Here is a 54,524-nt window from a genome sequence, read left to right as displayed (position 1 = left end):
TGCGTAATCAAAGGGTTTAATTTGGAGACGAGCTCGATTTCGTTTTGAGCACTGTAGGACAGATTGTCTTTTTCCGAATAGGCCGTATCTCCAATGACGGTTTCAACCTGCATTCCTGTAGCCTTACTTTTTTCAATCAGCGTTTGGAGCTGTTTCCCGTCATTTTGTTCGCCCGTCGTAACCGTCGCTGCTGTAATAATTCGTTCTTCACTCATGGCGATATGGGTTTTGTATCCGAAAAAAGAAGAGTCTGCACTTTTGTGTCCCACTTTGGCATCCGGATCGGTCGAGGTTTGTAGATGCTGATGCTCCACATCATCGGCGACCGTTTCTTTCAGCAGGTTTAAAGGCTCGCTTACCTTTGGAAGTCCCGTAAACCGTCCATCCTGCTCAATCACCGCAACCAACTGCTGGCAATATTCAATTTCATCCTCAAGGACATCCGTAACCGGTTTGGACGGAAAAACATTTTTCATTGACTCCTCTATACTGTAGATCACTTTACGTACCTTTTTGGAGCGTTCTCGAAGCACTTCTTGCGGGGTCTTTTGGGTATAGCGTGCTTTGGTATGAGTCGCGTCCACAATAATGGTTTTGCTGCGAATGACGCCTTTTTCAATAGCGATTTCCACCGTTTTGCCAATGAGCAGATCGAGTAACTTCATATCTTTCAGTCGCAGCTTGCGAAATTTGGTCAGCAAACTAGGGTCAATGACCCCTTCCTCCGGAGCCATATGTAGGAAAAACTTGAACGACAGGTCGGTTTTAGAGCGTTCCACCAGATCGACGTCGGACAAGTCAAAGATGGATTTGAGCAGTAGATATTTAAACATTCGGACCGGGTCTACCGCGGTTCGACCGTTATCGCGGCAATAGGTTTCGTTCAGTTTCTCATAAACAAAGCTAAAGTCCACCAGCTCGTCCATTCGCCGTAGCAAGTTATCCTTAGGAATCAGTATATTGTAAAGTTCGATATACGGGCTCAAGATAAAATTCTGCTGCTCAGGGAGCATGGAGACCACCAGCCTTTGATTTGATACTTTAAGTATACCGAAAAAGATAGACATTCTCCTCAAAAAAATGAGGAGAATGTCTATTTGAGATCCTGAAGGACTTTTTCAGTGGCCTCGATTAATCCTGGGGGCTTTTTGTTATTTCAGGAGCCGAAAACTGAGGGGGAAGGGGGTGAAAGAGGATATAGGAAGAAGACGAGTAATTAAAATGAGCGTCAGAAGGGCTTAACGCTACGCTTATGCCTTTACAGCGGCGCAGTGGTACTTATTCAAAGTGAATCTGTAAGCTCCACACAGAGGCTTCACAGTTCTCTCAGCATATGCTTCAGTTTCTATTGATCATAATAACGTCATTATAAATATCTTGATCTTTGTCCAGTAAGGGATAATGGCCTGTTTGAAGGAGTTATTAGGAACCACTCTAATATTACGAAAGTTTATGATGATTTTTAGTGATACGGAGCTAATATATAATTAAATATTATCTTAACTCGAAAATATTCGCTAATTTAGACAGAATCCCCCCCCTTTTCATAGATGCATCTCTTTGAATGGTAATGAAATAAAACAGATTAAAGCAATATAAATGATATGGATGAAGTATAAAATAAATTATCGAAATAATTTTCGTTCATTTGGATGTTATCACTGAAATGCCGATTTTCTTCTGGAATCTACACGCAAAAGACACTTTACAAAGATAAATATCGATGTGATAATGAAAATTACCGAAACCGGTTTCTGTATTTCGGACTAAATATTATTGATATTTGGAATTATTAGTGTGTTTCGTAAGGAATGAGCCATTTTTTAACGAATAATCCCGAAACACTAGTATTATCTGCGATTTAGATTGTAAACAGGAGAGGAAGAGTGTTATGGATCAAAATAATAAACAAACTTGGAGTTTTACTGGGACGAACGGGGATTTCAAGCTACCGCAGTCGGACCGCAATAGCTACTTGTATTTTCCACTGGTGAATGAGGGGGGGATGATGTCCTCAGTAAGCCCTAAGCTTCACGGACAGGCCACATCTGGGCATAATACATTTCTGACTCCGCCGTTGTCGGTGGAGGATTTGCATAATTCCCGCGATTCCCGCAACTTTTGGGTATACATTGAAGGAAAGGGAGCTTGGTCGGCAGCTGGAAACTCGGCGAAGCAAAATGCTGAGTTCTACACTGATAATGCGGATGATGCGATGCTTGAGGCCGGATTTCTGTGGCATAAGGTGACTCGCAGCAGTGCTGACCTAGGGATTACTGCAGAAATAACCAGCTTCGTCCCCGTTGGAAATGATAAGGTCGAGTTGATGAGGGTTACCCTGACGAACACAAGTGGAAAGGAACTCACCCTAACACCGACAGCAGCCGTTCCCCTCTTTGCCCGTTCGGCCGACGATTTGCGGGATCATCGCCATGTTACTTCTCTGCTGAACCGTATCTATACTTCGGCGCACGGCGTTGAGGTGCAGCCAGCACTTTCCTTTGATGAACGGGGCCATCGGATTAATCATACCTCTTATGGGGTATTCGGAGCTGAAGGCAATGGAAATGAACCCCTTGGTTTTTTCCCGGTACAGGAGGATTTTATTGGGGAAGGCGGAAGCCTGGATTGGCCTGAAGCTGTAGTGCTGAACAGAGCGCCGGAGGCCGGTAAGGGTGGCGAGATGCATAGAGAAGGATACGAGGCACTGGGTGGTATTCGTTTTAGAACGATCACCTTACAGCCTGGTGCCAGTAATTCTTATGTAATTGTGCTGGCGATGGACAGCCAAAGAATAGATGTATCGACACTGATGAACAAATATGGCACTACGGCAGGATTTGAGCTTTTATTAGCTGACAATAAAGCGCTCTGGGCGGATAAAGTAAACACGGTTGAATTTCATACCGGTGACCCGTCTGCTGACCAATGGATGAAATGGGTGACACTGCAGCCAGTGCTCAGAAGGCTGTATGGAAACTCTTTCCTCCCTTATCACGATTATGGCCGGGGTGGACGCGGTTGGCGGGATCTGTGGCAGGATTGTCTGGCATTGCTAATTATGGAACCGGCAGAAGTTCGTAGCCTATTGCTAAATAATTATGCGGGTGTAAGATTTGACGGTAGCAACGCAACAATTATCGGCCAACAGCCAGGCGAATTTATTGCCGACCGCAACAATATTCCACGTGTATGGATGGACCACGGAGCGTGGCCATTTTTGACAACGAAACTTTATCTGGATCAGAGTGGTGATCTGGAGTTCCTGCTGCAGGAGCAATGCTATTTCCGTGATAACTTTATGAGCCGTTGCCGGGAGCGTGACGCTTCCTGGGATGAAGCCGCAGGCCCTTATCTCAGAACTAGTGCAGGAGACGTATACAAGGGAACCATTCTGGAGCATATTCTGCTGCAGAATCTGATACCCTTCTTCAATGTAGGCGAACATAACAATATTCTGCTTGAGGGTGCCGACTGGAATGATGGATTGGATATGGCAGCAGAACGGGGTGAAAGTGTAACTTTCACATCCTTCTACGCCAGTAATTTGCTGGATATTTCACGTTTACTCCGCACGGTTAAAGAACTTAAAGGCTATGAAACGCTTGAACTGGCAGAGGAAATGCTGCATCTGTTTGATTCTCTCGGCACGAGTGTAGACTATAATTCAGTATCCGCTAAGCAGGAGCATCTGAACCGCTTCTATGCTTCCGCACCGAACAAGGTCAGCGGTATTCGTGTTGCTCTTAGCATGGATAAGGTTGCTGATGATCTGGAACACAAAGCGGAGTGGATCTTCGAGCATCTACGCCGTAATGAATGGGTGCAAAGCGAACAGGGTGACGGCTGGTTCAATGGCTATTATAATAATGATGGGGAGCAGGTTGAGGGCGAATTCACCGAAGGTGTTCGTATGACGCTTACAGGCCAGGTATTCCCACTATTGGGTCATGCCGCAGCACCAGAGCAGATTCCACATATCATCGCTGCAGTGGAACGCAATCTGTTGGACGATAGAATCGGCTACAGACTCAATACCGATTTCGGAGGCATACAGCAGAACTTAGGTCGCGCTTTTGGTTTTGCTTTTGGCCATAAAGAGAACGGGGCGATGTTTAGCCATATGACGATAATGTACGGCAATGCGCTATACAAGCGTGGCTATGTAAACGAAGGGCGCAAGGTGCTGGAGTCACTGTACAATCTGAGTGTTGATTTTGAGACTAGCCGCATGTATCCGGGTATTCCTGAGTATATCAATGAGCAGGGCAGAGGGATGTATACGTATCTAACAGGCTCGGCAAGCTGGCTCCTGCTGACTATGGTTACAGAGGTGTTTGGGGTTAAGGGCCAACTTGGCGATCTGCTGCTGGAACCGAAGCTGGTCAAAGAACAGTTCGATGCAGAAGGTAAAGCCTCGATTAAGACGATCTTTGCAGAACGTGAGCTGGAGGTGGTCTATACGTCCACAGGAAGCTCTGTTTACGGAGAGTACCAAATACACTCGGTCACTCTGAATGGCATCAAGGTGACGCTTCAGCGCGTCTCAGAGGGCGTTCTTATTTCAAGAGACTTACTGAGCGCTCTGCCGGCCGGGAAATCCCACCTTGTGGAGGTAGAATTGGCATAACATTGTTCACACTGGAAGGAGGCGACAATAAATGAGTAACACTCTGACAAATGGAATTCTAACGGTCAGTATTGCCGATATTGGGGCCTATAATAGAGCCCGCTTTGATTGGACAGGATTTATTACACAGGTAACTCTGGAACAGGGTCAGCATACCTTCTGTATGCCGGAAAGTCTGAACTCCGGAGAAGGTAGCGGGGGCTTTGGATTATGTAACGAGTTCGGCATTTCCCGGTCAATTGGTTACGATGATGCTGTTGCAGGGGAATGGTTTCCGAAGCCTGGTGTTGGGCTGCTGCAGAAGGAGGATGATCGTCCTTATTTCTTTGCGCATGAATATGCAATAAATCCGTTTATCAGCAGCTTTGAGGTTAGCCCTCAGTCCATAACTTATACAGTTCAGCCGATGGAGGTTCAAGGGTATAGTTTGCTTTTGAACAAAACCTTGTCTTTGCACGAGGACAAACTGACCATTGCCTATGAGCTGCATAATAAAGGCTCGAAGCCGTTCCAGACAGAGGAGTATGTGCACAACTTTATCGGAATCGACGGAGTGCAGATGGGGAAGGATTACGAGCTGCGGCTTCCGGGGGCGCTTAGTATAACTGATGCAGAATCGTCGTATACCACAGAGCTATTGCAGTTATCAGAGGAGAGCCTGAGCTTCCGAGCAGAGCCGGATAAGCCCTTTTATTGCAAGCTGGAAGTTGGGGAGCAGCGGACGGCAGACTTTAATTGGGAATTGCTTTATAAGCCGAGCGGCACGGGCGTGCGCGAAAGCGGAGATTTCCCGGTATCAAAAATAGCTTTATGGGGAGAGAGGCATGTTATTTCTCCAGAAGTATTTGTGAACATTAGCCTTTTACCGCGTCAAAGCAAGCGCTGGAGCCGTACCTATCAATTTTTCACTACTTCATAAGCTCCGATCTTACCTCCTATGTGAATAATTATACTTGCTGGTGTGTAAGATTATTGCTATCATATCCATATCCATATTCATAGGAGAGAAAGGGTGGGGAGCAATTTTGAGTAAGAGAGCATACAATTTTAATGCCGGTCCAGCGGCGTTGCCGCTTGCAGTATTGGAACGTGCACAGGCAGAGTTCGTAGATTTTCGGGATAGCGGAATGTCCATTATGGAGATGTCGCACCGCGGTGCCATATACGAATCCGTGCATAATGAAGCACAGGAACGTCTGCTTTCACTCTTAGGCAATCCGAAGGGCTATAAGGTATTGTTCATGCAAGGTGGGGCAAGTACACAGTTCGCCATGATCCCGATGAATTTCATTTCTGCTGGCCAGGTAGGCAGCTATGTGATGACGGGCAGTTGGGCGGATAAAGCATTCAAGGAAGCGAAGTTAGCTGGAGGCGCTCATGTAGCTGCTACTTCAGCAGATAAGAAGTTTCTTGCTATCCCTGAACTAAGCACTATCACAGCTGCGGACAATGCTGCATATCTGCATGTAACGTCAAATGAAACCATTGAAGGAACACAATATGCGGAATTCCCGGATTCGGGCTCCATTCCGCTGATCGCTGATATGTCCAGTGACATTCTTAGCCGTTCTTTTGATGTGAATCAATTTGGACTGATCTATGCGGGCGCACAAAAGAATCTCGGACCTTCTGGTGTGACTGTAGTTATCGCCAAGGAAGAACTGATCGCTGAATCGCCTTCTACTATTCCGACGATTCTTCGCTACGATACTCATTACAAAAACAACTCTCTCTACAACACGCCACCATCCTACTCTATATATATGGTAAATGAAGTGTTGAAATGGATCGAAGAGCAGGGCGGATTAGCCGGGATTGAAGCTAAGAATCGCGATAAAGCGGGTCTGCTCTATAATCACATCGATGGAAGCGATGGCTTCTTCCGTGGCGTTGCTGAGCCAAGTAGCCGCTCCATTATGAATGTAACCTTCCGGATGCAATCGGAAGATCTGGAGAAGCAGTTCGTCAAGGCTGCTGAACTGGAAGGTTTTGTCGGTCTTAAGGGTCACCGCAGTGTTGGGGGCTTACGGGCTTCGATCTACAATGCGGTACCGTATGAGAGCGTTAAAGCACTGTCCGACTTCATGAATCATTTCCAGAAAACACAAGGTTAATGAAACTATCGATAACCTTCCGCCTTAGGGCGGAGGGTTTTCTGTGTTATAATACTAGTTCAATCACCGGGCAGTTAAGGCCCACAGAGAGGAACATCGACATATGGCACTTCACATCGTGTTGGTCGAACCGGAAATCCCGGCGAACACCGGCAATATCTCCCGCACCTGCGCAGCAACAGGTATACATCTGCATTTGGTGCATCCGCTTGGCTTCCGTACAGATGATGCAGCTTTGAAACGGGCGGGACTGGATTATTGGCATGCCGTTCATATTGAATACCATAACTCTTTCGCTGAAGTACAAGAGAAATATAGCGAAGGACGTTTTTTCTATGCAACGACCAAGGCGGAGAAACGTTATAGTGACTTCACCTTCCAGGATGGTGATTTCTTTGTATTCGGTAAGGAAACCAAGGGCTTGCCTGCAGAAATCCTGGAAGCTGGCAAGGAAACAACCATGCGCTTACCTATGAGTAATGCTGTCAGATCCCTAAATTTGTCAAATTCAGCAGCGATAATTGTCTATGAGGCCCTTCGTCAGTTGGATTTTCCGGAACTTGTCTAAAAGAAGACAATATTTTTTATTTTTCTCAGCAGGATTCGACAATTTAATAACGAAATTAATGATTAGAGCCGAATAAAATAGTAGTTAATATAATTAGTTGAACAGGAGAGGTGTACGTTAGATATGAAACCTGCTGGTGTTGTACGTAAAGTAGATCAGCTGGGTAGAATTGTTCTGCCTAAGTCCCTACGTAAAAGGTATCAAATGAATGAAGGCGACCCGGTTGAAATTTTGGTGCAGGGCGACCACATCATCTTAGAGCGTTACCGCCCCAAATGTGTCTTTTGTGGATCAATAGAGGGTGTAAGTGACTATAAAGATCGTTTTATATGTTCACAATGCCTTACTGAAATGACACAGTTGCCAAGACACGCCTAAGCTCTATAGGTTTGCTCGAAGTAATGTTCTGTTAAGTAAGAAAAAGCACCACACTGATGTGTGGTGCTTTTTCTTATACTAACCTCAAAATGCCTGAAATCCAATGACTACAGGGACATCTTAGTCTTAAAGGCCCTTAGTCTTGTCATCGTTGTAAGATGAAGTAAGGATTCCGGCCAAGAATAATACAAATACAAAGGTAACGATCCAAAAGGTCAATGAGAACGTCATGTGAGGCACCTCCAGAAATGGATGTATTCGTTATCATGATTATAACCTGCGTTCTCTTAAAAATATACGAAAATGTGATGTAGCGCACAGACAGTGCTGAATATTCATTCGGAGAACAGGAAGCTAGTGGGTACGCGCCGAAGATTGCCATCGGATGGCTTATTAATCACTTTTCCGTTAAAAATCAGGGACGAAGAACCGCCACCATCCAAATTATAAGCATCACTGACACCCATGGTGTATAGTTTGTCCTGAATCTCTTTCAAGGTGGCTCCTGAGCTGCCGTATTCATTGTAGCCATCAGCTACTAGAACTAGCAGTTGATCATCCTTGTATTTACCCATTACGGTACGTGGTGCACGAAGTGGAGTCAGGTTCCATTTTTCCGGTATCGGCACCTTACTATTATTCTGCAACAGAACCGGTACAAAGGTTGCACCAAATTTGGGTTCAAGTTGATCCAGTTGTGTCCGGCTGTAGAATTTACCACCGATTAATTGGCCGGATTTGTTAAGACCCACAAAACTGAGATCTTTGTAACTTGGCTGAAAGCCATTTAAATACTGGCCTCCTACAACAGTGGTGCTTAGAGGGTAACGTTGGCCGGCTTTGTCCGCAAACCCTCCGGCGTTAATTCCGGCGACTGCACCATAACGATTTACAGCCTGCATCGTAGTTTCCGCTCCACCGGAGCTGGACTCGGCAAGGCTCATTGTCATCGCAGTCGCATCTTTTAACTTGATCTTTAGTGCGTAGGCTTTATAGTTTCCGGGATTCAACCGGTATAGTTCTATGGTAATACGGTCACTGCTAATGACCTCGGAAGGAATTCCGAGCTTGGACGTAATCCGGTTGTTATAGATTCGTTCCGGTCGGCTATTCTGGGCCTTGGCTGTACTTACCAATGCATTCATTGCAGTGGTTGTTTCCTTATAAAGCTTGGCGCTGGCACTCACAGAATCGATGGTATAAGAAGCAGCTTTTTTGGCCAGAGTCAGTTCCTTCTGAAGTGCAGCCGTTTCCTGAACAGGTCCAACGATAGGGGAGAACTGTCCTACATCAAGATTTAGCTGCAGCGGAGGCTGATACCACCATAGACATAATAATAAGCCGAAGAAGGGAGCGGTCAGAAGCAGGAAGAAACGGTTGACTCTTTTGACAGGGGTCATCATTTGAGCAGATCCATTTTTTTCTTCAAGACATCCAGTTGCTTGCGAACTTCGCTTAATTGGGTATAGAGTTTGTTGCTGTTGTCTGTCTTGGCGCTTGCATTATCTTTAGTGAAGGTTAACAGTTCATTAAAGCTCTGTACTGTATCCTGCAAGTCCTTCACTTCACTAGAGAGAACGGCAATTTTCGCTTCATAATCAGTCTTCAAAACGGTAAGTTGCTGTTGGCTTTGAGTGCTAAGCTCGCTCAGCACCTGCTGCTTCAGATGGTTGGTATAGCTGTATACAGCATAAATTCCAAATCCAATCATCATAACCCAGAACAGTAAAAACCATTTTACGGAAGGTCCGTGTCTCGCTGTAGTACGGCGCGAGTGTACCGGTGTCGATTCCGCTAGCGGTTGCATTTTATCACCTCAGGTTATTCTTTTTTTCAAGTCCTCATTCTATCAGACTTTAACTATTTTCGCAAAAATGAAAGAGAGCCCAAAAACGGCAAAAAGTAATTGCATCCTGTTAAACTACTGCGATACAATTTCTATAGATTGGAATATATGATAGGCGTATTCAAGGTAACAGAAAGAATGAACTGGACAAGACATCATACATCCTTGCATGCGTTTTAACCGAAAAACGCTGCGGCGCTTTCCATTCTGGGTAAATTACATAAAGAGCAGGAGGTCTTGGCGTCAATGATGAAGGTGTGGCAGGTGGTCATTGTGGGATGTCATCCCACTAGCATGCTGGGAACGAAATTGATTTTGGAGGAAGGGGGGGAGCTTCAGGTAATAGGGATGTGTTCAACATGGAGCGAAGGCGCTTCCTCCGTACGGGAACGGCAACCGGATCTAGTGCTGGCAGACTACTATTTGCCGGAAGGTGCGGTAGAGAACGTGCTATTCGATATGAAAAAAAGCTCGCCAGTCTCCCATTTTGTTGTCATGACCAATGAGGATGGTCGAGAGCTGCTTCAGCCGCTAATCGAACTCGGGGCCAGCGGCATCCTGTATAAGGGTGCTTCACCCAGTCAATTGCTGCAGCTAATTCAGGGTTTGCGCGAGGGCTTCCTTTCCCTCCCACTGACTTGGCTGGAAAAGGGCTACTGGCCGATTACCTCCTCTAAAGGATTGGATGGTATTCTGCAGATGACTCAGACAGAAACGTTTATTATGGAGCGGATTGTACAGGGGATTACCTATGACAAGATCGCACTTGAAATAGAAGTGAGTCGTCGTTCCATCGATAATTATTTGCGCAAGATCTATGTAAAGCTTGACGTTTCTACTAGAGCGCAAGCCATTGAGAAGTTTGCTCTGTACTCCAGACAAAATAGAAAAATCTACGCATAGCCCTCTGACTTACGACATAATGCTGTTCGGACTGGAATATTCTTGGTACCAGGGAAAGGGGGATTTCGCATGAAATATGAGTTTTCTGCTCGCGCGCATACGCTTTTATCTTCACCACAGCTTAGTATTCGTACGCAAATGCGGAGGGGCTCATTGATATCGTTGGCTGAAGAACTGCCCGCGGAAGAACTGTTTCCATTGTCACTGCTTGCGGAAGCGGCATCTACAGTAATATCCGCTGATGCCGGTGCCCTCCAATATGGAGATCCTGAAGGGTATGCACCGCTAAGGGACTGGCTTACCGGGGACTGGCTCACAGCTAAAGGGGTAAAGGTTACGGAGGGTGGAGTTCTGTTGACAACAGGGAGTCAGCAGGCGGTTGATTTGCTGTCACGAGTGTACATTGACCCTGGAGATCGTGTGCTGGTGGAGAATCCAACCTCTCCTGGTTTTCTGCAAGCACTCCGGATGCAAGGGGCTGTTATTATCCCGGTGCAGGGCGATCGCGAAGGGCTGCTGCCGGATCATTTGCGCAGGCAGATTCAGCAGCATCGCCCGAAGATGCTGTTCGCCACGCCGAGTTTTACGAATCCCAGCGGAATTCTCTGGAGTCTGCAGAGGCGTATGGAAGTGCTGGAGCTATGTGCCTCGTATAACGTTCTGATTGTGGAAGACGACTCCTACGGCGATCTGCATTTCCAGAGACATGGCGAGCCACCTGGCAAAAAGTACCCATCCCTGTATGCGCTGGAAAATGTAAGCACGGGTGGGCATGTGCTGTATATCGGCTCTTTCAGCAAGACAGTCGCGCCTGCGCTGCGGACGGGCTGGGCGGCAGGCAGTCGGGAACTGATTGGTATGATGACTGCCGCCAAGCAGATGGCGGATTGGCAGTCGAGCACACTCAATCAGCGGCTGCTGCATCATTTGCTGGACGCTTCTGCCTTCGATCTGCGTGAGCATATCGCCCTCTTAAACCGCGAATATAATACGCGGCTGAAGCTGATGGCCGAGCTGCTTAAGCGCCCAGCGTGGAAGAACAGCTCCTATGACATGCCAGACGGTGGCATGTTCCTCTGGGTTTCGCTGCCAGTGGGGCTTGATGCACTGGCGTTGCTGAAATGTGCACTGGGTAAGGGAGTCGCTTTTTTACCGGGACCCTTGTGCAGCGTGGATGGGGGGGCGAATTACATTCGTCTTAATTTCAGTCATCCCGGCCGGGATGAGCTGCTGTTGGGTATGAATCTGATGAGCGAGGCGGTTACTGAATTTACTGCTCGCAGTTAAAGGGGAATAGTTAATAGACAACGTCAGTGTAGCCTGTTTGCAGCGGTGATTGTGATATTCGGATGGATGGCTAAAGGGAAATAGAGCATAAGCCGGGAACCGGACTGAGAAGCGCTTATTTACTGGAAATCAGGAGATTTGGGAGTTTAACGGACGCCAGAGACGTTATTAACCAGATTTCCTCGTAAAAGGGACTGTTTCTGCTTCGATAGTGTCCTCTGTGTCCGCATCCTGCTCCTTATACCTGTTCGAAAGTGAAATAGCGTCTGTACAGTCCGCCGAGCAGAGGTGAAAAGTAAAAACAGCCTCGTTGTGCATTCGTTCGCTCGAATTCGTCAACCACTAATGTTGTTGTTGAGTCATTATTTAGATATGCATAGGAGACAAATAGCAAGCTTCCGGTTATCGGGAGCTTGCTGTTTGTCTTGTCGGGCCGCCTGGTGTGGGCTGGACTTGAAGACACGGGAGATCATCGCTCACCGCGTGCGGCACTGGTCTCCGCTATGGCAGCATATTCAATCAACGCGGCTGCTCCTGCGGTTGTCAGTATGTACCGACCGCGGGTAACACGGGAGAACCAGCCGTAGTAGTTGTGCTGCAGCATGAGCGCCGCGTTCGGGACCCCGCTGCGCTTGCGCAGCTCCGCGGGCGAGATGCCGGCTGGCTTAGCCGCGCCAGCGGTGCCGCTGGTGGGCGTCGCTGTGCGGCCCACTCTACGCTCGGCGGCTCTTCCCACTACTCCAGCCTCAGCTGGAGTAGTGGGGTCTGCCGCCACGCCACTCTGTTGGCGCAGCGCCGACAGCTGCGCCTCCACTTCCGCGGCCTGCAGCGCCAGCGCCACGCGCAGCGCTTTCTCGCGGTAGGCGGTGACAAGCTTGACGCCTGTGCTGCCGCCGGTATTGTAGTCGCCGCTGCGCTCGCGGAACTCCAGCAGCAGCCGCTCACGCCGCCGTCCGCCGCTGCGCTGCAGTGGCAAGGTCTCGTCCGGAAGGACGAGAACCTCAACTACCGGCGGCTTGGTCTTGTAAAAGGTCACGGTGATCAGCCCGAGACCGAGGCGGCGGCACAGCCCGCTGAGTTCACCCCAGCGCTGGTTCACCGCGCCTTTCTTATCTCGAACGCGTTCCACTGCGAGATATACGGTAGGGCTTAGTCGCAACCGTTCAACGCCTTGCAGCAGCAAGGCAAGGTTGAATGATTTTTTCATCTCCACAATGAGTGGCTGCTCCTCGTTCTCCTTCACACCTACCAAATCACAGGTGCGTACCTCACCTTTAATGACATAACCCTGCTGCTCAAAAAAAACCTTCAAAGGAGCATACAGCTCCGTTTCATGTCGTATCGCCATACATCGTCACTCCCGTGCCTTTTTTCCTGCGGATTTATTGATTCTCTATTATAGCACAGCAAAAAAGAGGTCAACTATTCCGGGCTCGCCGCATAGGTATGTAGTACACTTTTGAATGCGATTGGGGCAATAGGAGCGCAAGAGGAGGCAGCGAGCCATGGATATTTTTGAGCGTATAGCAACATACCGGGCTGAGAACGATCGTTTGGCATGGAGAGGAACCTTCAAGGAGTATATAGAACTGCTTAGAAAAGATCCTTCTCCCGCCAAAACTGCTCATTCCCGTGTGTACGACATGATCAAGTCTCACGGCGTAGAGGACATAAACGGACGCAAGCGGTATAAGTTTTTTGAGCAGGAGATATTTGGACTCGATCGTGCGGTTGAAAAGCTGGTGGAGGAATACTTTCATTCTGCAGCGCGGCGGCTTGACGTACGTAAACGGATACTGCTGCTGATGGGACCCGTCAGTGGAGGCAAGTCCACACTGGTCACCCTGCTCAAGCGCGGGCTGGAGCAATATTCGCGCACGGATGCAGGGGCGGTATACGCAATTGAGGCCTGCCCGATGCACGAGGACCCACTGCATTTAATTCCCTTGGAGCTGCGCCCAGAGATCGAGAAGGAGCTGAGTGTGCGCATTGAGGGCAATCTATGCCCTTCCTGCCAGATGCGGCTGAAGAATGAATACAAGGGCGATATCGAGCAGGTGCCGGTGGTGCGGGTGCTTTTGTCGGAGGAAGAGCGAGTAGGGATTGGTACCTTCAGTCCATCTGATCCAAAATCACAAGATATCGCCGACCTGACCGGCAGCATCGACTTCTCCACCATTACTGAATTCGGTTCCGAATCCGATCCACGCGCTTATCGTTTCGATGGGGAGTTGAACAAAGCCAACCGTGGTCTGATGGAATTTCAGGAAATGCTGAAATGCGATGAGAAATTCCTCTGGAACCTGCTGTCACTGACCCAAGAGGGTAACTTCAAGGCAGGACGGTTCGCGCTAATCAGTGCGGATGAGCTTATCATTGCACATACGAATGAGACAGAGTATAAATCCTTTATCTCTAACAAAAAAAATGAAGCACTCCAATCCCGTATGATTGTTATGCCTGTACCCTATAACCTGAGAGTATCGGAAGAGGAAAAAATCTACGCGAAGCTGATCGCCCAAAGTGATATGAATCATGTGCATATTGCCCCGCATGCGCTGCGTGCCGCGGCGATTTTCTCTATTCTCACCCGTCTGAAGGAGAGCAAGAAGCAGGGCATGGATCTGATCAAGAAGCTGCGCATGTATGACGGTGAAGAGGTCGAGGGCTATAAAGAGGCCGATCTCAAGGAGATGCAGACGGAATATCTGGATGAAGGGATGTCCGGTATCGATCCGCGTTATGTCATTAATCGTATTTCCAGCGCCCTGATCAAAGGGGACCTGCAGTGCATGAACGCACTCGATGTGCTGCGGGCGATCAAGGACGGCCTGGATCAGCATCCTTCCATTACAAAGGAGGAACGCGAGCGGTATTTGAATTTTATCTCCATCGCCCGCAAGGAGTATGATATATTGGCCAAAAGCGAAGTGCAAAAGGCCTTCGTCTACTCCTTCGAGGAGTCAGCCAAGACGTTGTTCGAGAATTATCTCGATAACATCGAAGCCTTCTGCAACTGGTCCAAAATCCGTGACCCGCTGACGGATGAGGAGATGGAGCCGGATGAGCGGCTGATGCGCTCCATTGAAGAGCAGATCGGCATCTCCGAGAACGCCAAGAAGGCTTTCCGTGAAGAGATCCTGATTCGCATCTCTGCTTACTCCCGTAAAGGGAAAAAGTTCGAATACAACAATCACGATCGGCTGCGCGAAGCGATTGAGAAGAAGCTGTTTACCGACCTCAAGGATATCGTCAAGATTACCACCTCCTCCAAAACACCGGATGAGAGCCAGCTGAAGCGGATTAACGAGGTCTGCGCCAGACTTATTGACGGACATAGTTACTGCCCAATCTGCGCGAATGAGCTGCTGAAGTATGTGGGGAGCTTGCTGAATCGGTAATGAAAAAGTATGGATACTGACGGACCCAATAAGGGTCCGTTTTTTGTGCAGAGCGGGATGCTGTTAACCATTGAGAATCTCTGAGTTTCATTGTGTTCTATTAGGGAATGTAACGCTCGTTATATATTATTTTGTAATTTTTTTGGCTCTATCTCACCCCTTTAAAAGTGAAATAGCGGCACTACAGTCTGCCAAGTGTGAACCTCAACTATTCAGGTTTTATATGTTTGCCTGTTGTTCCTTCTTCCATTTACGAAGTTTAGCTCTAAATGATTTAAATGGTGCGACTGAATTGATATGAATCCATTTAGCCAATGGCCAGTTTGGATTATCGCCAGTCCATTTATGTATGCCTTGGGTAAAAAGTTCTTTATCGTTTAATGAATCGATCCAATCCAACCATTGCTGCTCCGTCTCCTTAAACAAGTGCAGTAACTCGTTTAAAGAATAGGAGGAGTAAGTAACGTAGAATAATTGATTTAGGTCTCCTAATCGGTTCCACTTGTAATTTGGGGCAGGCATGATAACTGTTTTCCCTGCTTTTTCATCCCTGTCCCATCCCATCACGAGATTGAGCCATCCAAGCTGATAGGCGATAATTTCGGCAGGCGTTTTATCTGTTTCAGGAAGCCGAATATCTTTTTGGCTGTTGTCTATTCCTTTATATTCATCATTCAATAGCAAATATCCGGTATGAACAGCTTCTTTCAATTCTTCTTTGGAACTATAGCGGTTACTGGACATAGAATCACCACCTAGAGTTGTTATCCATATATTTTACATTATATTCCTTAAAAAGTGAATATCCTCATGAAGTTAGAGGGATGAAAACGACTGGGCCGTCCATAAAAGGACGGCCCAGTCGTTTTTTCTTGGTTTCATCTTCGGCTTGGCTGCATTAAACCCTTCACACAAATTTCCGTTGCACCTTCTTGCCGTCATACGAGAACTGCGCTTTTTTATCCTCGACCACGGTCTGCAGATGTACAGCCCGCCCCCATAGCTTGTAAATATGCGGTAGTGTGCGCTCCAGATACTTCAAGTCCAGTTCAATGCTCTCGTAGCGGTGAACAATAAGCAGTTCGCCGTTGCGCTCAAAGTCAGCGTCCTGAATGACCAGGTAGGGAGATCCGCCATTAACTCGCGCCAGCACCAACTGGTCACGTACATTTTCCCAGGCTTTGTCGGTGATTTTCCATTCGGGTCCTTTTTTCTCAAATACATAGAGATCCAGGTCGTTAACCAGCTCTTTGGACAGATAGCTGCGGATAAAAGAGGTATCCGATTCCAGCTCGCGCACCTCGAAGATTTTGTCGCGGTCCCAACGTCGTTCGATATCTTCGAAGATTTTCAGCCCCAAATAGTAAGGGTTCAGACTCTGGCGAGAGGGTTGCACCACTGAGGAATTCAGCTTGGCGTATTCTACCGTTTCCTCTACCGTCAGGTCGAGCTCGCGCATGATGCGTTGGTGCCAGTACGAAGCCCAGCCTTCGTTCATGATCTTAGTCTCCATCTGCGGCCAGAAGTAGAGCATCTCGTCATGCAGCATGGTCATAATGTCGCGCTGCCAATCCTCCAGCACGGTGGAATACTGTTGAATGAACCAGACGATATCCTTCTCCGGTTCAGGCGGGAAAGCACGGCTGCCATTAGATTCTGTATCCTGGTCGTCAGTACTTTTATCTAGATCCCATAATTCATTGTAGGGATTGGCGGGTCTTACGCTGCCGGGTGGGGTGTCCTTGCGCTCCTTCATTTTGGCTTCCAGCAGGTGGGTCTTGCCGAGCTTGCGCGGTTGGATCAGACTGGGGTCAATATGCTCTTGCACCGCCAGCACTGAATCGATGAAGCTCTCTACCGCATCCGTCCCATAAGTCACTGAATAGCCAGCAATCCGGTCCGCTGTGGCTGCCATGCTCTCGACCATATCACGGTTGGTTATCGAGAACCGCATATTGTTTTTGAAAAAATCGCAGTGCGCCAGCACGTGGGCCACAATCAGCTTATTCTGGACCAGCGAGTTTCCGTCCAACAGGAAGGCGTAACACGGATTGGAGTTAATGACGAGCTCGTATATTTTGCTCAGGCCGAAATCGTACTGGGACTTCATTTTATGAAAGGTTTTGCCAAAGCTCCAATGCCCGAACCGGGTCGGCATCCCATAAGCACCAAACGTATAAATAATATCGGCAGGACATATTTCATAACGCATTGGATAAAAATCCAGACCAAACCCCGTAGCGATTTCTGTAATCTCGGCAATGGCCCGCTCTAGCGCGTTGATTTCATCAGTGGGCATGAACTAATCTCCTTCCTGTTCGCTGCAATGCAGCCAGAACTGTTCTTCTTATGTATATGGGTGGGAGGAGGGGAGTATGATTGGAAAAGGCCTACTTTCGGGGATTTCTGCAAATGTAAGATGATTAGAAACCGTATTTCATGAATGAGATTCATGCGGTGTATATGATATAATTCAAGGAAGCTGGATTCCGTAAATGAAGTGTAAACGCATATCAGAAGGAGGTCGAACATTGTGTCAAATCCAGATGAGAAGAAAATCCATACCTATCAAGATTGGCTGACATGGGAGGGAACTTGGGAGTTAATTAACGGCAAAGCCCATAATATGTCTCCAGCTCCGACCTCATTGCATCAATTTATTGTAGGAGAACTTCATTTCGCCCTACGGACATTCTTCCAAAATCGGAGTTGCTATGTGTTTGTGGCTCCGTTTGATGTGTTTTTTAGTGAAAGTGAAGAGGTTCAATCACCCGATCAAGTCACCCAACCGGATCTTTCAGTTGTTTGTTCGAAGGACCAAATATCCAAGAACGGCTGTAACGGTGCCCCGATCCTAATTATTGAAGTGCTGTCACCTTCCACTGCATTGAAGGACTTTAATGAGAAGTTCAACTTATATCAGAAGTATGGAGTTCAGGAGTATTGGATTGTTGATCCTGGGAATCGAACGGTTCATGTATATACTTTGGAGGATGGCAGTTACCAGGTGCGTAATTTATATACGGAGCAGGAAACGATTAAATCTATTGTCTTTAAAGATTTACAAATTCCAATGCACACGTTATTTAGTCTTTAACAACAAACATAATCAGCCGGCGAGATATATTCTCGACTGGCTATTTTTGTTTTTTCGAATCTAGGCACCTTAGCTGAAGCCTAGCCTTCGTTATGGATCTTAGTCTCCATTTGCAGCCAGATATGAATTAAGATTAGTTGTCAAAAATGAGGGAATTAAATACCCAATTATGGTAATGTTTACTGGAGGTGATGATAGCCATTTATGAACAAGTCAATCTTACTTTCACTCGTAACAATAGCTTCCTTTTCACTGCTTACAGGGTGTTTTGCAGATAACACCGATACCGTTGAAGTTACACCGATTGCTGTTGTTACAGCACAGCCCACTGTCACTGAAGAAGCCGTTGTGGCCAATAATGCAGCAGAGCCCAAGAAGCCGTTCTCTTATCTAGAGCAATTGCCAGAGGAGAGGTTGAAGGAATACGAGCTATTTGTCAGCGACAAAGAAATCCGCCATTTACAGACATTCTCTCCCGAAGAAATGTTGCTGGTGTACCTTCAAGCTGCTGCAATGGGAGATGTGGATGTCATTTACCCTATTACCTATGATGATGGTTCGTTACCTGATGCTGATATTTTTAGAACAAAATATTATGCGGAGGTCATGAATAAAGAGCTGGAAACAGCTCTGAGTTATAGATATTATGACTCCATTAAAGTGCAAGAGGATACGGTTAAGGAGAACGAACTGGGAGTTGTGATTACTGCAAGTATAGGTTCTTTTACAAGTTCAATTATTTATGGATTAAAAAAAGAAGATAATATCTGGAAGGTGGATATCTATCCCCTTTTCGAAAGCGACAATTAATAGTAAGGTGGGAGAACGTGGAGAAGCAGAAGTTAATTCGCATCTTTGATAAGCAAGCCGATCAATACGAGAAGCAAAGAGAGGACCCGAAGCAACAACGATGGCGTAAGCATCTGTTAAGTCATGCAAAGGGTGAAGTGCTTGAGCTAGCTGTAGGGGCGGGTGCGAACTTCCCCTTTTATCCGCGCGATGTAAAGATTACGGCAACGGATTTCAGTGAAGCCATGCTTGCGAAAGCCAAGGGGGCAGCACAAAATCATGGGTTGGATGCTCATTTTAAATGTGCTGATATTGAAGAAATAGACTTCCCAGATCAATCCTTTGATACTATTGTTTCGACGTTATCATTATGCAGCTATAATAACCCCTTAAAGGTGTTGGATGATATCAATCGCTGGTGCAAGCCCGATGGGCAGATTCTTTTGATGGAGCACGGGATCAGTTCTAACTTCGCAGTGGCTGCTCTCCAAAAAGGATTGAATCCGCTGTTATACCGTATATATGGATGTCATCATACAAGAGATATTATAGGGCTCATTCGAGAGTCCGGTATCCAAATCGAGCAGGTGGAGAACTTCTGGCTCAACATGGCTCACCTGATTTGGGCGAAACCGACGTACACAACGACGACTACAGGAGGAAACAATCATGTCACAACGAGTGTTATTAATTGAGGACGATGAGGCCATCAGTGAAATGGTCCGTTCGTATTTAGTGAAGGAGGGTTACGAGGTAGAGACGGCGTTTGATGGAGAAGCGGCAGAGCGCATCTTCCGCGACCGCGATCCCTTTGAGCTTATTCTGTTAGATCTGATGCTGCCGAAACGAAGCGGTACAGATATTTTGCAGAGTATCCGGGCTACGAGTCTTGTTCCGGTGTTGATTATGTCCGCCAAGGACAGCGATGTAGATAAGGCGCTTGGCCTCGGCTTTGGAGCGGATGATTATATCACCAAGCCCTTCTCCATGATCGAGCTGGCGGCAAGGGTTAAGGCAGCTATTCGCCGTGCGGGGTACGCCTTGGTGGGCGCAGCAGCAGAAGAACCAGCGACCAAGGTGAAGAAGATCATTACCCTGCGTGGACTGACCGTGGATCTGGATAATTTTTCAGCACGGAAGAATGGGGAGGAAGTGAAGCTTACTGCTAAAGAATTTCATATTCTGAAGCTGTTCGTGACTCATCCAGGGCAAGTATTTACGAAAGCACAGATTTATGGAAGTGTCTGGGATGATGATTATTACGGAGACGAGAATGTCATTAACGTACATATGAGAAGACTTCGGGAAAAAATTGAAGATGACCCCTCGCATCCAGAGTATATCAAGACGTTATGGGGGATCGGGTATAAGCTGGAGGGAGCCGTACAATGATTGCGGTACTAGGTATTGTAATTGTTCTGCTCTTGCTCTGTATCCTCTGGCAGTACCAGAAACTGCAGAATCATTCGCGCCAGTTAAGGTACATTGATGAAAAGCTGAATAACATCATTGCTCAGGGCTCGCATGAAAGACTGCTCCTATTCAGCAGCAGTCCAGAGCTGCAGATGCTGCTCACTGATCTGAATCGGCTGCTTGATGTTAACCATAGAGGATCTGTCGAACGGGTTAAATTGGAAAAAGCGATGCGCAATATGCTGGCGAATATTTCCCATGATCTGAAGACCCCGCTAACGGTAGTGCTCGGCTATATTGAGACGATTCTGCATGATGAGAGTATGCCAGGGGAAGAGCGTGATCGAATACTGCAGACGATTCATCAGAAGGCTAAGGAAGTGATTACGCTGATGAATACCTTTTTTGATCTGGCCAAGCTGGAATCAGGCGATAAAGAAATTCCACTCTCACGGGTGGAGCTTGGCGAGGTGTGTCGGCGGAATATCCTTACTTTCTATGATATCCTGAGCGCCAAGGGCAGTGAGGTGCAGATTGATATTCCTGATGAAGCTCTATTTATTATGGGTAACGAAGAGGCACTGGACCGGATATTGTCCAACTTGCTCTCCAATGGAATTGCATACGGCGACGCTGGTGGAATATTGGGCTTAAGTCTTTATAGCGATGAAGACAAGGTATACATAGAGGTTTGGGACCGCGGCAAGGGTATTACCGCTGCTAACCAGGATAAAGTATTCGAGCGACTGTATACCTTGGAGGATTCAAGAAATCACGTCTACCAGGGGAGTGGGCTTGGTCTAACGATTACTAAGCGGCTGACGGAGCAAATGAATGGGACGATTAAACTGGTCAGCCAGCCGAATGTCCGGACGGTATTTACAGTTTCTTTTCGGCGGCTGAAATTCTAAATCACTGAACTTAAGAATTACGTAAGAAACCAGTAATAAAAAAGAACATTCCGCTGTGTAGAATAAGAACCAGGAAGCAAAGAAGAAGCCAAAGGGGACAGCGGAAATGACAAACATACTCCGAACACAGAATTTAACGAAAACGTATCAGGGTAAAGAAGCCGTTAACAGCGTCAATATGAACATCAAGCAAGGCGAGATATATGGTTTTCTAGGTCCGAACGGAGCGGGGAAAACAACCGTGATGAAAATGATCACAAATCTCGTCAAGCCAACGTATGGGGAAATTGAATTTTTCGGTGAGAAGATGACAGAACGCTCCTATGAAATGCTGAAACGGATGGGCTGTATCATTGAATACCCGGTGTTCTATGACAAGCTGACTGCTAAAGAAAACCTGATCCTGCATGGAGAGTATATGGGGTATTATGATAAACAGGCGATGGGGGAAGCGCTGGAGCTGGTGAAGCTTACCGGAATCGACAACAAGCCTGTGAAACAGTTCTCTCTGGGAATGAAGCAGCGCCTAGGCATCGCCAGAGCCGTAATGACTAAACCAGAGCTGCTTATTCTGGATGAGCCGATAAACGGATTGGACCCATTAGGTATCAAGGAGATGCGTGAAGTGTTTCGGATGCTGAGTCAAGAATACGGAATGACGCTGCTGATCTCCAGTCATCTTCTGGCAGAGATTGAACAGATTGCAGATACGATCGGCGTCATTCGCGAAGGCGTATTGCTAGAGGAAGTAGCGATGCAGACCATTCGTGGCGGAAATACGGAATATATCGAATTAATAACGAACGAGAGCAGCAAGGCGGTATATGTGCTGGAGCACAAACTGAAATTGACTAATTTCAAAGTGATGGACCCTCGTACGATCCGTGTTTATGATGACAGCATTTCGCAGCGTGAACTGAACAAGGCACTTGTCATGGAAGATATAGAGCTGGAGAGTCTCAGTAAAATGAATCATTCGCTGGAAGATTATTTCCTGAATTTGATCGGGGGTGACGGCATTGCTTAAACTCATAGCTCTAGAGATTCGCAAAAACAAGCTGGCGGGTATACTGAAAGGTGTCCTATATGCCAATCTAGCAATCCTTGCCTTTATGATCCTTGTGGTGTTCATAGATCAAAGTGAAGCTGATTCAACATTCGTTTCTTATGCTGATGTATTTGAAGGACTATATGTCTTTGTTAAATCGACATATATTATCTTTGCTGCTATACTGCTGAGCAAACTCGTCATCGAGGAGTATAAGAATAATACGATAACGTTATTGTTTATGTATCCTATCTCTCGCAAAAAACTGATAACTGCCAAATTAATCATTGTGTTCCTCTTCACACTTGTCAATATAGTGGTAGCGGAAATAGTGATTGGCGGAATCCTTGTTGGGATCAATCATTATGTAAATGTCGTCCCTGGTCAGCTAACCTGGTCGATGCTAAGTGTAGAGCTGGTCAAGGTGGGAACTAGTGCTGTATATGCAGCCGGGATTGGTTTAATTCCTTTGTTCTTCGGGATGCGCAAAAAATCAGTTCCAACCACCATTGTTGCGGCGGTGTTACTTGTCAGCCTGATCTCTTCCGGCTTTGACGAGTTCCGGTTGGGCAATATGGCGGCAGTATCGATAGTCCTCGCTGTAGTGGGAATGGGCGTTGCCTATTTATCCATCCGAAAGATTGAAACTGCTGATATAGATTAATCTGAATAAGCTACAAATAGCCTCTGTCGCTGACAGAGGCTATTTTATTTTACCGGATACGTATCCCTGTAACTTTGCTATAATAAGAATAAAAAAAAGATGAAATTCTACATAATTAGACTGTTTCCGCTTTGGACTTAGATTGATTTTAGGGGACGCAGAGAGGTTGTGAATTGTGTATAAAGACAAAGACTCTATTCTGAAACAGATGTTTTCAGAAGATGGTGCCTATAAATCGTTGTATGAGAACCACCCCGATTTCATTTATATTATGGACCGGGAGGGCAAATATGTAGATGCGAATCGTCCCTTCTGGGAGGTCGTAGGATACACACTTGATGAATTGAATGAGCTTATGTGCAAGGAAGGACAATTATCGGAAAGAATACGCCAGCATTATCTTGCATTAGCTCTAGAAGGAGCCTCTCCCCGCTATGAAATGGATGTTGTCCATAAGAACGGGGAACTTCGCCGGGTTGAAATAACGTATATTCCGATACAAGTAGAAGATGAGATTGTCGGAGTGTATGGTATGGCTAAGGATATGACCAGACACAATTACGAGTGGGACCCGTCGCCGGAGAGAAGGCAACATTATGATTTGCTATTTCAGCACAATCCTGTGCTGGAGCATCTAAAAGAGCTGAATGATCGTCACAGCCTTATTCTGGACTCCGTGTCAGAGGGGATATTTGGACTTAACAAAAGTGGGCAGACGATTTTTATAAATCCGGCAGCAATGGAAATGCTGGGTTATTCACGAGAAGAATTCATTAGCTTGCACAGTCTTTCTAGTATTCATCATTCCCGTTCTGACGGCTCCCACTATTCCGTAGACGAATCTCCGATTAGCCTCACCATTTCAGATGGAGTTACCCGAAGCATAGAGGAAGAAATCTTCTGGCGTAAGGATGGGACGAGCTTTCTGGTGAATTATAGGGTAGCTCCTATTGTTGATAATGGTGTAATTGAAGGGGCGGTAGTAGTCTTTAGCGATATTACGAATGAACTGGAAATTATTCGCGCTAAAGAATCTGCTGAAAAGGCTGCCCGGGCCAAGTCAGATTTCTTAGCGATGATGAGTCACGAAATCCGCACACCGATGAATGGCATGATTGGCATGGCAGATCTGCTGCTTGATACCGAGCTTCAGGAGGAACAGCGCAGCTATGTTGAGATACTACAGAGCAGCAGCTACAGTCTTTTACAAATATTGAATGATATTCTTGATTTCAGCAAAATGGAAGCAGGTAAAATGCCTCTGCAATTCGAAACATTTGATCTTCGGGAATTGGTCTCGGGCATTGTCGAGCTGTTCACACCTAAAGCGGAGGAGAAAAAGCTGGCGCTGCGGTGGTGGGTGGATACAAGTGTTCCTGCATTACTGACAACCGATCCGAGTCGATTGCGGCAGATTATCGTCAATCTGGTCGGAAATGCTCTGAAATTCACAGAACGCGGTAGTGTAACCCTATCGGTTAAGAACCTTCCACTGCCGGATTCCCTGGATTATCTATTGGAGTTCTCCGTACGTGATACCGGAGTAGGGATTGCGGATAATAAGCTTAATCTGCTCTTTCAATCCTTCTCTCAACTGCATCCATCGATTAATCGCAAATACGGAGGTACAGGTTTGGGACTCGCCATTTGTAAGCAGCTTGTTGAGCTGATGGGTGGGACGATCTTCGTGGAGAGCGAGGAAGGGCGGGGCTCTACCTTCCGTTTTATGTTACCCTTCCTTCGAGATGAGTCCGAAGCAGCATTTGACTAATTAGGATTCTAAAATATACATGAGACCTACCGTATGAGGACCGCAATGGCTGCCGATGACACAGCCTGCATGGATGACCGCAATCTCTTCTACCCCGGTCATTTCCCATAGTGCAGTTTGCAGGTATTGCGCATCTTCTTCGGCTAGGGTATGGGCAATGATCAGCAATTCTTTATCCATGCGGTTGATGTTGGCTAGGGCATTCTGAAGCATCTGTTCAACCGCTTTTTCCTTCTTGCCGCGGACTTTACCTACGGGAACGATGCTTCCATCGACCATTTTCAGCACAGGCCTGATTTTGAGCAGACTTCCGATGAAATTCTGCATGCCTGAGCATCGTCCACCCATATATAAATAATCCAGTGTATCAATAACGAATTCAGTCTCCACAAGCTCTCGGCTCTGCTGCAGCATCGCAGCAATCTCCATTGCACTGTGTCCTTTAGATGCAGCACGAACGGCCTTCATAATCAGCAACGCAATGCCTCCGCATACGGTTTTGGAGTCAATAATCTGTATGCGTCCTGCTGGATACTCACCAGCAGCTAGCAGAGCATTCTGAAAAGTAGAGGATAACGATGAGGAGAGACTAACGTATACAATGTCATCGCCGCTGTCGATTACCGGTTTAAATGCGGTCATGAAATCAGCGGGTGATGGCGCTGCTGTCTTGGGCAAGGAGCCGTTTACGGTTACTCGGCGGTATATCTCTTCAGGTGTAATGTCCACACCATCTTTATAGGTTTCCTCTGCAAATATTACATACAAAGGGACAATGCCAATATCATAGGTTTCTTTCCAGCCCTTAGGCAAATCGGAAGTGCTGTCTGAGAATATTTTTACGTTAGACATGAATTTCTCCTTCACCAAATCTTGGATATGAATAGTCAGATACATGACAAATATAATACTTTTTATTATAGCAAGGCTAGGCTGATTCTCAAAACAATAAATAATAGTTTCCTGTTTTGGAACTTTATTGGTTTTTTAGGAGCGGAATCAACGTAAGCCATTAAGTATGGTTTGAGCCGCAGGCACCGGGGCCTTGCTGGCTTTAGCAAATTATCTTTTTGTTTCTCTCACTAGAGAATAAAGCGTATTTTGATGCAAAAAAAGATTTTTGTTCCTTTTTTTGCATCAAAATCGCTGTCGCTCCCGTGCGGGAGCGTGGATTGAAATCCGTCCAACGGGTTGAAGCGAATCCAAGCGCCATGTCGCTCCCCGTGCGGGAGCGTGGATTGAAATAAAGATGTGATCATGAGTGTGAATCATGATCTGAAGGTCGCTCCCCGTGCGGGAGCGAGGATTGAAATAACTGACGCTGAACTAAGGAGGCGAGAACTTTGGCGTCGCTCCCCGTGCGGGAGCGTGGATTGAAATCAAAGCCAAAGAAAAGTTAGCCGAAGACGAGAGAAGTCGCTCCCCGTGCGGGAGCGTGGATTGAAATTCGAAGATCGCTAGTGGGTATGTATGTTTCCTCGTCGCTCCCCGTGCGGGAGCGTGGATTGAAATTTCAAAATCAAGTCACCGTCACGGCTTATGGCTGTCGCTCCCCGTGCGGGAGCGTGGATTGAAATAGATCATATAATCCCTTCATTGGTCTACCATTGTCGCTCCCCGTGCGGGAGCGTGGATTGAAATATTATCTTCGTCTATATTGATCCAAACTGCATTCGTGTCGCTCCCCGTGCGGGAGCGTGGATTGAAATCAGTTTGAGATGTGATTTGTGCTAGATCAGTGGTTGTCGCTCCCCATGCGGGAGCGTGGATTGAAATCTCAATACGTAACAGGCAAGTTGTAGCCTCTATGTAGTCGCTCATTAAGCAGGAGCATGAATTGAAATTCGTCCGTAAATTTCGATAGCTAGCCGCTTATTGTTGCTACTTATGAAGGAGTATGGGATGAAATAGAACATAAGCTCAACGGTTCCGGTAGACTGAGCATGCATGATGTAATTTTCAAGTGTTGCTACATAGTAGTTTGGGCGAGAAAGCCGAGAAAACAAAAAGCACTGAATTTCCGCTTAATCAGCAGGAATTCAGTGCTTTTTTACAATTCCAAATTATATTTTGCGTCGTACTTCGAATAAATCGTTTGGACTGACCTCGAAATATAGACATAACTTCATTATCAGTTCCGCTGAGATTTTCTTCTTATCCATATTAGTATTATGGATTAATTCCATAATCGTTGTTCTTCGGTGCCCGATTTCCTTGGACAATTTTAATACGGATATATTTCGTTCTTTTAGTATTTTATCCAATTTGCAGTAAAGTGTGTATTCGTGAAATTCCATGTGGGTCCTCCGCATATCAGAATTAGTTGCACTTTTAAAGTGCATATAGTATATTGTTGGTAGAGGAACTGAACTTTAAACGTGCAATTAAAAGCGTGGAATTTATTCGACGAAATTTACTAATATCTTTGAGAGCAAACAAACGGAGGAACCCATATGTCCAAACGTCGCCCTCACAAACTTAATACACAAGCTATTCTTGATATCACTGAAATGAATTTGGTCTGGCCGGAATTAGAAGCACAGGATTCATTACACTTCTATCATCTCACTGATGCGCTTGGACGTAAATGGCAAACCATTGGTTGTCATGTCACGGATGCAATTAAAGTTTTTGAAATGGGGGAGTATCCGCCCTGGACATCAATAATAGAAGCAGCTCCCTATAATCAAAATGTTACCATAAGAGAACTGATACCAATGTTAAATTGTAAAGATAACGCATTAAAAAACGACATGCAAATCATATTAAATACATCTGTCCGTTGTAACCAGTTTATAAGCAAAATTATTAATGTGAATTATTATAGCATTTTTCAGGTGTTATATGATCTTAAGAATAAATATCTATTAAATGATCCGATATCAATATCTGATTTTGAATATCTGTACAGTATAAATCCAATCGAATCCCTATCCCGATTTTATTTGGAGAATGTAGATACGTTGGATTATTGGGAGTGGGTACAAGCCGGTGGATCGGCTGAATTGGCCATTAATTTCAGAAATGCGAATCCTAATCTAACTTTAATTGAAGCTATAGAAAAAGCAGAGAGGTTGAAAGAACAATAAGGGTACTTGAATGAGAAAGCCATCACTCCAGTATACATTTTTCAATAAATTGTTGACTACTTAGAAAAGACGTCCGATCCATGACTTGGGTGTCTATTCTTGCTCTAATATAAATCCCGGATACTGACTTTAGCGCAATTAAACTAAGTGGGGCATGGGGGGAGGCAGAGTGCCTGAATTTACGGGATTGTTCAACTGTGTGATAGCGTCATATTTACTCATGCAGCATGAGATTTGAAATAATGAAGCGGTTATTAGAGGAAAGGTGCTGCTGTTTGCTACGAAATGACGTACAATAAGGGTGTAATCTATCTATCAGCGAGCACAAAGAATAAAGTTGATTTTGCATTTTCCAAAAAAAATTTGGCTTAAAAGTATTTCTAGTAATTGGTGCGAATGTATAGCGCACATGAAAACCCCGGCTCATTCGCACCAAATTTATTACAAATTTTGTATGAAATATTGATAAAGATGTCACTGTTGTTCGGGATCTAGCGTAATAAAGTAAATATAAGAGAAGTTAAAATGGATTTATGCTGTTTTTAAGTGTAAAATCGCAGTCGCTCCCTGTGCGGGAGCGTGGATTGAAATAGCTTGAACTCATCGTCATAAGCATCCCTTAAGTGTCGCTCCCTGTGCGGGAGCGTGGATTGAAATATGTTTAACTTTATCACCATTGCGGGAAACGATAGTCGCTCCCTGTGCGGGAGCGTGGATTGAAATAATTTTGTTTGGCCCGTTATTAAGGTGGTTGTGATGTCGCTCCCTGTGCGGGAGCGTGGATTGAAATAACCATCCGTCCGCATTTTGGCAACAAATCCGTGTCGCTCCCTGTGCGGGAGCGTGGATTGAAATGATATGTGTGTATCCCTTATCGCTGTTGTCGGTGTCGCTCCCTGTGCGGGAGCGTGGATTGAAATGAGTTGATCCACTGCATATTCTCTTCAACCTCCCGTCGCTCCCTGTGCGGGAGCGTGGATTGAAATCCCACTATGGATGGCGGTGTAAGCAGCATAGTCGTCGCTCCCTGTGCGGGAGCGTGGATTGAAATTGTCCAGCATTGGCTTGTGTATTGGCTGGTGGAGCGTCGCTCCCTGTGCGGGAGCGTGGATTGAAATGATCTCCCAGTTTGCTCCGTAGTTATCGTGCTTAAGTCGCTCCCTGTGCGGGAGCGTGGATTGAAATCATTGTCATAATACAAATACTGTCGTAAAGACCCGTCGCTCCCTGTGCGGGAGCGTGGATTGAAATTGGAATCGCTGGAAGTCCTGACGTCTCTTGGATGTCGCTCCCTGTGCGGGAGCGTGGATTGAAATCACGCTAAACCTCATAGGAGCCTCATACAGAGACTATCGCTCCCTGTGCGGGAGCGTGGATTGAAATCGATGTGTAATGCGATTATATTTGATATGGGACAAGTCGCTCCCTGTGCGGGAGCGTGGATTGAAATTGAAACCACTCTTTGTAGATGGTTCCTTGAGTTTCGTCGCTCCCTGTGCGGGAGCGTGGATTGAAATACAATCCGATACCATACCGGATATTACCTTTTTATGTCGCTCCCTGTGCGGGAGCGTGGATTGAAATCGATATTAGACCATCGTCGCTGATAGTTATCTGGTCGCTCCCTGTGCGGGAGCGTGGATTGAAATCAATATTTACCCGCTGCTGCTTTTGCGTATTGATCGTCGCTCCCTGTGCGGGAGCGTGGATTGAAATATAAAACTGTACTGCTTAACATGCATATATCTAGGTGTCGCTCCCTGTGCGGGAGCGTGGATTGAAATTAATAGAGCGATACGCTCAAGAGCCCTGCGCAAGTCGTCGCTCCCTGTGCGGGAGCGTGGATTGAAATAGCTGCCCCCCTCTCGTCCCCCTCTCGGACATACTGTCGCTCCCTGTGCGGGAGCGTGGATTGAAATTCCTACAGCTCCGTTTGCCAAGGTGTTGATATTGGTCGCTCCCTGTGCGGGAGCATGGATTGAAATTATGACCCGGTGCCCTTCGGTCCTAACCACGTTGTCGCTCCCTATACGGGAGCGTGAATTGAAATATAGATCGACCATCGTTTTTGCACCAACAAACAGTCGCTCCCGCACAGGGAGCGACTGTTTTAAATTACGGGGACTGCTTCTCAGCGATCGAATAACCTTGAATACGAGATATATTTGTCCAATATTGTAATAATTTAAAAGGGATATTGTCGGTATATAGCGAATTAATCTTCTGTTAGATGATTTGAATGTATCTGAGTATAGTAGGTTCGCTATAGATAGAAAGCGGATACATCTTACACAAGGAGCTTAGAGAAGCAAGTATGTTGGAACATTTAAAGCTACTGCAGGTACGGGCGCATTTCACAGCACAAGAAGCGGGGCAATTGCCTCCTTATCTTGGTTCGACCTTGCGGGGAATATTGGGGCATTGTTTGCGTGATTTTGTATGCATTCATCCCATGCTGCGCTGTCATTTGTGTGAACTCTCCACCAGTTGTGCGTATGCACTGAGTTTCAATTCTCCGGGCAACGAGGCGGGAGCGGTTAATCCGTTTGTAATTCATGTTCCTGTAAGGGACAAAGAGAAATGGCAGCCCGGCGACCGTCTGACTTTTGACATTACAATAATTGGGCGGGCAGCGGATATGTCTGGCTTTTATCTGGATGGACTGCTAGCCATGTCACAACGCGGGTGGGGAGCGAACCGGATGCGCTTTGCGCTGACGCAAATTACAGATCCTCTCACGAATTCATTGATCTGGAGCGGTGGAAGAACTTGGCTACGCAATTTACAGCCTACTCCAATACTTTCAGCGGAGCGTTCTGCAAGCAGTGCGCTTATCCAATTTGATACCCCACTGCGTCTATTAATTAAGCGATCGCTGTGCCGCCAGCCGACCTTTAGGGATTTAATCCATTCGATTAGCCGGAGAGTGGGTTTATTGTCGCATGCGTATACCGGCCAAAGGATTCAATGGGACGAGACAGCGCTGCTTGATCGGGCGGAAGGTATCCAAACCGTTGAAGAAAATTGGAGATTTGTTGATTTTGAACGTTACTCGATGACGTATGATCGTAAATTGTCATTGCCAGCGATTGAGGGATGGGCGCGTTACGAAGGCGATCTCACCCTGTTTATTCCTTGGCTTGAAGCAGGGAAACGGCTGCATGTCGGCAAGAATGCGACCCATGGTTTTGGTCACTACCAGGTATTTTATGGTTAAGTCCGACGATGAGAAGGAGTGAGTCAGACCGTGAAGCATAAACAAGAGGAACAACCTGTAGCTGAAACAAAAATAAAAGAAAGCAAAGAAGTATTTCAAAATATATTCGAAAATTACAATTTTATGGACCAAATGCTGCTCAATGAAATGGAATTATCTTCAATGCACCCAGGCTTGACTGGCAGTTATCGTGAGGGAGCATGGCTGAAGTTTTTTAGAGGGATTATTCCTTATAAATATCAACTGGCGCAAGGCGTTATTATTATTGACTCTGAACGCAACGTATCCAAAGAGGTAGATATTGCTGTTTATGATGAAAGCTATACTCCATATGTATTTCAATATAATTCGTTGAAATACATACCAATTGAAGCTGTAGCAATGGTTATTGAATGCAAAAGCAAGAATTATAATCCAGAGGACTTAAAAAAATGGTCAAAAAAGATAGAAAAGTTGAAAACGAAGGCCTCCGGTGTGGCCAGAATGGTTCAGGGATACGCCATAGGAGAGAACAATCGGACACAGAGCGGAACACGTCCGATACGGGTATTGGTTTCCATGAAGGAGCGTGTTAATGAAGAATCTATGCTCAATTCCGCTGATAGCTTAAGTGGATATTTTGATTTTATTGTTGAGGAGCAAAAGTCATCTTCCAAAAGTTCACTCAAAAGCACATCGTTTAGAACCATAGTTGCCAATGAAGATCGTACGCTTGGCTGGTGGGGGGAGGCACTAAATAATGTCGGGGGCAAAACAAAAGAACTCAATTTGCATCTGCTGCATATGGATCAAAACCTAAATAAGACTTCATTAGCGCTCAAATATCCTGAGTTAAGCTTCAGTGATGATTTGAAATTAAGTAATACATTAAAGGATTTAAGAATAGAGGGCAACCCCCTCTTGAGTTTGAATCTGCAAATCAATCAATTGTTGATGCTCTTGAACAATCCGATGCTGTTCCCCCATTTTGCGTACGCTAATGCTTTTAAGGAAGCCTTGAAGGAACGGAAGAATGCGGACACCTCTACAATAGAGAATTCTGAGAAAAAGGAGCGTTGACAAGTGGCGACCTATGTATTCATAGATGTATCTCGCAAGCAGCAATACATATTCAAGCATAACCGCTTACGTGACAATCTCTTCAATTCATATATTATCAAAGCCGTAACGGAAGAGGACAAGCCTCAGGAGCACAAGTTGGACAACGACACCCTAGCTATACAGGCAGTATCCCTCAGTGTTTTTCTCCAGGAGCATTTCTCAGCGGAGAAGGAACCTTTTGTATACTCTGGCGGCGGAAACAGCATTATTAAGCTGTCTTCTCCGGAACTTGCTGCCGAATTTAGTAGGAAATATTCCCGCGCAGTGCTGGAGGCCTATCCTGACCTGGAATTATATCTCAGTAAAGTTGATGAATCTGAAGTTGATCTTGGTAAGGCAGACTATCAAATGGAGATTCGCAGGAAACTGCACGAGCGAGCAGATCAACTCAAGGATAAACGGCGATCAGCATTCCGACGCTGGACCTATGGGATCGAGGAGATCGGTGAGACTGGCAAGGCAGTACCTTGGACCGGGCAAGTAGAGAAGCCGACAGAGCGGGAAGAAAAGCAAGAAGACCAGGCTCGTATAGATCTGGCTCGAAGCAAATTGTTCGGAAGAATTGAGAAGCGGCTGCCTCCTTCTGTAGAGATTACCGTAGAACTGAAGAAATATAAGCTTTTAGCCGGAGAGAAAAGCTATATTGGAATTATTTCTGTAGATGGCAATAAAATGGGCGAAATGGTAAGCCGGATGGATGATTTTGCACGACTGAATGACTTTAGTGAAACCATTGAGTTTCTATATGCCGACGCGGTAATCCGGGCATTACAGGTATTTACGGATCGGATGCAATACGCGGAGAATAATAAAATTTTGCTCATAACACCGGTAGTTCTGTCTGGAGACGATATCTGTCTTATCACGGAGGGGGAAGCGGCGATAGAGGTGGCAACCCAGATTGTCAAGGAGCTGAGAAAGCTGTCCGAGCAGCAGGAATGTCGGACGAAGCTGAAAATGGGGCCTGACGATGAATCTTACCTGACAGCCTGCGCAGGTGTGGCAATTGTGAAAGTGAATTATCCGTTCTTTGACGCGGTGAAGAAGGCGGAAGCTTTATGCCATCAAGCCAAGGAATCCGCACATCGACTTGAGCAGGAAGGACAAGCCGCTGATAGTGGGGAGGCTGCAGGGGTTGCGGCATCATTTATAGATTGGGAAATTGTGCAGGGTCAAGTGATGAGCGAGTCCGTCTACGAGAGTCAAGTTAGACATCGGAAGGATCAGGAAATCTTTCACATTAAGCCGTTGCGTATAGACCAAGAGGCGGCGTTTGAGAAAGATATCTATAGTTATGATGCTTTCAAGCGCCTGACGGATGCGCTCCAAGCGGCGAGATACAGCAACGAACCAACTGATAGAATCAGTAGCTCATTTCTGGAACAGATCAAGAAAGTGCTGTATGGCGGATGGACGCAATACAGTTTACTGTTCCGCATGAATCAAAGAAGTGACAGCCGGAGACTTGCCAATCTGGTTAAAGAAATTTTCCTCCTGGAAACTTCGGATAGTTCAGTCGGTGAACGAGAAGTTGAAACGGTTAGTATGCAATATGGCGTAGTTGTGAGTAAGAAGAATTCCGTCAATTATTATACGTATTTGTTGAATGACGTTCTGGAAGTGCTGGATTTCATGCCGGAGAAGGAGGAGGAGCGTCATGATCAGCGACAATAGTTATGTGATTGAAATCTGTCTGCGGAGTGAAGCAATCTTTGGCAGCGGCGAGAAGGAGCGGAATCTGGTTCAGTCCAAAGCACTGACCGATGCGGAAGGTTTTGTCTACTTTCATGCCAAATCTCTTAAAGGTCAATTGAAGCGGCAAGCAATCTGGCTGCAGCAACAATATGACAGCTTTGACCGGGAGCAGGGAGTGGCGTTTCAAGGCTCTATAGCTGCGTTATTCGGTCTAAACTCTTGGGAACTGGATGAGTCAATTGCGGAGCCGTACAAGAAAGTGTTGCGTGAACATGGAATTATGAAGTTCAGCCATCTGGAGCTGCCCGCTTCGGTCAGAGAATATTTTCGCGCGATGCTGGCTGAAGATCGGGCCAATGGTTATATTCAACTCTCCCAGCATGACCTGATTGAAGCCCAGACGCATATCCGCACAGGCATTCAATGCGGCAAGGATAAAATGCTTACTACCTTTCATACGGTGAAAAAGGGGTTAATATTCTATTCAACTCTCACATTCGACGAGGACCCTGCGGTTCATCTACCAGCTTTGACACGTATCGTCTACTCGCTGAACAGAATCGGAGCGAATATTCATCGCGGTCGGGGCGAGGTCAGCGCAAGACTGTTGGTGAATGGTGTAGAGACCAAAGGAAATATAGGGTTAGAAGGAGGCGGTGTGTCTCGTGCTATATTATCAGGTTATTGAGTTCAACAATATAGAGCCGCTGAAGATTGGCGCTGGTGGTAACAACAAACAGTGGGCAGAACCTGCTAAAGATTATATCCCGGGTTCAACTATCCGTGGTGCGGTAATTTCACAAATGCTACGTCAGGGTGTATTTGATAATATACCGGCGATTTTGCAAGATATGGAATGTTATAATGCTTATCCCTATGAGTCTGGAAAGCTTTACTTTCCGATGCCTCAGCATCTGCGAGTCAACAAGCATGAATATCGGCGAGCCAAAATGAAGGCGGCCATGCCGGGGGGCAGCAATACTCCATTAGAGTTATATGACTTGTCTGTACAGAATAATGAGAATGGAAAAAACACTCCTGAATTCCGTTACGTTGCCATAAAAGACGATCAGCTTACGGGGAAAACAATTGGCAAGAGCTACAGACTGCACCAAAGCTCCAGCCTGAATAAAGGGATGAAAGAAAAAGCAAACTTATTCAGCTACCAGGCCATTGAACCGGGTCATATTTTCAGGGCGATTATTGCTTATCAGGATTCTGTTAAACAACAGGTGGAGACGGTGCTGAAGAACACAAACTCATGGTACTTAGGAGGCTCTAAAGGATCAGGTTATGGACATTGCCGTTCAGAACTTCCGGTTGAAGCCACAGTGTATTATGAAGACGCCAAATTGAATCTTGGACTTCCACTAGCTTCCTGTGCTTCGGGCTCTTCGCTGATCCTAACCTGTCTATCGGATGCGTTATTTCGGAATGAATATGGACAGCCTGTCCCTTACATGCCTGAGGAAGCCATTACAGAAATCTGCGGTCATTCTGTCAAACGCAAATCCAGTTTTATTGATACCGGAATTACAGAAGGATACAATGCCACCTGGAGATCACGCTATCCTAAGGAGACGACGCTTAAGGCAGGCTCTATTCTAACCTACACGTTTGATGAACCGCTTGACGAAAGAGAGTGGCAGCGGACCACGGCTATCCTGGAAGAGAGATTGAACGGATTGCGCACCCAGGATGGATTCGGCTGGTTGGCTGTAAATATGGATTATCCCTCCCAACTGATCTTTAAGGGGGATGAGCAGTCCGATTCTGCCGCCACCACTCAAAAGTGGCCTGACACGCGTATGAATCCACAAGAAGCAGAGGTCATGCGAATGATAAGCAAGGGACTTGGAGACAGTCGCAGCCGCTGGCTCTACCTGCTATGCGAGCAATCATGGAATACGGAAGAAGGGCAGAAACCTAGCCGGGATATCATCATTTCAGACCAGCTCAAACGTCATCAACTGGGAATAATGATGGATGAGTTAAAGGATTGGAAACCGAATATCAATAAGCGCGTGGTTACTGATCATAAGCAGGCATACCGTAGAGATGAGGACCAATGCTCAGTCGCAGGGATTTCTTTTGATAAAATACTTGAATTTCTATATCGTCCTGAGGGAGAAGCGAAATCGTCACTCACCAAAAATGTAGACTATTCGAAACTGCTCGCCTTTGCTGAGCATAAGCTGAACACCCGGAAAGGTTTGATCTACTTCGACAAAAAGAGCAGTGAGGCTACAGAGGTTCCTGCCAAAAGATTTATCGCAGAGTTGCTCCTCGCAGGACTGCAAATTCGACACAGGGAGAGGGATATAACTTGAGCGGAAAACAGATATACTGCTTTACTCTTAAAGCGGAATCTCCAGCTCGGTTCGGAGGAACCCGGGCGGAGGAATTGTTGAAAGATGGGGATGACCGTCCATTTGTGGCCGGCAACAGCATCGGAGGAGCATTGCGGGATTATGTAAACCGGGCATTTCCGCACCTAGAGCAGGAGGTACTGTATTATATGGGCGGTTCTGTGCTTGACCCGGACCTTATGGACAATGAGGAGAAAGTCTTCAAGTTCAGGGAGAGCCGGATTTTTATTAGCGATGGTTTGATTTCAGGCATACAGAAGCTTGAACAACCCGAACATCAGAAGGTAACAACGATGTGGGCGGAAGGAACTGCCATTAATCCAGTGAACAGTTCCGCCCGGCTCAATCATAAATATAAGCGGGAGTATCTGCCACGAGGTACGGAGCTTGCATTTAATATTGAATGTGACACAGGGGCAGAGGAGTCAGACTCAGCGCTGTTAAAGGTGGCTTTTCAGGAGCTTATCGAGCTGTGGGCAAGAGCAATTCATGACGGAAGTTTACGTTTGGGCGGTCAGAAAAGCAATGGGTACGGCAAATTCAGTCTGTCCAAGCTGGAGATTCAGGAATTCAATTTCGACAGTCAGAAAGTGTTGGATGACTATATATTTAACCGTGAGCACATCAAGCGTCGCGACTGTACGGGAAGGGTACTGCAGGGGGAGAACAAGACTGCTGTTTTGCCTGCTATTGAGTTTACAATGATGGGAAGTTTTCCATACGGAGTCTATCAGTCGTTTCAGGATGAAGTGGTCAGTGCAAAGACGTTCAAAGTGACTGGATTGCAGAGAAATGGCGATGGCAACTATTATATCCCGGCGACTAGTATAAAGGGGCTGCTGCGCCATGAAATTCGTCAGTTATTCATACGGATGAATAAAGATCAAAGTCCGGCAGGCATACTGGCCGCGGAGCAACTGTGTGAGCAATTGTTCGGGAGCACAGAGCAGCGCGGGAAGCTGCTCATGTCAGATATGATCTTCACGAAATTCGTTGAGGTAGCCATAGAACGCCCGAAATCTCCAAGAGATGATTCCGAAACTCCTACTACGCTGCCTGTATATGTAAAGATTGACCGTCTCACTGGCGGGGTCCTCTCTTCGGCACTGAAGCATCAGAACGAAATTCAAGGAGAGGCGGAACTTTGCCTTGAATTGCAAGCCGATGATGTTGACCCGAACGGTCATCCATTTCTGTTTCCCATCTTATATGCATTACGCAGAATAGGCGCAGGCAAGGTACCGATTGGTGGTAGAACTGTAATAGGTTTGGGCGAATTTTCGGCACCAGAAGTCAAAGTTTCCATTATGGGAGAACCTTATTATTTCAATAATGGGGATTCCTTGCCACCGGAACAGCTGCAACGCCTAGAGCAATATTACGATATTTTTGTCAAGGAGGTGCAGCAATGACGAAGCCGCAGAACTTGTTTAAACTGTCAGAACTGCCAATGGAACAGTTCTCGTTTATCGTTCATTTATTCGATCGAATTCTCGTGGGCAAAGTAGATGATTTACAGTATCGGGAACTGGTCTTAGCGCTGGAACGAGATGAGGTGCTGGAAGCCCATTTTTTCAATAAAGAACAGGAAGTATTCGCGGCCCGAGTGAAGCGTCAGTTAGTTGCTTACAGGCCCTTGCTTCCGCTGGAAGTAGTCGATCCTACTATGGAAATCCTTACCCGTTGCTATGAAATCGAAGACAACAAGTATAGCTATAATACGCTTATTGTTAAAGAATATATAGATTACGAGGACGATCTGGCTTATGTTAAGCAGACCATGCTGTACGACCTGGAAATGAGGGCTAAGCAATGAATAAAGCAAATCGTTCAGCCCCGCATCCGGTAACGCTGCCGTATGATTTTGTACCTTTTGCTGGTGATGAAGTAAAGCCCGCTGCTGCTACGGAGTATCCATACCTGAAATCTGAAGTTCCGTCTCATGACGGCAATGCAGAGTTCCCCTTATCGGGCTATCTCTCTTATCGGATTACACCCCATTCAGACCTTGCACTTGAAGTCAGAAAGAGGGCTGGGGCAGATGCAGGCGGCAACTATTTCATCAGTGGAAGCCAGATCCGGGGCAGAATCCGCGCCAATGTCGAAATGCTAAGCGCCAGCTACCCCGAATTCATTGATCGCAGCGAAATGTTGTATCGGGAGCTTATGAAACCGGCGGGTGAGGCGATTAGCAGTAATGCCTATAAAGATTTGTTGGGAATTGGGAGTACTCAAGGGAATAAAAAGATTGAGCAAGTGGTGCGTGCCGGCTTTCTTGAGAAAGTAGGAAATGAGTATTATATTATTCCAGCTAAACCTTTCGGAGATAACAATTTTGTGTCAATTAAAGAGTTTGAACTTGTAACCAAGGGCTTGCTAGACCGTGATAACCATTTATTTCAATGGGGAATAAATTATCGGAATGGAAAAGCAGATTCTAACCTGATTCAAAAATTGAGTAAACCTTATCGGGAGATTGAAGAATTAGATAAGGATATAAGTGGGATTCGTCGCAGTAGTTTAAAAGGGGAAATAACGAAAGAAGTGGAAGAAATAATTAAAAGAATTTTCACAAATGATTTTGCCTTTAATACACATATTAAGGGTTACAATCCTGATTTGGTTGTACTTCAAGAGCAATTAATAAGCGCACTGCAAGATAAGGTGGGCAATGAAAAGCTTGAGCCATTGTTTACCAAGATGTCCGAAAGATGGAGGTTAAAGGCAGAGATTCATTTAATGTATAAAAATAAGGTGGTTCCAGTAAACCCAAATTTTAAACCTTTTCAGAAAAATGTTAATTTCATAGCAAGCGGTACTTATATATCTTCACTTTCTATCTCACCCATTAAAGAGGGAGGACAGAAAGGTTTTTTATACAATTCTACTAACGCCAGCTCCAAACGAAGCCACTATCTGATTGGAGAAGCGGATAAACAGCAGGAAAAGATACCGGTTCCGCCCGCGGTCATTGAGACTTACAAATTACTTTATAATAAAATGCGATCCACCTCAAAATCATTTTATAATGTATTCGATGAATACACAGAATTGTTTAAGGCTTGTGGGAGAGAAATGCCAATTGTTTTTTATCAAGACAATGTAAATCATGAGAAGGTTCCATTGCGTATCGGCCGTACGCCTTATTTTAAAGTGCCCTTCGGTCATCAACTGAAAGGTTTGCTTGGAGACCCTGCGGAACAATTGCTGGATTACGCACAGGCGCTATTCGGTTATATTTCTGTCAAGGGGGAAGAAGGCTACAAATCTCGATTGAGATTCAGCCCTGTTGATTTGAAGGGAGAGGCTGACTTTGAGGGTGATAAAAAACCATTTCTGTTGATGTCTCCCTACGCTTCGGCGGGTGGGATGTACTTGCGACCCAAAAAGGGAGTTCCGCAAGGTTATACAACAGCGAAAGGCAGTATGCCCAACCCCTCTCAACAATTAAACGGCTATAAATACTATCATATTCTTAAGGATACGGTTCCATATCACCCTTCTGGAGAACGTAAAAATATGGAGACAGTGAAAACCGTTTTTAGTAAACAGAATATTAATAATATGGACGGCAAAATTTATTTCTCTAATCTTTCGCAGCAGGAATTGGGGTTGGTACTGCTTTCCTTGGATATTGAACTATTGCTGGAGAGTCAGAAGTATAGAGGGGATGTACAGAAGTATCTAAACCATTCCCAAAGCATTGTTAAAATGAACAAAAGGGCTGACGGAACTTTAAAGCCTGAGACACTGTATGAGTTAATTGGTGGTGCGAAGCCATACGGTTACGGAAAAGTGCAGTTCAAGATTAAGGATCTTTGTCTAGAGAAACAAGGCAACGATTTTGAATCGTTGATTGTTAATACGAGCGATGAGTTGCAAAGTAATTATACTGAGTATATTGATGCTTTTATTGAGGCTATGAACGGCCCTGATCTCTTCAATCGGATTCATCTGGACCGATATATTCGGAGTAAGCAAGAGATAGACTTTGCAGGGAAAGAAAATCATTGTAATTGGGATAATTTAGAATATAAAATTTCTACCTCTGATCGTGAAGGTGGGAAAAAGGGAGGAGGCTATCCTGCAAATTGGGTTTTGGAAAGATAGGAGAGTCTGGTGCGAACCCCAAGCTCTCATGAAATCCCCGGGTCCTCCGCACCACGTTTATTACATTATTTGTATGTATAATGGATGAGTCAGCCTATTCATTAATGAATTAAGTGGTTTTATTGCTTTTAAAAAGGTTTTTCATCCTTTTTTTAGTCGGAAATCGCCGTCGCTCCCCATGCGGGAGCGTGGATTGAAATACAACGATTGATATGGAAAATCCATTATGCCGAGTCGCTCCCCATGCGGGAGCGTGGATTGAAATATTCCATGGGTTGAACGTGATGGTGAGTTGCTTAGTCGCTCCCCATGCGGGAGCGTGGATTGAAATAGGTTAGAGAAATTAGAAGCAGTCACGTTAATAAGTCGCTCCCCATGCGGGAGCGTGGATTGAAATATAAAAGGCCTGATATTGATCATCGGTGTAATCCCGTCGCTCCCCATGCGGGAGCGTGGATTGAAATATCCGTCATTCACCGCCTAAGAGCATGCCATAAATCGTCGCTCCCCATGCGGGAGCGTGGATTGAAATTCTGAATATCTGCTCATGCTGGATTTACTCCTTAGTCGCTCCCCATGTGAGAGCGTGGATTGAAATATTACTAACTGCGGAAGCCAACTGATCAATGCGAGTCGCTCCCCATGCGGGAGCGTGGATTGAAATATGATTTTGCTCAGTTTGGCTTGAACATCTGGATGTCGCTTCCCATACGGGAGCGTGGATTGAAATTAGATCCCCAGCGTTGAGCTGTGCGACCATCTCAGTCGCTTCCCATGCGGGAGCGTAGATTGAAATTTTTTTACAGTGTGCCTTAGCTTCATTTTCTGCTGTCGCTCCCCATGGGGAGCGTGGATTGAAATTCCGTGCCCCATTTGCTGCCGGACTTAAATTTAAGTCGCTCCCCATGCGGGAATTCTGGATTGAAATGCGCTTGCATAGGTTGCGACATATTCCTAACATGTGGGTTGGAAATATCCATTCGTTGTCTTGCATCAGGTCAGTACCCACTGTCGCTCCCTATTTAGAGAGCGTGGATTGAAATTCTAAACGTTGATCCTAGTCCAATAAAAAAGTCTATACCAAGTAGCCGTTTTTGGCTTATGGAATAGACTTTTGAAAATATGAATAGTTTGTTCAGTTTACAATGCCATAACTCCATAAAATTATCGGATTATTTAGCGTTATTGATAATGCTTAATCACAACTCATTTAATTAAATGAGTAAACTTTTCGGGAGCTTTGCGAATTTCCTGTGCTAATCGCTCGTAATCCTCCGTCAATTTAATGGAACGAACTCTTTTCGCACCAAGATCACGTGGTTCGATAAACTCAGCTTGCCTCCAGTGACCTATCTTTTCTCTTATCGAGCGATCTGACAAGTGAAGGAGTTCCCTCATCTCACTAGTCGTTATCGTATCTTGTTTAAAAGTTAACTGGGCGAATACCATTCTTTGCTGAGGGTCTAACTTTCGAATTAGCTCCGGTTCGATTTTCGTCATTTGAGCGGATTTTTCCACCACAATAGATGCGGCCTCTTGAAAGACTTCTGCCAGACCCTCAACAAAAAAATCAAGCCATGGGGTCAAATCGGCCTCATTCCTCCCAAAATAAAAATTGTGATGCAGGCCTAATTGAAGTCTGCGATAGTATTCTGCCAAATTACGATCATAGAAATTCTCAAGTACGAACAGCCCTTTCAAGCCATATCCACCGCGACGAAGGAGATAGGTCGTTACCATACGTGCAGTCCGGCCATTCCCATCCAAATAAGGGTGGATCGTCAAAAATTGCCACATAAATATCCCCGCTGTGATCGGAGTCGGAATTGAATGGGTTTCTGGATAATTAATCCAGGCAACCAGATCCTCCATTAATAATGGAACATCCTTCCACTCCGGAGGCAGATAGAATCCTGAGGCATTGCGACTACCCACTTGATTTTGCTCATCGCGATATTCGCTAATGCGCGGTCTCCTACCATGCGATATTCTAATAATGGCATGTAGTTTCTTGATTAACTCCTCAGTGACAGGGAGTTGTCTTTTTTCGGCTTCATCAAGGTATTCCAACGCCTTCATTAAGTTATATACTTCCTGTTCCTCACTATCATTGCTGTTTTGGTACAGGACTTTTCTTTTTGTCGCCTCATCGAGTGTATTTCCTTCGATCTTTGTTGAGAGAATTACTGTCTTCTCCATAGATTCTTTCTTGAGCAAGTCGAGGATTGCTGCAGGCAAAGGAAGCAGATCAACTACTGCGCTGGCACGTTGTATATCCATTAGCCTAAGGGCAATGTGATCGGTTATTAAATATTTTGGTGTAAACATGAAATCACCATCCTTAACATTATTATATCATTGCCGCTATTTTGCCGCAAACTTCATTATGAATTCAACTTTATCTTTAATAATCTGAAATGAATATTACTATCTCAACTTACGTAGTTTGAAATCGGCAGAGGACGATGAGTTACTCGTTCCCGCCACTGGAGCCCACATTCAGTAGTTTGGGAAAGCGCCCTAAGTAGTAGCGAGGGTTCTCCAGCAAAAAGAACGAGACTGCAAGCGCCGGACTTGACGTGAAGTTATCCAGTTGCCCCCAAAAGGCAAGAGGAGTATGGAGCGAATCTCATATGAAAACAAAAAATCCGTTCAAGGGCTTGAAGCGATTACATATCGGTGGAGAGGCGGAAATTAGCCTGCTCAAATTCTTTCTTTTACGAATATTTACTTTTTCAGGAGTAACTGTTTTAGCAAATTAGTCAAAAGAAAATTTGGACAGACCGTAGTTTACGAATCTATTAACAACTATAATTAAGCGTGTAACTAAAATAGGCTATAGTATTGATCAGAGTTCGTTTGATTTTGCAGTGCGAATGTAGAGCGCACATGAAATCCCCGGGTCCTTCGCACCGAATTTATTACATTATTTGTATGAAATATTGAAAAAGGCATCACTGCTGTTTGGTATCTAGCGTAATAAAGTAAATATAAGAAAAGTTAAAATGGTTTTATGCTGTTTTTAAGTGTAAAACCGCAGTCGCTCCCTGTGCGGGAGCGTGGATTGAAATACTGGTGAAATTTTTGAAAGAAAAGAATCCTAGAGTCGCTCCCTGTGCGGGAGCGTGGATTGAAATAAAGAGCAAGAAGATAAAAAGGTAGCTGAGAAACAGTCGCTCCCTGTGCGGGAGCGTAGATTGAAATTTTGGTGCGTCCTCGTAGGTCTTGAACGATTTGTGTCGCTCCCTGTGCGGGAGCGTGGATTGAAATCTTGATCTGGTCAAGTGCTCTCTGGACGTCGAAGTCGTCGCTCCCTGTGCGGGAGCGTGGATTGAAATTTTATGACATCCCGGGCCACAAGCTGGTAATATGTCGCTCCCTGTGCGGGAGCGTGGATTGAAATATAACCGAAGTGGAGGCGATCATATGAGCAAATCAGGTCGCTCCCTGTGCGGGAGCGTGGATTGAAATATTAAATCTGCTCGATATGATTTTAGAAATGAGCGTCGCTCCCTGTGCGGGAGCGTGGATTGAAATCTGACGCTGGACGGGATGCAATATGTCTTGTTTGTCGCTCCCTGTGCGGGAGCGTGGATTGAAATCTTGTAGCGCCTTACTAGACAATCTTCTAACGCTGTCGCTCTCTGTGCGGGAGCGTGGATTGAAATCAGTGGGCGCTGGTCCTGCTGATGTTTACGTTAGGGTCGCTCCCTGTGCGGGAGCGTGGATTGAAATACAAAATGTAACTTATTTATATATAAATACTGGGTCGCTCCCTATGCGGGAGCGTGGATTGAAATGCTCTGACTGTGGTTGTACAGGTTTCCTGCTGTAGTCGCTCCCTGCACGGGAGCGTGGATTGAAATCGGTTGGATTAAGGTAAACATCGTCAATCTCCAGTAGCACTTTCTTAATGTAGGATAAATTGATAAGTGCGATGAACTCTTTAAAACGTGCTAAAGCAAGCAGCAATGGCCCAAAAACGCAGAGCAGCGATCCTCCAATAACGGGAGAATCGCTGCTCTGCTGGTTTTAACGGTTTTGAGGATAATGAGGATCTGTCTCCGCTTGATTTCATAGCGGACTGTAGATCCCTTATTTCTTCTTCACAGGAACCCAAACTTCACAGCGGTAATCCTCGGCATTCGGATCGCCCGGCGGGTATAACTCGAACTCCGGTCCGCCCGTATGCTCATAACCTGTTCCCGGGAACCATTCCTGGAAAACCCTCTGCCACACCTGTTGAATCGCATCTGGCATCGGTCCAATAGAGGTGAATACGGCCCAGCTAGCAGCGGGGATGACTGTGCTTGCATAATCCTCAGTGCCGGTTCCGGGTTCTCCCTCCACAGCAATCCAATACGAAAATTCCTCGTTCGCGTGATCCATGTCCATACAGATGCCAAGGGTGTCTTTGTTCCCACTGATCTCAAGCAGCTTATCGGAACTTCCGTCTTCATTGGCTTCCTGCCAGAAGAGCGGAATTCTGCGGAAATTCTCGCCGTCTCTGGTTGAAACCTTAATTGATTTGCCAATTACGGTAAAGGCGTCTTTCTCCACGATTTTGTAGTCCATTTCCTTATCTCCCTTCAATGATAGGTGGAAGGAGAGGCGGGGAAAAGCTTTGAGCTGTACCCCTGGCTCCCGTGCAGCAGAGGGTGCAATACCGTGCGCTTTACGGAACGCTTTGGCGAAGGATTCGGGGGAGTCATATCCGTATTTCAGCGCCAGATCAAGCACTTTGACCCTGGAGATTGCCAGCTCCTGGGCCGCAAGTGTTAATCTTCGTTTGCGGATATAGTCTGCGACTGATACCCCTGTCAGCATGTAGAACATGCGCTGAAAGTGGAAGGGGGAGGAGTAAGCCACCTTAGCGACATCCTCAATGTTCAGCGGCTCCTCCATCTTGCTCTCCATATAGTCCAAAGCATTCTTCATCCGTATAAGCCATTCCAAGTTCGCCATCTCCCTTTAAATCCATACTATCATGTGCCTGCTTCCCAGTCCTGTTATTCCGTGCTCTCTTAAGACAGGTCGCAGGTATTGAGGACATAGCTTAATTAAATAAACCTGCTATTTAAGTTTAATTCAATCAGAGAATCAGCGATTTAGACGGTATACGATGGCTTCGTAAGGCCGTAAGCTTGCAGGTTCTACGGGTTGATCTCCGTAATTTCCAATGACGATCTCCGCGATCTTGCTCAGCTCAAAGGAGAGGTCAACAGACTGTGGAGTTTCGCTGAAATTCAGCAGCACCAGCCATTTGTCAGCTTCCAGTGTGCGGGTATAGGCATAAATATATTCATGTTCTGGCAGGAGTAATTCGTATTCGCCGTACACCATGATCGGGTTCTGTTTCCGCAGTGCAATCAGTTTCTGGTAATAATAAAAGATTGAATCTGGATCTGCCAGTGCCTGATCTACGTTAATGTCGCTATAGTTAGGATTAAGTCGCAGCCATGGCATCCCATTGGTGAAGCCTGCGTTGGTAGAGGCATCCCACTGCATAGGGGTGCGGGCGTTATCGCGACCTTTGATATGAATAGCGTTCAGAATCGTGGCATGATCCGCACCGCCATCGGTCACTTTTTCCCGATACATGTTGTGAGTCTCGATATCCTGGTAGTCTTCCAGTAACGGGAATTTCACATTGGTCATGCCAATTTCCTCACCTTGGTAGATGTAGGGAGTGCCCTTTAGCGTATGCAGTAGGGTAGCCAGCATTTTGGCCGATATCACACGATATTGTCCATCATTCCCAAACCTGGATACCATACGGGGCTGGTCATGATTATTCAAGTAGAGGCTGTTCCAGCCCTTCTCGGCAAGCCCAATCTGCCATTTGTGAAGGATATCACGCAGCTGGGTCAGACTCCACGGTGTCACATCCCATTTGCCGCCTGGACCCGAATCGACATCCATATGCTCGAATTGGAACACCATTTGCAGCTCCTCACGGTCTTCGTCCGTGTAAGCAATTGCATCCTCTACCGTTGCGCCCGGAGTCTCACCGACGGTCATAATGTTATATTTGGAGAGCACCTGTTGATTCATTTCGTGCAAATACTCATGGACCCGCGGGCCGTTCATATAATATTCTCCACCGCCAGCCAGTTCGCCTGGAGCCAGTCCTTCGCTATGGGCGGAAGGCAGGCCGTCGACCTTGGAGATCATATTGATAACGTCCATCCGCAGACCATCTACACCTTTGTCGAGCCAGAAGGTAATCATTTTGTACAACGCTTCGCGTAATTCGGGGTTCTCCCAATTCAGGTCAGGCTGCTTACGCGAGAACAGATGCAGGTAATATTCACCGGTGGCCTCATCCAGCTCCCAAGCCGGGCCACTGAAGATGGAGCTCCAGTTGTTTGGAAGCGTACCTTCCGGTCCGCCAGGACGCCAAATATAGTAGTCACGGTAAGGGTTATCCTTAGAGGAACGGGATTCCAAGAACCAGGCATGTTCATCTGAGGAATGATTAATGACGAGGTCCATCATTAATTTGATACCGCGTTCGTGCATGCCGGCCAGCAGCTCTTCCCAATCTCGCAGTGTGCCGAATTCATCCATAATATCTTCATAATCACTGATGTCATACCCATTGTCGTCATTGGGGGATTTGTATACAGGCGACAGCCAGACCACATCCACGCCGAGCTTCTGCAAATAATCCAGGCGGGAGATAATTCCCCGCAGGTCGCCAATACCGTCTCCGTTGCTGTCCTGATAACTGCGCGGGTAAATCTGATAGACTACAGCTTCTTTCCAAAAGGTTTTGTTCATTGTGACCACTCCTTTTACACAGTAATGGAGGAACCTTGAGCTGTGATACTGCTTAGTCCGTTCACCGTATATTCCTGATCGTAAATTGTGATGGATGCCGGAACTTCGGTTTCATTGGTAACCGTAACCTCTAGATCGGTAACATTAACTTTGAGACGGGAGCCGCGGAACATGATTTTGAAGGCATACGATGTCCAGTGGCCCGGATTGGAAGGCTTCAGCACCACTCTGCCGTCTAGCACGCGGAATCCGCCGAAACCATGTACGATGGACATCCAAGTGCCTGCCATACTGGTAGAGTGACAGCCATCCTCAGTATCATTGTTATAATTATCAAGATCCAGTCTGGAAGTGCGCAGGTACATTTCATAGGCCTTTTCCATATATCCCAGTTCGCAGGCCAGAATCGCATGGATGCAAGGGGAGAGGGAAGACTCATGAACAGTGAGCGGCTCGTAGAAGTCGAAATTCCGCTTTTTCGTTTCCAAATCGTAACGATCCCCGAGGAAAAATAGTCCCTGCAGCACGTCTGCCTGTTTAATGAAGCAAGAGCGCAGGATGCGGTCCCATGACCATTTTTGATTCAACGGCAAATTCTCCTGTGGAATATCCTTGACGAGCATGAGATCCTTGTCGAGGAAGCCATCCTGCTGCAGGAAGATGCCACGTTCCTCGTCCGCTGGGTAGTACATTTTGGCAATAATCTCGGCCCATTTCTCTGTTTCGGATTCCAAGAGCTCCAGCTTGTCAGCCAGCTCGGCATAACGGGAAGCTTCATTCTCCTGCAGATAAGCCAGAGCTTCCAGAGTATATTCCAGGGTCCAGGACGCCATCCGGTTCGTGTACCAATTGTTATTGACGTTGTTCTCATATTCATTCGGTCCAGTTACACCAAGCATGACATATTTGTCTTTGTGTGGCACAAGGTGCACGCGTTCTTCCCAGAAACGGGAGATTTCCACCAGTACCTCAAGGCCGTATTGGCCGAGATAGGCTTTGTCGCCAGTGTAATTCACATAGTTATAAACGGCATAGGCAATGGCACCATTCCGATGAATTTCTTCAAAAGTAATCTCCCACTCATTGTGGCATTCTTCACCGTTCATCGTCACCATAGGGTACAAAGCACCTTTAGTGAAGCCGAGCTTGCGGGCATTCTCTTTCGCTTTTTCCAGATGCTTGTAACGGTAGATCAGCAGATTACGGGCAATTGTCGAATCCGCTGTGCTGAGATAGAAGGGTACACAATACGCTTCCGTATCCCAGTAGGTGCTGCCGCCGTATTTTTCACCGGTAAAGCCCTTTGGTCCAATGTTCAGACGATCGTCCTCGCCGTTATAGGTCTGGTTCAGCTGAAAAATATTAAACCGGATCGCCTGCTGCGCCGAAACATCGCCTTCAATAACAATGTCGCTTTCTTTCCATTTGTCTCTCCAGGCCTCAGACTGTTCTGTTAGAAGTGTGGCAAAACCAGCTTCCTTGGCGCTTTGCAGTGCGGTTGTAGCAGCATCGATCAGTTGACCGAGTCCATGGTTGCGGGAGGTAACGTTAGCGACATATTTATAAAGAACGATTTGATCGCCGGACTGTACAGGCAGAGTAATGACACTAGCCACATATTTGTCCTGTTCAACAGCCTCAGCTTCGATGGAAAGCAACTCATCGCCCTTAAAGATGTCAAAAGCCATCGCCGAAGTGACGTGGAAATCGAGCTTTTTGGTCTTCAGAGTAAGATAACCGCCGTCAGGGAGGCCTTTCTTCTCGACTTCATTCCAGAACTTCTCATCATAGTTAGAATCCTTGTTCTTAACATCTCCATCGAGATAAGGAGTTACGGTAATAGTGCCGGCAAAATTAAGGGGTTGGATGGAGTAGCGGATAGCGCCGATTTCCTGGCGGACCATACTGACCAAGCGGATGCTCTCCACTTTGACTTCCTTGCCATCGGCAAGAGTGGCAGTGAAGCTGCGGGAAAGCGTGCCTTCTTTCATATTGAGTTCCCGGTGGAATTCGGAGACCGTGCACTTCGCCAAATCAAGCGCGGTGCCGTCGATATCAATGTTAATCCCGATCCAGTTCGTACTGTTCAGTACTTTGGCAAAATATTCAGGATAACCGTTCTTCCACCAGCCCACCCGTGTTTTGTCTGGGTAGTACACGCCTGCCATATAACTACCCTGTAGGCTATTCCCACTATATTGCTCTTCGAAGTTCGCGCGTCCGCCCATATAACCGTTTCCGATACTAAAGACGCTTTCAGAGATTTCCTGAGTTTGCGGATCAAAGGATTCCTCAATGATGGACCATTCGTCAATCTTTAAATATTGTTTCATGTGTAAACGACTCCTTTAGGGTTGGGGATGATATAAACTGAACTATGAATTCGACTTCTTAGCTTACGTGTATGCCGCTCCGCTGGCGAAAGGTTGTTACGATCGCTGTTGTCCCCAGATGCCTGAATTTTGAATTCTGGCGGTAGGCATCCGGGGACAGCATATGCTTTCGAAGCGAGCTTTCCTGCGGAAAGCTTGTGGGCGAACGCTAGCGCTTCCTCACAATCCTTTCGCCCTCTCCGCTAGCCCGCGTAACTTTAATGCTCATATTTAGTTCATCTTATATAGGACGAGCAGAAATAAACTCGCATGAATCCAGTTGGATATTAATGTTCGTTAAATGGTGGCAAATGATTCTCTCAGGCTGGAAACACTGAGCTGTTGAAGGGAAGGAACCACTATATTTGCGGCATTTAGTGTCTCAGGAGAACCAATTCCGACACTGAACATGCCAGCGCGGGTAGCCGCTTCTATACCTGCCTCAGCATCTTCAAAGACAACACAATGCTCAGGAAGAACCTCCAGTGCTTGTGCTCCCAGCAGAAAGACTTCAGGGTCCGGCTTCGCTGCACTAGTATGTGTACCATCGATAATAGCATCGAAATAGGGAGTCAGACCGGTATTGTTTAGAATGGTCATCGCGTTCTTGCTGGCGGAGCCAAGTGCTACCTTGATGCCTTGCTCGCGGCATTCTTTCAGGAATTCTAAGGCGCCGGGCAGAATTTCTGAACTGTCCATCTTGGCGATATATTCGACATAGCGGTTATTTTTCCTGTCAGCCAGCTGTGTTTTCTCTTCTTCAGGCAGTGTCAGTCCGCCGATTTCCAACAGAATGTTTAGTGAGGCGACTCTGCTGACCCCTTTGAGTCGTTCATTATCCCGTTCGGTGAAAGGGAAGCCGAGGCTCTCCGCGAGTTCCTTCCAAGCAATATAGTGATATTTGGCAGTGTCGACCAGCACACCATCCAGATCAAACAAGCAAGCTTTAATTTCTGTCATTTGTTTACCTCCTACAAGTTTTGTAAGCATCATCATCATTGAACAGCATCGTACAAAACTACCTCGTAAGCATAAACTTCAGTTTTATGGAGCCTACGCATCCTAGTGTTACTTCGCAATAAAACTACTTCGTAAGCATAAGCATCAGTTTTGTAAGCATAATCATCATTGAACAGCATCGTACAAAACTACCTCGTAAGCATAAGATTTTATGTAGCGCAAACGTTTGTACAAACTTCCAAAAAATAAATGAAGCCTAGAATCGCTTCATTTATTCATTCTGGCGGATCATTTCTTACTTGCAGAATACATGGAAGACTCTCTTATAATCAGTCGGTGGGGAATCACAAAACGGTTGGTATAACCGTCATGGTTATTCGGATTCTTGATACTTTGGATCAGCACCTGTGAAGCGGTGTAGCCCAGGTGATAAATTCCGATGTCGATGCTGCTGATCGGTGGACTGGATAATTGGGAGAGCGGAATATTGTTAAAGCTGACAATGGCCAGATCTTCAGGAACCTTATATTTCAGTTCAGTCAGACCGCGCAATACTCCAAACGACACCATATCATCGACGGCTACCAGTGCAGTTGGCCTATTGGGAAGATTCATGAAAAAAGACATCGCCCGATATCCACTATCCTGTAGAAATTCACCCTCTACGATCCATTCAGGCCTCATCTCTAAACCGTTACTTTCCATGGCCTTACGATATCCTTCGAGACGGTCGCGTGAAACGATGAGTTCAGACGGTCCGCTTACGAAGCCGATACGTTCATGACCCATTGTAATCAGATGGTTTGTAGCGTCGTATGCTGCCATGACATTATCATTATCAACGGATAAAATATTCTCATAGCGGTCGCTTCTCCCAATAAGAACGAAGGGATAGCCGCCCGTCTCCAGAAATTCAATAACAGCGTCATCTTTCCGGGAATAGAGCAGAATAGCGCCGTCAACACGGCGTCCCTTAAGCAGACGGGAGACAGCTTCCAGTTCTTCCTTTTCGTTCGCGCCGGAGCTAATCAGCACATCATAGCCGGAACGGCTGGCTTGTGTGACGATACCGCGGATCAATTCCATGAAAAAAAGATTTGAGAACAGCTCTTCAGCCGGTTTCGGAAGAATGATACAGATGCTGTTGGTCGTCTTCGATACCAGGCTCTTAGCCATCATGTTGGGGGTATAGCCCATTTCCTCCATAATAATTTTAACTTTACGGGAAGTTTCTAGGCTAATTCTGGGATGGTTGGACAATACCCGGGATACTGTGGAGGGAGAAACTCCCGCTTTCTTGGCCACATCCTTTATGGTAACTGTCATAGAAACCTCCTTATGGAACCGTTTGCTTTACAAAGTAATATTAATCGAAGAACTGGCAATTGTAAATAGATAAAGTCTTTCAGAAAGCAAGCAAAAGAGGCTTTTGCAGGACCTGTAAGACATTTTTCATAATAACCCGTGCTTAATGGACAAAAATGAGATTTTCGAGGATGAAACTCACTTAGTTCAATAATCTCTAGAATCGTGACGTGTAATGTAGTGCAAACGTTGTCGTAAATTGTATATATACCATTTTTATACATAAAAAGATAATTAATCAATCTATTTTCTGGTTGACAGTAGCATAATCATGGGATTAGTATGTTAGACAGAATATAGCAAGCGCTTTCATGAATAATTTTTGTGTGAAAGTCTGTCCTGCAGCAGAGTTTTAAATCACAATCAACTTCTCGTCTATTTTTGCAAACGTTTGCGCTGAATCGAGGCTTCAAGAATCAGCATAATTGAGAGGGAGGAGATCTTTTAGTTCCGATTAACCAGGAGAATAAGGAATTTACAAATCAGGATATGGGGGATTGGTGGAATGAAGTTTGCTTTATGGAGTAAGAGGGTATTTGTGATCACGATGATTATTGCACTCGTATTTTCTGGGTTCGGTATACAACCATATAACGTTAGTGCTGCACCAGTGAAAGTGGTTGTGGTTGGCGATTTGCAGTCGGAATTGACGCCAGAGGGTGCGACAGATCCAACTGCAGATTGGGACCCGGCAACGGAAGCTACAGAGATGACTGATATGGGGAACGGTTATTATGCTTTTACCGGCACGCTCCCGGCAGGAACTTACCATTACAAAGTTGCCCTTGACGGCGGCTGGACAGAGAGCTATGGATTTAGCAGCTATACGAATCCACAGGGGGCTGCAGACGGCGAGAATATTGAAATTTCATTAGCTGCCGAGACAGAAATCACTTTTTACTACAATACAGCTACTAAAAAAATCGCGGATTCCACGTACTATACACCGATTGCCGCCGATAAGCTGCCAAGATTGGTAGGAACTCTGCAGACTGAACTGGGTGACATCAGCGATTCCTCCCCTGCTGACGCGAAGACCCTATTATCCGATCCTAATTTTGATGGTATCTACGACAATATTGTTGAAGTTCCCGAGGGTGATTACCTGTATAAGATATTTGTTCCGGGAGCTACTTCGGCTGAGGATATATCCTATCCGGACACAGAACAATCCTTGCAGTTACCGTCGAAACTTCCGGTTACCTTCAAGTTCAATACGAAGGATAACACTGTTGCCGCTGATTTTACAATTATGTCAACTCCGCCAATTTCGGCAACTTCTGTAACATATGTACCTGTGCCTGAAGGGCAGATGCGAATTCATTATCATCGTACCACTGGTGATTATGCCAATCAGGGCTTATGGATGTGGGATGATGTTGCCGCGCCTTCCGCAGGCTGGCCCGCAGGTGCAACTCCATTTCCGGAAGGGCAAATGGATACTTATGGCGCTTATGTAGATGTGCCACTTCAGGAAGGAGCGAAGAAAGTCTCGTTCCTTGTTGTTAATCGCAGTACGCAAGCCAAAGATGCTGGCGACAAGCTTTTCACAATCAACACCCCACAAACTAACGAAATATGGATTAAAGAAGGCTCCGATCAAGTCACCCCTTACGAACCAATTGCCTTAGCTCCCAATACCGTGCGGGTCCATTATATGAGATCGGACACGAACCAGGGCCAGTATGGATTATGGCTATGGGATGATGTTGCTACCCCCTCAAAGAATTGGTCTTCCGGGGCAACCCCATTTCAGGCGGAACAAGTAGATCGTTTCGGTGCTTACGTCGATGTTCCGCTCCTTCAGAATGCCAAGAAAATAGGGTTTATCGTCTTGAAACCAACGACGGGCGACAAGGATGGCGGTGATAAAGCTTTTACTTTGCTGGATCGTTACAATCAGCTTTGGGTAAAAGAAGGGGATAACAATGTCTATGTTTCTCCTTTTGGTGAAGTGCCGATTGGCTTTGTATCTGCTGAAGTCCTATCAACCAGCAAACTTCTGCTCGGCTTTACGTTAACCGACGGGTTGAATGCGGACGACTTGAAGACGGCGATTACCGTAAAAGACAAAGAGGGGAACAATATTCCGGTATCCGCTGTAACGATCAAAAGCACAACTTCACTTGAAGTCGATACAGAGGTTTTTGAGCTGGATAAAACCCCGCTGGGTGTGACATATGTAGGGAAAACGGTATCCGCTACCTCCGGCTGGAGAATGTTGGATGAGATGTACAATTATACAGGAGACGACCTTGGGGCTACGTATCATGCAGCAGCTAAGTCTGCTAACTTGAAGCTGTGGGCACCTAAAGCGAGTTCAGTCGTGGCCAATGTATATGATAAGAATGACGCGGATGTTCTTGTAGGCCGTATTGACCTAACTGAAGGCGAGCAAGGCGTCTGGTCGACCGAGCTACAACCGGCGGATCTGACTGGCGCAGCCGCAGCAGATGATGTGAGGGGATTCTATTATCAATATGAAGTGACCAATGATGGTGTAACCAAAAATGTGCTTGATCCATACGCCAAATCTATGGCAACCTTCACCGTGGATACAACGGGCGCTGCGGGTATTGGCGGCGATACCGTTGGTAAAGCGGCTATCGTTGATTTAAGTCAGACGAATCCGGCAAACTTCCA

General features: G+C 46.0%; 40 protein-coding genes and 4 CRISPR repeat arrays (1 of these 44 running past the window's edge). Of the genes, 26 read left to right on the top strand and 14 right to left on the bottom strand.

The genetic code is table 11. The features are described 5' to 3' along the window. Positions 1 to 1,013: transposase (locus GJB61_RS09060; RefSeq protein ID WP_154118207.1), on the bottom strand; the 1,013-nt coding region annotated here is incomplete at its 3' end. Positions 1,014 to 1,891: 878 nt separating this feature from the next. Between GJB61_RS09060 and GJB61_RS09055 the strand changes: the two genes are divergently transcribed. From GJB61_RS09055 to GJB61_RS09035, 5 genes are all read left to right on the top strand, one after another. After that, positions 1,892 to 4,630 carry a GH36-type glycosyl hydrolase domain-containing protein gene (locus tag GJB61_RS09055; protein ID WP_154118113.1) on the top strand — a complete coding sequence of 913 codons (2,739 nt, stop codon included), beginning with the start codon at positions 1,892 to 1,894 and terminating at the stop codon, positions 4,628 to 4,630. 31 nt (positions 4,631 to 4,661) lie between these two features. Beyond that, positions 4,662 to 5,549, top strand: a complete 888-nt coding sequence (locus GJB61_RS09050) for a hypothetical protein (protein ID WP_154118112.1) — start codon at positions 4,662 to 4,664, stop codon at positions 5,547 to 5,549. A 103-nt stretch (positions 5,550 to 5,652) separates the two neighbouring features. Beyond that, a complete protein-coding gene (gene serC / locus GJB61_RS09045; RefSeq protein ID WP_338115730.1) occupies positions 5,653 to 6,744 on the top strand; it encodes a 3-phosphoserine/phosphohydroxythreonine transaminase in 1,092 nt (363 codons plus the stop codon). Positions 6,745 to 6,847: 103 nt separating this feature from the next. Then, positions 6,848 to 7,312, top strand: coding sequence for a tRNA (uridine(34)/cytosine(34)/5-carboxymethylaminomethyluridine(34)-2'-O)-methyltransferase TrmL (gene trmL, locus GJB61_RS09040; RefSeq protein ID WP_154118110.1), 465 nt, complete (start codon positions 6,848 to 6,850; stop codon positions 7,310 to 7,312). A gap of 123 nt (positions 7,313 to 7,435) precedes the next feature. Then, positions 7,436 to 7,690, top strand: a complete 255-nt coding sequence (locus tag GJB61_RS09035; protein WP_154118109.1) for an AbrB/MazE/SpoVT family DNA-binding domain-containing protein — start codon at positions 7,436 to 7,438, stop codon at positions 7,688 to 7,690. 335 nt (positions 7,691 to 8,025) lie between these two features. On the opposite strand, the gene GJB61_RS09030 is transcribed toward GJB61_RS09035, so the two are convergent. After that, positions 8,026 to 9,093 (bottom strand): phosphodiester glycosidase family protein, encoded by a 1,068-nt coding sequence (locus GJB61_RS09030; RefSeq protein WP_154118108.1) that lies wholly within the window; start codon positions 9,091 to 9,093, stop codon positions 8,026 to 8,028. Next, the gene (locus GJB61_RS09025; RefSeq protein WP_154118107.1) at positions 9,090 to 9,497 is read right to left on the bottom strand and encodes a hypothetical protein; all 408 of its coding nucleotides are present in this window, start codon (positions 9,495 to 9,497) and stop codon (positions 9,090 to 9,092) included. Before GJB61_RS09025 ends, GJB61_RS09030 begins: the two co-directional genes overlap by 4 nt. Positions 9,498 to 9,782: 285 nt before the next feature. Between GJB61_RS09025 and GJB61_RS09020 the strand changes: the two genes are divergently transcribed. Both GJB61_RS09020 and GJB61_RS09015 read left to right on the top strand, forming a co-directional pair. Beyond that, positions 9,783 to 10,439 carry a response regulator transcription factor gene (locus GJB61_RS09020; RefSeq protein WP_154118106.1) on the top strand — a complete coding sequence of 219 codons (657 nt, stop codon included), beginning with the start codon at positions 9,783 to 9,785 and terminating at the stop codon, positions 10,437 to 10,439. A gap of 69 nt (positions 10,440 to 10,508) precedes the next feature. Beyond that, the gene (locus GJB61_RS09015) at positions 10,509 to 11,726 is read left to right on the top strand and encodes an aminotransferase-like domain-containing protein (protein WP_154118105.1); all 1,218 of its coding nucleotides are present in this window, start codon (positions 10,509 to 10,511) and stop codon (positions 11,724 to 11,726) included. Between the two features lie 469 nt (positions 11,727 to 12,195). Here GJB61_RS09015 and GJB61_RS09010 read toward each other — a convergent pair whose 3' ends face one another. Further along, positions 12,196 to 13,074 carry a DUF2161 family putative PD-(D/E)XK-type phosphodiesterase gene (locus GJB61_RS09010; protein ID WP_154118104.1) on the bottom strand — a complete coding sequence of 293 codons (879 nt, stop codon included), beginning with the start codon at positions 13,072 to 13,074 and terminating at the stop codon, positions 12,196 to 12,198. A 157-nt stretch (positions 13,075 to 13,231) separates the two neighbouring features. On the opposite strand from GJB61_RS09010, the gene GJB61_RS09005 reads away from it, so the two are divergent. Next, positions 13,232 to 15,127 (top strand): PrkA family serine protein kinase, encoded by a 1,896-nt coding sequence (locus GJB61_RS09005; protein WP_154118103.1) that lies wholly within the window; start codon positions 13,232 to 13,234, stop codon positions 15,125 to 15,127. Positions 15,128 to 15,346: 219 nt separating this feature from the next. On the opposite strand, the gene GJB61_RS09000 is transcribed toward GJB61_RS09005, so the two are convergent. Further along, complete coding sequence (locus GJB61_RS09000; protein ID WP_154118102.1) at positions 15,347 to 15,871, bottom strand: ClbS/DfsB family four-helix bundle protein; 525 nt, start codon at positions 15,869 to 15,871, stop codon at positions 15,347 to 15,349. Positions 15,872 to 16,034: 163 nt separating this feature from the next. Then, complete coding sequence (locus tag GJB61_RS08995) at positions 16,035 to 17,426, bottom strand: SpoVR family protein (RefSeq protein ID WP_154118101.1); 1,392 nt, start codon at positions 17,424 to 17,426, stop codon at positions 16,035 to 16,037. 234 nt (positions 17,427 to 17,660) lie between these two features. Between GJB61_RS08995 and GJB61_RS08990 the strand changes: the two genes are divergently transcribed. The 8 genes from GJB61_RS08990 to GJB61_RS08955 all read left to right on the top strand — a co-directional run bounded on the left by GJB61_RS08990 (position 17,661) and on the right by GJB61_RS08955 (position 24,820). Next, positions 17,661 to 18,224 carry a Uma2 family endonuclease gene (locus GJB61_RS08990; protein WP_338115720.1) on the top strand — a complete coding sequence of 188 codons (564 nt, stop codon included), beginning with the start codon at positions 17,661 to 17,663 and terminating at the stop codon, positions 18,222 to 18,224. Between the two features lie 204 nt (positions 18,225 to 18,428). Next, entirely contained in the window at positions 18,429 to 19,034 is a 606-nt protein-coding gene (locus tag GJB61_RS08985; RefSeq protein ID WP_154118100.1) for a hypothetical protein, read from the top strand. A 17-nt stretch (positions 19,035 to 19,051) separates the two neighbouring features. Next, complete coding sequence (locus tag GJB61_RS08980) at positions 19,052 to 19,708, top strand: class I SAM-dependent methyltransferase (protein ID WP_338115719.1); 657 nt, start codon at positions 19,052 to 19,054, stop codon at positions 19,706 to 19,708. After that, positions 19,683 to 20,405 (top strand): response regulator transcription factor, encoded by a 723-nt coding sequence (locus tag GJB61_RS08975; RefSeq protein ID WP_154118098.1) that lies wholly within the window; start codon positions 19,683 to 19,685, stop codon positions 20,403 to 20,405. The genes GJB61_RS08980 and GJB61_RS08975 overlap by 26 nt, the downstream gene beginning before the upstream one ends. Then, positions 20,402 to 21,337 (top strand): sensor histidine kinase, encoded by a 936-nt coding sequence (locus tag GJB61_RS08970; protein WP_154118097.1) that lies wholly within the window; start codon positions 20,402 to 20,404, stop codon positions 21,335 to 21,337. The genes GJB61_RS08975 and GJB61_RS08970 overlap by 4 nt, the downstream gene beginning before the upstream one ends. Before the next feature lie 106 nt (positions 21,338 to 21,443). Continuing rightward, positions 21,444 to 22,364, top strand: a complete 921-nt coding sequence (locus GJB61_RS08965; RefSeq protein ID WP_154118096.1) for an ABC transporter ATP-binding protein — start codon at positions 21,444 to 21,446, stop codon at positions 22,362 to 22,364. Next, positions 22,357 to 23,049 (top strand): ABC transporter permease, encoded by a 693-nt coding sequence (locus GJB61_RS08960; RefSeq protein WP_154118095.1) that lies wholly within the window; start codon positions 22,357 to 22,359, stop codon positions 23,047 to 23,049. Before GJB61_RS08965 ends, GJB61_RS08960 begins: the two co-directional genes overlap by 8 nt. Positions 23,050 to 23,224: 175 nt before the next feature. Further along, positions 23,225 to 24,820 (top strand): ATP-binding protein, encoded by a 1,596-nt coding sequence (locus GJB61_RS08955; protein WP_154118094.1) that lies wholly within the window; start codon positions 23,225 to 23,227, stop codon positions 24,818 to 24,820. Here the strand turns inward: GJB61_RS08955 and GJB61_RS08950 are convergent, their stop codons facing one another. Continuing rightward, on the bottom strand, positions 24,821 to 25,672 hold the full coding sequence (locus GJB61_RS08950) for a DegV family protein (protein ID WP_154118093.1): 852 nt from the start codon (positions 25,670 to 25,672) through the stop codon (positions 24,821 to 24,823). A 361-nt stretch (positions 25,673 to 26,033) separates the two neighbouring features. Beyond that, positions 26,034 to 26,596: direct repeats of the CRISPR family, unit length 32 nt; unit sequence GTCGCTCCCCGTGCGGGAGCGTGGATTGAAAT. A gap of 287 nt (positions 26,597 to 26,883) precedes the next feature. Continuing rightward, positions 26,884 to 27,117 carry a helix-turn-helix domain-containing protein gene (locus GJB61_RS08945; protein WP_154118092.1) on the bottom strand — a complete coding sequence of 78 codons (234 nt, stop codon included), beginning with the start codon at positions 27,115 to 27,117 and terminating at the stop codon, positions 26,884 to 26,886. Positions 27,118 to 27,273: 156 nt separating this feature from the next. On the opposite strand from GJB61_RS08945, the gene GJB61_RS08940 reads away from it, so the two are divergent. The 9 genes from GJB61_RS08940 (at position 27,274) to GJB61_RS08900 (ending at position 40,401) form a co-directional block, all read left to right on the top strand. Further along, positions 27,274 to 27,909 carry a hypothetical protein gene (locus GJB61_RS08940; RefSeq protein WP_154118091.1) on the top strand — a complete coding sequence of 212 codons (636 nt, stop codon included), beginning with the start codon at positions 27,274 to 27,276 and terminating at the stop codon, positions 27,907 to 27,909. Between the two features lie 559 nt (positions 27,910 to 28,468). Continuing rightward, positions 28,469 to 29,959: direct repeats of the CRISPR family, unit length 32 nt; unit sequence GTCGCTCCCTGTGCGGGAGCGTGGATTGAAAT. A 264-nt stretch (positions 29,960 to 30,223) separates the two neighbouring features. Then, positions 30,224 to 31,126 (top strand): CRISPR system precrRNA processing endoribonuclease RAMP protein Cas6, encoded by a 903-nt coding sequence (cas6, locus tag GJB61_RS08935; RefSeq protein ID WP_154118090.1) that lies wholly within the window; start codon positions 30,224 to 30,226, stop codon positions 31,124 to 31,126. A gap of 30 nt (positions 31,127 to 31,156) precedes the next feature. Continuing rightward, positions 31,157 to 32,185 carry a DUF6602 domain-containing protein gene (locus tag GJB61_RS08930; RefSeq protein WP_338115718.1) on the top strand — a complete coding sequence of 343 codons (1,029 nt, stop codon included), beginning with the start codon at positions 31,157 to 31,159 and terminating at the stop codon, positions 32,183 to 32,185. 3 nt (positions 32,186 to 32,188) lie between these two features. Further along, positions 32,189 to 33,901 carry a Cas10/Cmr2 second palm domain-containing protein gene (locus tag GJB61_RS08925; protein ID WP_154118089.1) on the top strand — a complete coding sequence of 571 codons (1,713 nt, stop codon included), beginning with the start codon at positions 32,189 to 32,191 and terminating at the stop codon, positions 33,899 to 33,901. Further along, positions 33,885 to 34,610 carry a hypothetical protein gene (locus tag GJB61_RS08920; RefSeq protein ID WP_154118088.1) on the top strand — a complete coding sequence of 242 codons (726 nt, stop codon included), beginning with the start codon at positions 33,885 to 33,887 and terminating at the stop codon, positions 34,608 to 34,610. Before GJB61_RS08925 ends, GJB61_RS08920 begins: the two co-directional genes overlap by 17 nt. After that, a complete protein-coding gene (locus GJB61_RS08915) occupies positions 34,588 to 36,252 on the top strand; it encodes a hypothetical protein (RefSeq protein ID WP_154118087.1) in 1,665 nt (554 codons plus the stop codon). The genes GJB61_RS08920 and GJB61_RS08915 overlap by 23 nt, the downstream gene beginning before the upstream one ends. Beyond that, on the top strand, positions 36,249 to 37,703 hold the full coding sequence (locus GJB61_RS08910; protein WP_154118086.1) for an RAMP superfamily CRISPR-associated protein: 1,455 nt from the start codon (positions 36,249 to 36,251) through the stop codon (positions 37,701 to 37,703). The genes GJB61_RS08915 and GJB61_RS08910 overlap by 4 nt, the downstream gene beginning before the upstream one ends. Continuing rightward, positions 37,700 to 38,107: a hypothetical protein gene (locus tag GJB61_RS08905; protein ID WP_154118085.1), complete on the top strand. Its 408-nt coding sequence runs from the start codon at positions 37,700 to 37,702 to the stop codon at positions 38,105 to 38,107. The genes GJB61_RS08910 and GJB61_RS08905 overlap by 4 nt, the downstream gene beginning before the upstream one ends. Then, positions 38,104 to 40,401, top strand: coding sequence for a hypothetical protein (locus tag GJB61_RS08900; protein ID WP_154118084.1), 2,298 nt, complete (start codon positions 38,104 to 38,106; stop codon positions 40,399 to 40,401). Before GJB61_RS08905 ends, GJB61_RS08900 begins: the two co-directional genes overlap by 4 nt. 167 nt (positions 40,402 to 40,568) lie before the next feature. Then, positions 40,569 to 41,198: a CRISPR direct-repeat array (repeat unit 34 nt; unit sequence AGTCGCTCCCCATGCGGGAGCGTGGATTGAAATA). Between the two features lie 409 nt (positions 41,199 to 41,607). Here GJB61_RS08900 and GJB61_RS08895 read toward each other — a convergent pair. The 6 genes from GJB61_RS08895 to GJB61_RS08870 all read right to left on the bottom strand — a co-directional run bounded on the left by GJB61_RS08895 (position 41,608) and on the right by GJB61_RS08870 (position 51,842). Continuing rightward, positions 41,608 to 42,729: a Fic family protein gene (locus tag GJB61_RS08895; RefSeq protein WP_154118083.1), complete on the bottom strand. Its 1,122-nt coding sequence runs from the start codon at positions 42,727 to 42,729 to the stop codon at positions 41,608 to 41,610. Positions 42,730 to 43,440: 711 nt separating this feature from the next. Continuing rightward, positions 43,441 to 44,267: a CRISPR direct-repeat array (repeat unit 32 nt; unit sequence GTCGCTCCCTGTGCGGGAGCGTGGATTGAAAT). A gap of 229 nt (positions 44,268 to 44,496) precedes the next feature. After that, positions 44,497 to 45,357 (bottom strand): AraC family transcriptional regulator, encoded by an 861-nt coding sequence (locus GJB61_RS08890; RefSeq protein ID WP_195724287.1) that lies wholly within the window; start codon positions 45,355 to 45,357, stop codon positions 44,497 to 44,499. 144 nt (positions 45,358 to 45,501) lie between these two features. Further along, complete coding sequence (locus GJB61_RS08885; RefSeq protein WP_154118081.1) at positions 45,502 to 47,184, bottom strand: glycoside hydrolase family 13 protein; 1,683 nt, start codon at positions 47,182 to 47,184, stop codon at positions 45,502 to 45,504. 14 nt (positions 47,185 to 47,198) lie between these two features. Beyond that, positions 47,199 to 49,517 (bottom strand): glycoside hydrolase family 65 protein, encoded by a 2,319-nt coding sequence (locus GJB61_RS08880; RefSeq protein WP_154118080.1) that lies wholly within the window; start codon positions 49,515 to 49,517, stop codon positions 47,199 to 47,201. Between the two features lie 336 nt (positions 49,518 to 49,853). Continuing rightward, positions 49,854 to 50,516 (bottom strand): beta-phosphoglucomutase, encoded by a 663-nt coding sequence (pgmB, locus tag GJB61_RS08875; protein ID WP_154118079.1) that lies wholly within the window; start codon positions 50,514 to 50,516, stop codon positions 49,854 to 49,856. 288 nt (positions 50,517 to 50,804) lie between these two features. Then, the gene (locus tag GJB61_RS08870; RefSeq protein WP_154118078.1) at positions 50,805 to 51,842 is read right to left on the bottom strand and encodes a LacI family DNA-binding transcriptional regulator; all 1,038 of its coding nucleotides are present in this window, start codon (positions 51,840 to 51,842) and stop codon (positions 50,805 to 50,807) included. Between the two features lie 544 nt (positions 51,843 to 52,386). Here GJB61_RS08870 and GJB61_RS08865 point away from each other — a divergent pair. Next, a protein-coding gene (locus GJB61_RS08865; protein ID WP_154118077.1) for a pullulanase crosses the window boundary here: on the top strand, positions 52,387 to 54,524 show its 5' end (the start). The gene runs 5,485 nt beyond the window's last position; only the first 2,138 of its 7,623 coding nucleotides appear in the window; it begins with the start codon at positions 52,387 to 52,389; the stop codon falls past the right edge of the window.

Origin of the sequence: Paenibacillus monticola (assembly GCF_009664975.1) — a bacterium.
Classification (GTDB): domain Bacteria; phylum Bacillota; class Bacilli; order Paenibacillales; family Paenibacillaceae; genus Paenibacillus_AQ; species Paenibacillus_AQ monticola.
This window is presented reverse-complemented; position numbering and strand designations above follow the sequence as displayed.

Excerpts from the sequence above, each read along its gene's own strand:
- GJB61_RS09055 (WP_154118113.1), top strand. The coding sequence starts at position 1,892 with ATGGATCAAAATAATAAACAAACTTGGAGTTTTACTGGGACGAACGGG.
- GJB61_RS09050 (WP_154118112.1), top strand. The coding sequence starts at position 4,662 with ATGAGTAACACTCTGACAAATGGAATTCTAACGGTCAGTATTGCCGAT.
- trmL (WP_154118110.1), top strand. The coding sequence starts at position 6,848 with ATGGCACTTCACATCGTGTTGGTCGAACCGGAAATCCCGGCGAACACC.
- GJB61_RS09035 (WP_154118109.1), top strand. The coding sequence starts at position 7,436 with ATGAAACCTGCTGGTGTTGTACGTAAAGTAGATCAGCTGGGTAGAATT.
- GJB61_RS09030 (WP_154118108.1), bottom strand. The coding sequence starts at position 9,093 with ATGATGACCCCTGTCAAAAGAGTCAACCGTTTCTTCCTGCTTCTGACC.
- GJB61_RS09025 (WP_154118107.1), bottom strand. The coding sequence starts at position 9,497 with ATGCAACCGCTAGCGGAATCGACACCGGTACACTCGCGCCGTACTACA.
- GJB61_RS09020 (WP_154118106.1), top strand. The coding sequence starts at position 9,783 with ATGATGAAGGTGTGGCAGGTGGTCATTGTGGGATGTCATCCCACTAGC.
- GJB61_RS09015 (WP_154118105.1), top strand. The coding sequence starts at position 10,509 with ATGAAATATGAGTTTTCTGCTCGCGCGCATACGCTTTTATCTTCACCA.
- GJB61_RS09010 (WP_154118104.1), bottom strand. The coding sequence starts at position 13,074 with ATGGCGATACGACATGAAACGGAGCTGTATGCTCCTTTGAAGGTTTTT.
- GJB61_RS09005 (WP_154118103.1), top strand. The coding sequence starts at position 13,232 with ATGGATATTTTTGAGCGTATAGCAACATACCGGGCTGAGAACGATCGT.
- GJB61_RS09000 (WP_154118102.1), bottom strand. The coding sequence starts at position 15,871 with ATGTCCAGTAACCGCTATAGTTCCAAAGAAGAATTGAAAGAAGCTGTT.
- GJB61_RS08995 (WP_154118101.1), bottom strand. The coding sequence starts at position 17,426 with ATGCCCACTGATGAAATCAACGCGCTAGAGCGGGCCATTGCCGAGATT.
- GJB61_RS08985 (WP_154118100.1), top strand. The coding sequence starts at position 18,429 with ATGAACAAGTCAATCTTACTTTCACTCGTAACAATAGCTTCCTTTTCA.
- GJB61_RS08975 (WP_154118098.1), top strand. The coding sequence starts at position 19,683 with ATGTCACAACGAGTGTTATTAATTGAGGACGATGAGGCCATCAGTGAA.
- GJB61_RS08970 (WP_154118097.1), top strand. The coding sequence starts at position 20,402 with ATGATTGCGGTACTAGGTATTGTAATTGTTCTGCTCTTGCTCTGTATC.
- GJB61_RS08965 (WP_154118096.1), top strand. The coding sequence starts at position 21,444 with ATGACAAACATACTCCGAACACAGAATTTAACGAAAACGTATCAGGGT.
- GJB61_RS08950 (WP_154118093.1), bottom strand. The coding sequence starts at position 25,672 with ATGTCTAACGTAAAAATATTCTCAGACAGCACTTCCGATTTGCCTAAG.
- GJB61_RS08945 (WP_154118092.1), bottom strand. The coding sequence starts at position 27,117 with ATGGAATTTCACGAATACACACTTTACTGCAAATTGGATAAAATACTA.
- GJB61_RS08940 (WP_154118091.1), top strand. The coding sequence starts at position 27,274 with ATGTCCAAACGTCGCCCTCACAAACTTAATACACAAGCTATTCTTGAT.
- cas6 (WP_154118090.1), top strand. The coding sequence starts at position 30,224 with ATGTTGGAACATTTAAAGCTACTGCAGGTACGGGCGCATTTCACAGCA.
- GJB61_RS08920 (WP_154118088.1), top strand. The coding sequence starts at position 33,885 with ATGATCAGCGACAATAGTTATGTGATTGAAATCTGTCTGCGGAGTGAA.
- GJB61_RS08905 (WP_154118085.1), top strand. The coding sequence starts at position 37,700 with ATGACGAAGCCGCAGAACTTGTTTAAACTGTCAGAACTGCCAATGGAA.
- GJB61_RS08900 (WP_154118084.1), top strand. The coding sequence starts at position 38,104 with ATGAATAAAGCAAATCGTTCAGCCCCGCATCCGGTAACGCTGCCGTAT.
- GJB61_RS08895 (WP_154118083.1), bottom strand. The coding sequence starts at position 42,729 with ATGTTTACACCAAAATATTTAATAACCGATCACATTGCCCTTAGGCTA.
- GJB61_RS08885 (WP_154118081.1), bottom strand. The coding sequence starts at position 47,184 with ATGAACAAAACCTTTTGGAAAGAAGCTGTAGTCTATCAGATTTACCCG.
- GJB61_RS08880 (WP_154118080.1), bottom strand. The coding sequence starts at position 49,517 with ATGAAACAATATTTAAAGATTGACGAATGGTCCATCATTGAGGAATCC.
- pgmB (WP_154118079.1), bottom strand. The coding sequence starts at position 50,516 with ATGACAGAAATTAAAGCTTGCTTGTTTGATCTGGATGGTGTGCTGGTC.
- GJB61_RS08870 (WP_154118078.1), bottom strand. The coding sequence starts at position 51,842 with ATGACAGTTACCATAAAGGATGTGGCCAAGAAAGCGGGAGTTTCTCCC.